The organism is Paenibacillus sp. TAB_01 (assembly GCF_043945595.1).
Taxonomy (GTDB): Bacteria; Bacillota; Bacilli; order Paenibacillales; family NBRC-103111; genus Paenibacillus_S.
Genome location: NZ_JBIFNP010000001.1, coordinates 1,193,888 through 1,251,558 on the forward strand (window position 1 = coordinate 1,193,888; position 57,671 = coordinate 1,251,558).

44 protein-coding genes and 6 pseudogenes (2 of these 50 running past the window's edge) are annotated in these 57,671 nt (G+C 53.5%); 38 read left to right on the forward strand and 12 right to left on the reverse strand.

Annotated elements, in window-relative coordinates:
- Both ACHHV8_RS05825 and ACHHV8_RS05830 read right to left on the reverse strand, forming a co-directional pair.
- Window positions 1-304, reverse strand: a pseudogene (locus tag ACHHV8_RS05825) (formylglycine-generating enzyme family protein) (it extends 720 nt beyond the left edge of the window).
- 34 nt (window positions 305-338) lie between these two features.
- A pseudogene (locus tag ACHHV8_RS05830) lies at window positions 339-1,551 on the reverse strand (ROK family protein).
- Window positions 1,552-1,801: 250 nt separating this feature from the next.
- On the opposite strand from ACHHV8_RS05830, the gene ACHHV8_RS05835 reads away from it, so the two are divergent.
- The 4 genes from ACHHV8_RS05835 (at window position 1,802) to ACHHV8_RS05850 (ending at window position 4,905) form a co-directional block, all read left to right on the forward strand.
- Complete coding sequence (locus tag ACHHV8_RS05835) at window positions 1,802-2,539, forward strand: class I SAM-dependent methyltransferase (RefSeq protein ID WP_395157436.1); 738 nt, start codon at window positions 1,802-1,804, stop codon at window positions 2,537-2,539.
- Window positions 2,540-2,548: 9 nt separating this feature from the next.
- On the forward strand, window positions 2,549-2,905 hold the full coding sequence (locus ACHHV8_RS05840; protein ID WP_395157437.1) for an MBL fold metallo-hydrolase: 357 nt from the start codon (window positions 2,549-2,551) through the stop codon (window positions 2,903-2,905).
- Entirely contained in the window at window positions 2,886-3,536 is a 651-nt protein-coding gene (locus ACHHV8_RS05845; protein WP_395157438.1) for an MBL fold metallo-hydrolase, read from the forward strand. Before ACHHV8_RS05840 ends, ACHHV8_RS05845 begins: the two co-directional genes overlap by 20 nt.
- A 421-nt stretch (window positions 3,537-3,957) precedes the next feature.
- Window positions 3,958-4,905 carry a hypothetical protein gene (locus tag ACHHV8_RS05850; RefSeq protein WP_395157439.1) on the forward strand — a complete coding sequence of 316 codons (948 nt, stop codon included), beginning with the start codon at window positions 3,958-3,960 and terminating at the stop codon, window positions 4,903-4,905.
- A gap of 112 nt (window positions 4,906-5,017) precedes the next feature.
- On the opposite strand, the gene ACHHV8_RS05855 is transcribed toward ACHHV8_RS05850, so the two are convergent.
- Genes ACHHV8_RS05855 through ACHHV8_RS05865 form a run of 3 tightly spaced genes read right to left on the reverse strand, consistent with a single transcriptional unit; the run spans window position 5,018 to window position 6,461 of the window.
- Window positions 5,018-5,527 carry a phosphatidylglycerophosphatase A family protein gene (locus tag ACHHV8_RS05855; protein ID WP_395157440.1) on the reverse strand — a complete coding sequence of 170 codons (510 nt, stop codon included), beginning with the start codon at window positions 5,525-5,527 and terminating at the stop codon, window positions 5,018-5,020.
- Window positions 5,528-5,583: 56 nt separating this feature from the next.
- Window positions 5,584-6,210, reverse strand: a complete 627-nt coding sequence (locus tag ACHHV8_RS05860; RefSeq protein ID WP_395157441.1) for a diguanylate cyclase domain-containing protein — start codon at window positions 6,208-6,210, stop codon at window positions 5,584-5,586.
- A gap of 8 nt (window positions 6,211-6,218) precedes the next feature.
- The gene (locus ACHHV8_RS05865; protein ID WP_395157442.1) at window positions 6,219-6,461 is read right to left on the reverse strand and encodes a PAS domain-containing protein; all 243 of its coding nucleotides are present in this window, start codon (window positions 6,459-6,461) and stop codon (window positions 6,219-6,221) included.
- A 242-nt stretch (window positions 6,462-6,703) separates the two neighbouring features.
- Here ACHHV8_RS05865 and ACHHV8_RS05870 point away from each other — a divergent pair, with 242 nt between their 5' ends.
- The 3 genes from ACHHV8_RS05870 (at window position 6,704) to rdgB (ending at window position 9,362) form a co-directional block, all read left to right on the forward strand.
- Entirely contained in the window at window positions 6,704-7,753 is a 1,050-nt protein-coding gene (locus tag ACHHV8_RS05870; RefSeq protein ID WP_395157443.1) for a GerMN domain-containing protein, read from the forward strand.
- A gap of 225 nt (window positions 7,754-7,978) precedes the next feature.
- Entirely contained in the window at window positions 7,979-8,743 is a 765-nt protein-coding gene (gene rph, locus ACHHV8_RS05875; RefSeq protein WP_395157444.1) for a ribonuclease PH, read from the forward strand.
- On the forward strand, window positions 8,724-9,362 hold the full coding sequence (gene rdgB, locus ACHHV8_RS05880; protein WP_395157445.1) for an RdgB/HAM1 family non-canonical purine NTP pyrophosphatase: 639 nt from the start codon (window positions 8,724-8,726) through the stop codon (window positions 9,360-9,362). The genes rph and rdgB overlap by 20 nt, the downstream gene beginning before the upstream one ends.
- Window positions 9,363-9,534: 172 nt before the next feature.
- Here the strand turns inward: rdgB and asnB are convergent, their stop codons facing one another.
- Window positions 9,535-11,379, reverse strand: coding sequence for an asparagine synthase (glutamine-hydrolyzing) (gene asnB / locus ACHHV8_RS05885; RefSeq protein ID WP_395157446.1), 1,845 nt, complete (start codon window positions 11,377-11,379; stop codon window positions 9,535-9,537).
- Window positions 11,380-11,707: 328 nt separating this feature from the next.
- Here asnB and ACHHV8_RS05890 point away from each other — a divergent pair, with 328 nt between their 5' ends.
- The 10 genes from ACHHV8_RS05890 to ACHHV8_RS05935 all read left to right on the forward strand — a co-directional run bounded on the left by ACHHV8_RS05890 (window position 11,708) and on the right by ACHHV8_RS05935 (window position 22,755).
- Complete coding sequence (locus ACHHV8_RS05890) at window positions 11,708-12,052, forward strand: hypothetical protein (protein ID WP_395157447.1); 345 nt, start codon at window positions 11,708-11,710, stop codon at window positions 12,050-12,052.
- A gap of 132 nt (window positions 12,053-12,184) precedes the next feature.
- A complete protein-coding gene (locus ACHHV8_RS05895; protein WP_395157448.1) occupies window positions 12,185-13,279 on the forward strand; it encodes a GerAB/ArcD/ProY family transporter in 1,095 nt (364 codons plus the stop codon).
- The gene (locus tag ACHHV8_RS05900; protein ID WP_395157449.1) at window positions 13,263-14,726 is read left to right on the forward strand and encodes a spore germination protein; all 1,464 of its coding nucleotides are present in this window, start codon (window positions 13,263-13,265) and stop codon (window positions 14,724-14,726) included. Before ACHHV8_RS05895 ends, ACHHV8_RS05900 begins: the two co-directional genes overlap by 17 nt.
- Window positions 14,723-15,934 carry a Ger(x)C family spore germination protein gene (locus tag ACHHV8_RS05905; RefSeq protein ID WP_395157450.1) on the forward strand — a complete coding sequence of 404 codons (1,212 nt, stop codon included), beginning with the start codon at window positions 14,723-14,725 and terminating at the stop codon, window positions 15,932-15,934. The genes ACHHV8_RS05900 and ACHHV8_RS05905 overlap by 4 nt, the downstream gene beginning before the upstream one ends.
- A gap of 72 nt (window positions 15,935-16,006) precedes the next feature.
- Window positions 16,007-16,936 (forward strand): hypothetical protein, encoded by a 930-nt coding sequence (locus ACHHV8_RS05910; protein ID WP_395157451.1) that lies wholly within the window; start codon window positions 16,007-16,009, stop codon window positions 16,934-16,936.
- 146 nt (window positions 16,937-17,082) lie between these two features.
- Window positions 17,083-18,366: a trigger factor gene (gene tig / locus ACHHV8_RS05915; protein WP_395157452.1), complete on the forward strand. Its 1,284-nt coding sequence runs from the start codon at window positions 17,083-17,085 to the stop codon at window positions 18,364-18,366.
- A 292-nt stretch (window positions 18,367-18,658) separates the two neighbouring features.
- Window positions 18,659-19,252, forward strand: a complete 594-nt coding sequence (clpP, locus tag ACHHV8_RS05920; protein ID WP_395157453.1) for an ATP-dependent Clp endopeptidase proteolytic subunit ClpP — start codon at window positions 18,659-18,661, stop codon at window positions 19,250-19,252.
- 11 nt (window positions 19,253-19,263) lie between these two features.
- Complete coding sequence (gene clpX, locus ACHHV8_RS05925; protein WP_395157454.1) at window positions 19,264-20,529, forward strand: ATP-dependent protease ATP-binding subunit ClpX; 1,266 nt, start codon at window positions 19,264-19,266, stop codon at window positions 20,527-20,529.
- Between the two features lie 121 nt (window positions 20,530-20,650).
- Window positions 20,651-21,763 (forward strand): flavodoxin-dependent (E)-4-hydroxy-3-methylbut-2-enyl-diphosphate synthase, encoded by a 1,113-nt coding sequence (ispG, locus tag ACHHV8_RS05930; protein ID WP_395157455.1) that lies wholly within the window; start codon window positions 20,651-20,653, stop codon window positions 21,761-21,763.
- Window positions 21,764-21,975: 212 nt separating this feature from the next.
- Complete coding sequence (locus ACHHV8_RS05935) at window positions 21,976-22,755, forward strand: divergent polysaccharide deacetylase family protein (RefSeq protein ID WP_395157456.1); 780 nt, start codon at window positions 21,976-21,978, stop codon at window positions 22,753-22,755.
- Here ACHHV8_RS05935 and ACHHV8_RS05940 read toward each other — a convergent pair.
- Window positions 22,703-23,467, reverse strand: coding sequence for an N-acetylmuramoyl-L-alanine amidase family protein (locus ACHHV8_RS05940; RefSeq protein WP_395157457.1), 765 nt, complete (start codon window positions 23,465-23,467; stop codon window positions 22,703-22,705). The genes ACHHV8_RS05935 and ACHHV8_RS05940 overlap by 53 nt on opposite strands.
- A gap of 191 nt (window positions 23,468-23,658) precedes the next feature.
- Here ACHHV8_RS05940 and lonB point away from each other — a divergent pair, with 191 nt between their 5' ends.
- From lonB to hemL, 15 genes and pseudogenes are all read left to right on the forward strand, one after another.
- A complete protein-coding gene (gene lonB, locus ACHHV8_RS05945; RefSeq protein WP_395163434.1) occupies window positions 23,659-25,362 on the forward strand; it encodes an ATP-dependent protease LonB in 1,704 nt (567 codons plus the stop codon).
- 224 nt (window positions 25,363-25,586) lie between these two features.
- Window positions 25,587-27,921, forward strand: a pseudogene (lon, locus tag ACHHV8_RS05950) (endopeptidase La).
- 56 nt (window positions 27,922-27,977) lie between these two features.
- The gene (gene yihA / locus ACHHV8_RS05955; protein WP_395157458.1) at window positions 27,978-28,631 is read left to right on the forward strand and encodes a ribosome biogenesis GTP-binding protein YihA/YsxC; all 654 of its coding nucleotides are present in this window, start codon (window positions 27,978-27,980) and stop codon (window positions 28,629-28,631) included.
- A gap of 391 nt (window positions 28,632-29,022) precedes the next feature.
- A complete protein-coding gene (locus tag ACHHV8_RS05960; protein WP_395157459.1) occupies window positions 29,023-29,610 on the forward strand; it encodes a non-ribosomal peptide synthetase module in 588 nt (195 codons plus the stop codon).
- Between the two features lie 342 nt (window positions 29,611-29,952).
- Window positions 29,953-30,354, forward strand: coding sequence for an adenosylmethionine decarboxylase (gene speD, locus ACHHV8_RS05965; protein ID WP_395157460.1), 402 nt, complete (start codon window positions 29,953-29,955; stop codon window positions 30,352-30,354).
- Window positions 30,355-30,610: 256 nt separating this feature from the next.
- Window positions 30,611-31,135, forward strand: coding sequence for an S-adenosylmethionine decarboxylase (locus ACHHV8_RS05970; protein ID WP_395157461.1), 525 nt, complete (start codon window positions 30,611-30,613; stop codon window positions 31,133-31,135).
- A 248-nt stretch (window positions 31,136-31,383) separates the two neighbouring features.
- A complete protein-coding gene (gene hemA / locus ACHHV8_RS05975; protein ID WP_395157462.1) occupies window positions 31,384-32,781 on the forward strand; it encodes a glutamyl-tRNA reductase in 1,398 nt (465 codons plus the stop codon).
- Between the two features lie 120 nt (window positions 32,782-32,901).
- Window positions 32,902-33,621: a cytochrome c biogenesis protein CcsA gene (gene ccsA / locus ACHHV8_RS05980; RefSeq protein WP_395157463.1), complete on the forward strand. Its 720-nt coding sequence runs from the start codon at window positions 32,902-32,904 to the stop codon at window positions 33,619-33,621.
- A gap of 46 nt (window positions 33,622-33,667) precedes the next feature.
- Complete coding sequence (locus ACHHV8_RS05985) at window positions 33,668-34,438, forward strand: precorrin-2 dehydrogenase/sirohydrochlorin ferrochelatase family protein (RefSeq protein WP_395157464.1); 771 nt, start codon at window positions 33,668-33,670, stop codon at window positions 34,436-34,438.
- A gap of 51 nt (window positions 34,439-34,489) precedes the next feature.
- A complete protein-coding gene (gene hemC, locus ACHHV8_RS05990) occupies window positions 34,490-35,428 on the forward strand; it encodes a hydroxymethylbilane synthase (RefSeq protein ID WP_395157465.1) in 939 nt (312 codons plus the stop codon).
- Between the two features lie 5 nt (window positions 35,429-35,433).
- Window positions 35,434-36,960, forward strand: a complete 1,527-nt coding sequence (gene cobA, locus ACHHV8_RS05995; RefSeq protein ID WP_395157466.1) for a uroporphyrinogen-III C-methyltransferase — start codon at window positions 35,434-35,436, stop codon at window positions 36,958-36,960.
- A gap of 99 nt (window positions 36,961-37,059) precedes the next feature.
- Window positions 37,060-38,058 carry a porphobilinogen synthase gene (hemB, locus tag ACHHV8_RS06000; RefSeq protein ID WP_395157467.1) on the forward strand — a complete coding sequence of 333 codons (999 nt, stop codon included), beginning with the start codon at window positions 37,060-37,062 and terminating at the stop codon, window positions 38,056-38,058.
- 345 nt (window positions 38,059-38,403) lie between these two features.
- Window positions 38,404-39,468 (forward strand): uroporphyrinogen decarboxylase, encoded by a 1,065-nt coding sequence (hemE, locus tag ACHHV8_RS06005; protein ID WP_395157468.1) that lies wholly within the window; start codon window positions 38,404-38,406, stop codon window positions 39,466-39,468.
- A 30-nt stretch (window positions 39,469-39,498) separates the two neighbouring features.
- A pseudogene (gene hemH / locus ACHHV8_RS06010) lies at window positions 39,499-40,406 on the forward strand (ferrochelatase).
- A gap of 101 nt (window positions 40,407-40,507) precedes the next feature.
- Entirely contained in the window at window positions 40,508-41,809 is a 1,302-nt protein-coding gene (gene hemL / locus ACHHV8_RS06015; protein WP_395157469.1) for a glutamate-1-semialdehyde 2,1-aminomutase, read from the forward strand.
- 316 nt (window positions 41,810-42,125) lie between these two features.
- Here hemL and ACHHV8_RS06020 read toward each other — a convergent pair whose 3' ends face one another.
- Window positions 42,126-43,814: a phosphodiester glycosidase family protein gene (locus ACHHV8_RS06020; RefSeq protein ID WP_395157470.1), complete on the reverse strand. Its 1,689-nt coding sequence runs from the start codon at window positions 43,812-43,814 to the stop codon at window positions 42,126-42,128.
- A 221-nt stretch (window positions 43,815-44,035) separates the two neighbouring features.
- On the opposite strand from ACHHV8_RS06020, the gene ACHHV8_RS06025 reads away from it, so the two are divergent.
- The 6 genes and pseudogenes from ACHHV8_RS06025 (at window position 44,036) to ACHHV8_RS06050 (ending at window position 54,097) form a co-directional block, all read left to right on the forward strand.
- Window positions 44,036-44,917, forward strand: coding sequence for an RluA family pseudouridine synthase (locus ACHHV8_RS06025; protein ID WP_395157471.1), 882 nt, complete (start codon window positions 44,036-44,038; stop codon window positions 44,915-44,917).
- A gap of 105 nt (window positions 44,918-45,022) precedes the next feature.
- The gene (locus ACHHV8_RS06030; RefSeq protein WP_395157472.1) at window positions 45,023-46,204 is read left to right on the forward strand and encodes a LysM peptidoglycan-binding domain-containing protein; all 1,182 of its coding nucleotides are present in this window, start codon (window positions 45,023-45,025) and stop codon (window positions 46,202-46,204) included.
- Window positions 46,205-46,732: 528 nt separating this feature from the next.
- A complete protein-coding gene (locus tag ACHHV8_RS06035) occupies window positions 46,733-49,402 on the forward strand; it encodes a valine--tRNA ligase (protein ID WP_395157473.1) in 2,670 nt (889 codons plus the stop codon).
- A 5-nt stretch (window positions 49,403-49,407) separates the two neighbouring features.
- Entirely contained in the window at window positions 49,408-50,784 is a 1,377-nt protein-coding gene (locus tag ACHHV8_RS06040) for a bifunctional folylpolyglutamate synthase/dihydrofolate synthase (RefSeq protein WP_395157474.1), read from the forward strand.
- Window positions 50,785-50,791: 7 nt separating this feature from the next.
- Window positions 50,792-52,196, forward strand: a pseudogene (gene murC / locus ACHHV8_RS06045) (UDP-N-acetylmuramate--L-alanine ligase).
- Window positions 52,197-52,588: 392 nt separating this feature from the next.
- Entirely contained in the window at window positions 52,589-54,097 is a 1,509-nt protein-coding gene (locus ACHHV8_RS06050; protein WP_395157475.1) for an SPOR domain-containing protein, read from the forward strand.
- 233 nt (window positions 54,098-54,330) lie between these two features.
- On the opposite strand, the gene tatA is transcribed toward ACHHV8_RS06050, so the two are convergent.
- The 4 genes and pseudogenes from tatA to ACHHV8_RS06070 all read right to left on the reverse strand — a co-directional run.
- Complete coding sequence (tatA, locus tag ACHHV8_RS06055; RefSeq protein WP_395157476.1) at window positions 54,331-54,522, reverse strand: twin-arginine translocase TatA/TatE family subunit; 192 nt, start codon at window positions 54,520-54,522, stop codon at window positions 54,331-54,333.
- 26 nt (window positions 54,523-54,548) lie between these two features.
- Window positions 54,549-55,277: a twin-arginine translocase subunit TatC gene (gene tatC, locus ACHHV8_RS06060; protein WP_395157477.1), complete on the reverse strand. Its 729-nt coding sequence runs from the start codon at window positions 55,275-55,277 to the stop codon at window positions 54,549-54,551.
- A 35-nt stretch (window positions 55,278-55,312) separates the two neighbouring features.
- Window positions 55,313-57,038 (reverse strand): annotated as a pseudogene (locus ACHHV8_RS06065) (GMC family oxidoreductase).
- Between the two features lie 19 nt (window positions 57,039-57,057).
- Window positions 57,058-57,671, reverse strand: the 3' portion of a protein-coding gene (locus ACHHV8_RS06070; RefSeq protein ID WP_395157478.1) for a gluconate 2-dehydrogenase subunit 3 family protein. Its footprint extends 157 nt past the window's final position; the window shows 614 of its 771 coding nt (coding positions 158-771); the start codon falls outside the window, past its right edge; the stop codon is at window positions 57,058-57,060.

Below are 57,671 nucleotides of genomic sequence, written 5' to 3' on the forward strand. Positions count from 1 at the left end.
CGTTGCTGACGGCGCACGGATCGATATAGAACGGATCAATGGTGACGGACCGGACGGGGCCTTCGCCGTCCTGAGGGAAGCCCTCCTGGTCATCGGTTCCCATCAGGAACGTCCCTCCCGGCAGGTAGATCATTTGCTCGAGGGAAGGCAGCTTTGCACTGGCGCTGCTCTCTCCAGACGGTTCCTTGTCCGCACTTTTTGAAGCAAGCCGGCCTTCGAATGCCAGAGACTGGACGGTCGAGGCGGGTGAGGTGCTTTGGGCTCTGCTTGTCGAGCAGCAGGATGGTTTGATGTCTTCGGTCATAGTTACGATATCCTCCTTGGAAGTAGGGATAAGATCAATGCTCCGTTAATTGATTGATAACCATAATCGCTGCGCCGGCGACCAGCGCTTCCTCGCCGAGGTGTCCTTGGCTGAACACGACCTGATAGTTCGGGTAGTGATACGTATTGCGTATGGCGACCCGGGTGGCGATTTGAAAAAAACCGGGGTCGCTGTTGATCAGCGAACCGCCTAATATGACCTTTTCGGGATGCAGAATATTGAGCAGATTGGATAAGCCGATTCCGAAATAGGTCGCCGCCTGGGAGAAAATCTCGACCGTCAGCGGATCGTGTTCCTTCAAGGCATTCAGCAGATGCGCGAAGCCGATTTTATCGGGATCGTTTTCCTTGCTTCGCAGCGAGCTTTCCCGTCCTTGCTTCAAGCGCGACTGAGCCAGCCGCTCGATCGCCGGAACGGAAACGAATGTTTCCAGAGAGCCATAGTTTCCATGATCCCCGAGGCGCGGACCGTCCGTCTGTATGATCATCTGCCCGATAGAGCCTTCCATATCAACGGCTCCGTACACGACCTTACCGTTGGACATCATAGCAGAGCGGATGCCGACGCCGACGTGAATGTACAGCAGATGCCGGTAATCCTTATTGCGGTCCGACCAGGATTCGCCGATAATGGCGGTGTTGGCGCCGTTATCGAGAAGCACGGGGATACCGAGACGCTCTTGCAGGTACCCTGAAATATCAACGTTCTGCCAGCCGGCAGCAGGGAAATGAATCGGCTTGAGAATCAATCCCAAGGTACGGTTCAGCGGTCCGTACGGCTCCTATGCCCATCCCGAGAACCTGGTCGGCTGCGATGTCGTGACCGGCTAGCATGGAAGCGGCGGCCTCGGCGATTTCTTGCAGAAGTCTGGCAGGAGTCATGCTTTCGTTCATCGCCCAGCTCCGCGCATCCAGCTTGTTCATATGCAGATCGCATAGGATAAGCTGCGACCTGAGCCGGGAAATATCGAGTCCGAACACATAGCCTGCCGCCGGATTGGTCTGATATAGAATCGGACGCCGTCCGCCCGTCGATTCGCCGAAGCCGGCCTCGAGAAGCCAGCCCTGGGCGGTCAATTCCTCCAATGTCCGGGTCAGCGTACTGCCGGTCATCTGGCTCTGCTCCAGCAAATCAATCTTGGACATGATTCCCTGCCGGCGTATCAATTCATAAATTTCTTTATGCTTTCGGCTGCCTATCCGATCCTGTATGGGCTGTAAGCGCATTGCAATTCCTCCACGGCAAAGCATTATTCTATATGTTTTGCTATCCATGCGTTTTCAGATATACTGCATGTAAAACTACAGTTCATTATACACCAGATAGGAAAGACGTACCATGACTTCTAAATTCCATCGGATTAATTGGTTTAAGGTGCGGATTGTGACATGGTCCGCTTATTTGGTAAGATAGGGGAAGTTATCGCTGCAAGCTGCATGCTTCAAGTTTTAAGCTTCAAAAAGGAGAGAATGAGATATGTCGGCATGGTATGAGAAGAGCTTTGGGGACGATTATTTATTGGTATATAAGCATCGTGATCTGCAGGGAGCCTACGAGGAAGTCAAACGAATGATCGAATGGCTTCGGCTGCCGGAGGGCTCCGAGGTATTGGATCTATGCTGCGGCATGGGCCGGCATTCCATGGCCCTGTACGACTTCGGATACAAGGTCACAGGAGTAGATTTGTCCGGCGTGCTGCTGGCTGAGGCGCACAAGCTGGATAAGGCAGGGCATGTCCGCTGGCTGCAGGGCGACATGAGAGAGGTTCCTTTGACCGAAACGTTCGATGCGGTTGTCAACTTGTTTACGTCGTTCGGTTACTTTGACGCGGATGAGGAGAACGAGCGGGTGCTTCGTGAAATTCAACGGCTGCTGAAGCCTGGGCAAGGGAAATTCATTATTGATTATATGAATCCGGAATATGTAAAGGCCCATCTGGTGCCTTATTCCTCCCGAAGCGAGGGAAGCTGCACCATTGAGGAGAAGCGGAGAATAGAAGACGGCTGCGTCCGCAAAACGATTGTGATTCAGGAACCGGAATCGGATGCAAGAACTTATTCGGAGCAGGTCAAGCTGTACGGCAAGGAAGAGTTTGTACGAATGCTGGAGCGTGCGGGGCTGGAAGTGACCCAGGTATATGGAGATTACCACGCATCGGAATATGACCCGGCCGAATCCAAGCGCATGATTTTCGTGGGACACCGGAAAGGATAATTTCACGGCATGAGCGAGTTTACGTTATATCACGAACATATTTACCAATTGAAGGTGCCGCTGCCTTTTCCGCTGCGCTGGGTCAACAGCTATCTGATCCGCGGGAGCGGCGGATATACGCTGATCGATCCAGGCTTGCATACCGAAACGTCCGTCCAGTTCTGGGAGGCGGCTCTTCATTCGCTGCATATCGATTACCGCGATATTGAGCAAATCGTGCTGACCCATCATCACCCGGACCATTACGGGCTGACCGGCTGGTTTCAGGAGCGCAGCGGAGCGCCGGTCGCTGCTGTCGGAAGCCGGCGCCGAGCAGGCGAGGCAGCTCTGGGGGGACGGCCAGCCCATGACTTCGGGGCTGCTTGATTTGTTCGCCCGGTACGGACTGCCTGCCGAGCTGAGCGAGGCGATGCGGGAGCACATGGACAGCTTCGTGCCCATGGTTTCTCCGCAGCCGAAGCTTACGCTGCTGCCTTCCGGCGGCAGCTTTCGTCTCGGGGACGAGCTGTACGAGACCCTACATACGCCTGGGCATGCCGCAGGGCATATTTGCTTTTATCAGCGCGACCGGCGGGAGATGTTCTGCGGAGATCAGGTGATTCCGCGTATATCGCCCAATGTGAGCTATTTGCCCGGAGGCGTGGACGAGAATCCGCTGGGCAGCTTTTTGAACAGCTTGAAGGAATTGGAGCGCTACGAGGTAGTTCGGGCCTATCCCGGGCACAGGGACCCGTTCGAAACGTTCCAGAAGCGGATCGGGGAGCTGCTGGACCATCATGAATTACGGCTCGCGGAGATGCAGCGGGAGCTGGCGGAGCAGCCTCGGACCGCTTACGAAGTATGCCGCCTCACATTCGGGGACCGGTTGACGCTGCACCAGCTCCGGTTTGCTTTGTCGGAAACGCTGGCGCATTTCATTTATTTGCGCGAGACCGGAAGGATTGTTGAAGAGCAAGGCTCGGACGGTATAATTGTCTATCGTCAGTCTGAACGTTAAAACATCGCAGCCGTGATATCAAGACCGGACAGAAAACGTCTGCTGGTTGAGATGGCCGCTGAAAAACATTGTCCTCGACCGACCGACGGCGGATCCTTCATCCGATCTTTGTTGTACTGAATTGCTTTGATTTTATTCCCGCAGGGCAGCCGGCTGAATTCCCGGGTCTGCCGGTGATCGCTTGCGCTTCTAGCGAACGATTTCCGTGCGCGGTCTTAGTTTATCGGCTGCCTCCGCTGCCGTCCATTATATGGATGGCGGCTTTTTTGCCGTTCAGGAGAAGGAGGCGGCTCCCGTATCAAGCTTGTGTTCCCTTGCAGGGAACCTTGCTGCGGTTCGGAAGGACGCATAAATGAAGCGCGTTTGGGAAATTATGTATTCATCTGTCTATTTTGAAAATGAGAGAGGGGCTGCATGCTTCATGAGGGCATTTCTCCGGTTATGCGTGCTGGGCTTCGCCGGCATGCTGCTGCCAGCCTGCACCCCGGATCCTGCAGCTGTTCCCGAGTCTGTTCAAGGCGTTCAGGCGCTGGATACCCGGTGGGCCTCCTCCCCTGTGATTGCGCTCGACGTGACGGATCAGGGGATGCTGAGAGTAGCAGGCCTGCCCGGCTCAGGCCTGATCCGGACGCAAAATGTACAAGAGGAGCGGAAGGTGGTGCTGCTCGGGCAGAGCTTCGTCGAGCGGTATGGGATGATCAGCACGAGGTGGAATCTTCCTTCGCAAACCAAGGGAAGCTTGGGAGACAAGCCTGTCATTGCTCTTGTCGCTGGAGAAGCCGGCGCCTGGATTCAACGGCAGCCCGAGTCGTCGTGGCTGCAGGATGTTCGCCTCCTGGGCGATCGGCTGACGCGTTTTGAACCGAAGCAGGAAGGCCGCTTCAAGGACCGGGTTCTTCCTTTCATCGAAAGCGCGGTAAGCTCAGCCGCTCCGTCCGCGGGCCGTGTGCAGGTAAGAGCGGCGGCGATGAGCGGCCGGACGCCCGGTCTGCTTCTCGGCGAGCGGGAGCTGCGGCTGCTGGCTTGTCTGGACGGGCAGTCCGCATCGCCTGGCCCTGAGCTGGCGGGCGCCGAGGCGGAGATCCTGAGCTGCCGGGTGCAATGGAGAAGCAACGGGGAATTGAAGCACCCGAAGCTGAGCGCTCAGGTAGAGGCCGTACATGTCCGTCCAAGCGGCGCGAAGCCGGAGCGGCAGGAAGGAAGGGCTGAGGCCTCGCAGCTGGAAGGGGAGCTGAAGGGGCTTTTGAAGCAGCTGCAGGCTTACGGACCGATCCGCTGGACATCGGCTCAGCTGTCCGGTCGCAGTACCGCGGGGTGTGGACTCCCGAGCGGTGGCGGGAGGCTTTCGCGAAGGCGGACATTCAGGTAACGGTGATAACCCGGTATCGGATTCTGCGGCATGACATACAAAAAGGACGACTCGCCGGTTCAAGGCGGGTCGTCCTTTTGCCATACAAGCCTGCAATGATTTTATCTGCGGGTCAGCCCTGTTCCTTTTCCGCCTGCTTGCGGTGTGCGATCCGGCTGCTCGCGGCAGCGGCGATCGCGCCCACGATGTCATCGAGGAACGTATGCTTGTGTTCCCCGTTTTTATCGTTGAGCATTTTCAGGATGCCCGGCTTCATTTTATCGACGTAGCCGAAATTGGTAAATCCGATGCTTCCGTATACGTTGACGATCGAGAGGGCCAGCACCTCGTCGCAGCCGTACAATCCTTCATCGTTTTCGATCATTTCCTGGAGCGGCGGAAGCAGCTTCCCTTGCTCTGCCAGCATATCCAATTGGATGCCGGTCAGGATTGCATTTTGCACCTCGCGCTTTTCAATCACGCGTTCTATGCTTTCCATACAATCGTTTATCGTTAGATTCGGATAGTAGTCCTTTTGCAGAAAATACGTCAGCTCGGCAATGTCCGTCAGCTTGACGCCGCGTTCCGTCAGCCAGGCTTTGGCCGCTTCGGCGACCTGCTTCGAGTTTAAGTTGTAAGGCATGGGCTGCCCCTCCTGTCCTGTTTCGATGGTTAATTTACCGGAGCGATCGGCTGTTCCTAAGAATGAAAATAGTTTTTACCATGTTGCTTGGCCTGATACATTGCCGCATCCGCATACTGCAGCAGCGCCTCCTTGTCGGAGCCGTCCTGCGGATATTCCGCCGCGCCGATGCTGCAGGTGATGGAGATGGAGCGGTTGTGAAGAAAGTAGGGCTGGTTCAGGGAATCGATGACCCTCATCGCTACCTTGCGAATATCGTCTCTATGCTCGAACTGCTGAAGCAGGATGACGAATTCGTCGCCGCCGAGCCGCGAAACCGTATCGGGGTCGCGGACACAATGGGCCAAACGGGACGATACGGTTCTCAGCAGATCGTCCCCTGCGGCATGTCCGAAGCCGTCGTTGATCTGCTTGAAATCATCGAGGTCCAGGTAGAGGAGAGCCACGCGGTGCTGATAGCGTTTGGCGGCCATCAGCGCCTGGCTGTAACGGTCCTCGAACAGACGCCGGTTCGGCAGGCCTGTCAGCGGATCGTAATAAGCCATGTGCGTCAAGCGCTCCTCCTGCAGCTTCTGCCTGCTGATATCTCTGACGACCAGCCCGACTCCTGCCGAAGCGCCGTGCTCGCGGATCAAATGGGCTTTACCTTCGACCCACAGCAGAGAGCCGCCGGGCGGAGACAAACGATACTCTAGGCATAAGGGACCTGCTCCTCCACAAGCTGCCGGAAAGCTTGTCTAAACAGCGGTTCATCCTGTGCCGCGATGCCTGTGCCGCAAGGCTTTCCAATAAGCGGGAAAGCGGAACCCATCAATTTGTGCAGGGATGGAGAGACGTAGGTAATGCGTCCGTCCAACGAAATTCCTTGGTAGAAATCGCTGCTTTGTTCAATCCATTGCCGGAAAAAAGCATCCTGAATGAATTCGTTGTCCATCTCGATCACCTCTTTACATCTTGAGTGACTGCGCCAAATTGTGCAGCGAGTTCCATGAGCGGGGAGCTTCGGGTTGTGATTAGTACTTTTATCCTATTATAAAAATGATGCCCCCTGAAAAGCAACTATCCTCCCGAGCTAAACGGTGGACAAATTGTTGTCATAAAACTTGTCTGCCGTTCGTATAGTTGGATTAAGAGAGAAGGACAAACAATCCTTATCATTTCAGAGGAGGAATCATCATGAAATCGTATAAATGGATACGCAGGGCAGCAGTAGCAGGCATGGTCGTTCTGCTGACCTCGGGTTGTTCTGTGCAGGGGACGAAGGAGCATTCGCAATCGATTGATCCTCCGCCGACCGGAGCCGACGCGAATGCAGCGGGGAATGCCAAGCCGGTAACCGCCCCCGTCATCCAGAACCCGTCGCAAATTACGGTGTATGCCAAGGATGATAATGATTTTATCGCGCCGGTCGGCATCAATGTCGAGAAATCTGTCGATGTCGCCAAGAAAGCGCTGGAAGCCATGGTGGACGGCAATCCGGCCTCAGCCCAGATGCCTGCGGGCTTTAAAGCGGTTATTCCCAAAGGTACCACGGTCAAGGGCATCAATATTTTGAAGGATCAGAAGCTTGCGGTCATCGATTTCTCCAAAGCTTTCACGGATTATAATGTGCAGGACGAACGTAAAATATTGGAAGCCATAACCTGGACGATGACAGGCTTCCCTTCGGTTGAGAAGGTGCAGCTCCGCGTGGAAGGCAAAGAGCTCAAAGAAATGCCGCAAGGCGCTACGCCGCTAGACGAGCCGTTGTCCCGTGCAATGGGGATTAACCTGGAAAAACCGGAAGGTGTGGATTACGGTCAATCGACTCCGGTTACGCTCTACTTCCTCGGCCAAAGCGCGGATAATTACAAATATTACGTTCCGGTCACGCGTCTGGTCGATAGGACGGACAATGTGGCTCAGGCCGTCATCAATGAGCTGATTGCCGGCCCGGCTCAAAGAAAAGGTTTGGCGGCCGTTATGACCCCAGGTGCTGAACTGAAGCAGATTAAACAGGCAGAGGATCTGATTACCGTCGACTTCACGGATAAGGTATTGGGGCCGGACAAAAAGGCGCCTGCGGACGCGTTGAAAGCAGTGGTTCTTTCCTTGACGGAAAATGAAGGAGCTTCGACCAAGGTGCAGATTACGGTGAACGGGGACGCGAAGGTGAGCACGGATGACAATCAAAGCTACAGCAAACCGGTAAGCCGTCCGACCAGCGTCAATCCGGTGAAAATGTAATGAAGCCACGATCCAAGGGAGCCTAAGCCGCTCCCTTGTTTTGCTTATGGAAAGAGGGTTCGACCGGCCGCCGCGCAGCGCTGTAATGCATGTCTGTGGGCTTCCCAGGCGTTGGAAATTGCTTGCGGGAGCGCCGGTTGGAACTCCGTGTGACACTCTGGTACAATGGGGAAGGTCAACAAGCGCTAGGATATGATGGAAAGCATGAAGGAGGATTTGATCGTAATGAGAAGCGACGGGAGACAAGTAAACCAGACACGTCCTGTTACCATTACTACCCATTATAATAAACATGCCGAAGGCTCGGTATTGATTGAAGTAGGAGAAACGAAGGTCATCTGTACGGCTACCGTCGAAGAGCGTGTGCCTCCTTTCATGAAAGGGCAGGGCAAGGGCTGGGTGACGGCCGAGTACTCCATGCTGCCGCGGGCTACCCAGGTGCGTAACCAAAGGGAAGCGGCCAAGGGCAAGCTGGGAGGCCGCACGATGGAAATCCAGCGGCTGATCGGGCGGGCGCTCCGCTCCGTCGTGAATCTGGAGGCGCTGGGCGAACGCTCGATCACGCTGGATTGCGACGTCATTCAAGCCGATGGCGGCACACGGACGACGTCCATCACCGGCGCATTTGTCGCCATGGCTTTTGCTATCGATAAAATCGCAAAGGATAGAAACCTGCAAAAATACCCGATCAACGATTTCCTCGGATCGGTCAGTGTAGGCGTGGTCAATGACCGGTCGTGCCTGGATCTGAACTATGAAGAGGACTCCAAGGCTAAGGTAGACATGAATGTCGTTATGACCGGAGCCGGCAAGTTCGTCGAAATCCAAGGCACGGGAGAAGACGCTCCGTTCACCCGAAGCGAGCTGGATGAGCTGCTCGGCTTGGCGGAATCGGGGATTCAGTCCATGATCGAGCGGCAGGAAGCGGCGCTCGGCCCCGATATTACGGCACGGATTAGGAGAGCGGCGCATGCGGGAACTCGGTCCTGAGATAGTTATCGCGACGCGGAATGCGGGCAAGGTCAAAGAATTCGAGCCCTTGTTTCACAGCAGGGGGATCGCATTGAAAAGCCTGCGCGATTACGCGGAGCTGCCGGAGATTGTGGAGGACGGCGAAACCTTTGCCGCCAACGCCCTTATCAAGGCGCGCACGATCGCGCGGCATCTCGGCGTGCCGGTGCTGGCCGACGACTCCGGCCTGTGCGTCGACGAGCTGGACGGCGAGCCCGGCGTATACTCCGCACGCTATGCGGGGGAGCATGCAACGGATGAGGCGAACAACAAGAAGCTGCTCGAGAGCCTTCGGGAGAAGGGGAAGGGCTCATCGCTCGGCAGCGCCGATCCGGAGGCGGTCGCGGGGCTGAGCCCGGCCCGTTTCGTGGCTGCGTTGTGCCTTGTAGACGCAGCGGGCGAGCCGATTGCAGAAGTTGAAGGTGTATGCCGCGGATACATCATCGGCGAAGGCAGGGGGGCGAACGGTTTCGGCTACGATCCCCTGTTCTACGTCCCTGTGCTGGGGAAAACGATGGCGGAGCTGACGCTTGAGGAGAAGAACGGGGTCAGCCACCGCGGACAAGCGCTCATGGCGTTATGGGAAGCTTTGAAGTAGCGCCATTTCCGATGGGCGGATCCCAAGCATGCATTGCGGTGCTTCGCGGCGGTCAATCGAACGGTCTGTTTGACTGCAGCGCGGATCCCAAGCGCAGTAAAGAGCGGACTGCCCGGCCGCTGCGTGCCGGTTGGCACGCCTGCCGATGCAATCCGCTCTTTACTCCTGCGGTCTAACGAATCGAAACCTTGTATTCACGAAGCCAGGTATCCACCTGAGCCAAGTAGGCGAAAAGCTGCGGCCCGGTCATCAATTGTCCGAACCAGGGCAAATTAAATTGGCTGGCGTCGCCTTCCGCGAGTGTCCGGATTTTGGCCACATCGATGAATTGGAGCAGCGGTGAAGTGGAGTCGTTGAGAATTTCAAGCACCCATTTGCGGACAGCCTCCAAATAATTCGGGTTGTACGTTTTCGGATACGGGCTTTTTTTGCGTGTCAGGACGTCCTCAGGCAGTACGCCGCGGAGCGCTCTGCGAAGAATGCCCTTTTCCCGGTCGCCCGCCGTCTTCAGCTCCCACGGGACGTTCCATACATACTCGACCAGGCGGTGGTCGCAGAAAGGCACGCGGACCTCCAGACCGACAGCCATGCTCATCCGGTCCTTGCGGTCGAGCAGCGTAGGCATGAACCGGGTAATGTTCAGATACGACATTTCGCGCATCCGGTTCTGCTGTTCGTTTTCTCCGGCGAGCCGGGGCACCTCGGACAATGCCTGACGGTAGCGCTCCTGCACGTATTGCTCCGGTTTGACCCAATTCACGAAGTCGGGCGCGAGCAGGTTAACCCGGTCTTTGGTGGCCAGGGACCAAGGGAAGGTTCCGGCGTTCAACGCTTCCTCCCGGTGGAACCAGGGGTAGCCGCCGAAGATTTCATCTGCCGCTTCGCCGGATACGGCGACGGTCGCGTCTTTTTTGATTTCGCGGCAAAATAAATACAGCGAGCCGTCCACATCGGCCATGCCGGGCAGATCCCGCGCAAACACAGCCGTTCTCAGCGATTCAACAAGCTCCGGCGTATCGAATTCGAGGAAATGATGCTCACTGCCCAGAAACTCCGTCATGCGGCGGATCCAGGGCGCATCCGAATTCGGCTGAAACGTATTGGCTTTGAAATGCTTATCGTTGTCGACATAATCGATAGAATAAGTATGAATTGTGCCCGTCTGGTTTTCCTTGTAATAATTCGCCGCAAAGGTCGTCAGCGCGCTTGAATCGAGTCCCCCGGACAGCAGCGTGCAGATCGGCACGTCGGAGGCGAGCTGGCGGATGACGGTATCCTTCAGAATTTCGTGAATGCGTTCCGCCGTCGTATCGAGATCATCCTCGTGCGGCTTGCTTTCCAGCTTCCAGTAGGGCCGGATATGCAGCCCGTTGTGATCGAAGACGGCGCAGTGCCCCGGCTTCAGCTCCGACATATTGCGGTATACACCGTGGCCGGGCGTGCGTGCGGGACCGACGGCGAATATTTCGGCAAGGCCTTCGCCGCTGATTTGGGCAGGGAAATCCGGGTGGGCCAGAATGGCCTTCGGCTCGGAGCCGAACAGCAGTCTGCCGTCCGAATAAGAGAAGAACAAGGGCTTGACGCCGAGCCGGTCCCGGACGAGGAACAGCGTCTGCTCCAGGGAATCCCATACCCCGAAGGCAAAAATACCATTCAGGCGGTCGACGCAGGCGCGTCCCCACTCAATGAACGATACGAGGAGTACTTCCGTGTCGCAGGTCGTTGAAAAGCGGTGTCCGCGCAGCTCCAGCTCCTTTTTCAGCTCCGGCGCGTTATATAGTTCACCGTTGTAAACGATCGAAAACGTATTTTCGCCGTATTTGCGGACCATCGGCTGGGCGCCGTTCTCAGGGTCCATTACGCTCAAGCGCCTGTGTCCGAGCGCACAGTGCTGTGTAATCCAAGTGCCGGATGCATCAGGCCCCCGGTCCGCTAAAGTATCCGTCATGCGCTCCAGAAAGGACGGATACTGGGTCAAATCTTTTTGCCAATCAATCCATCCGGTAATTCCGCACATAGCCTTCATCCTCTCTTGGTGTGTTTGTCGGCAGATGACGAGCAATTCGACAACGACAGTATGATGATAAAGGTTATGCACGGGCGCGGCGGAAAATGTCTGTCCTTGTAGGAGGAAAAGATAGACAAAACTCGAAATACCGTTTACACTATGCGTTAGCGGTCTTTTTCTCCGTTTACGTCAAATGTATAGAACAAGGGCGAATATCCCACTCTAATCTTATAGTGATTTGGGATGGATGATATGTCGCGAGCGGTACAAGCACTCCTGCCGGAAAGCTGCCAAGCCAGCCGACCGAATCGATCAAGATGAAGAGGTGGTCTACGTAATGAAGAGGACGAAATTATCCAAAGCACAATCCGAATACAAAGAGGCCAAAGAGCACTTTGAAAAAGTGAATGAGGCTTTTCAAAATAAGCTGACAACAGTAAAGCTGCTCGGCGTTGTGAATCAGTCAAGCGTGGAGGAGTTAATCGAGCAGACGGGTCTGCACACGGCGTTAAACCGTCTGGGTGCTGCCGAGAAAAGTTTGCTGGACTGGTCCCTGGAAGCAATCCAGAATGAAAAGGACTATTTGCAAAATAAAGAGCAAGTCGACAAAATGTACGCATTTATCGATCAAGATCCGGGAATCAAAGCGAAATTGATTCAAGCGGCCATGAAAATTCATTAATTGAATATCCGCTTTTCGAAAAGGCTCACCCGCTGTCCGTAGGACGGCTCGGGTGAGCTTTTTATTTTTTTCCTTGAATCAGGGCATGATACTGGGGAATGGCAGCACCTTTTTCAGGGAGGTAAGGAGATTATGTCCAGACAGTTGAATATGCTCCAGGCTTCGACGATTGTCCTTACCTCCGGCGGTTTATGGAATCATGTCATCCTGATCCCGATTTTACTCGATATCGCCGGACGCGACGCCTGGCTGTCCATCGCCGTGTCGCTCGTACCCAATATTCTCTGGCTGACGCTGCTGTATTGGATCATTCGGCGAAGCGGGCAGCAGCCTTTGTTTCTGTGGCTCGGCCAATCGGCCGGAAAAGGATATTCCCTCGCGGTCCGCGCTGTTGTTTTCGTCCTTCTGACCGTCACCTGCGCGGTCACCGTGAAGGACACCGTCGATTGGGCGGTCGCTTCTTACTTGCCGGAAACGCCGCCGATCGCCTTGGCGCTGCTGCTTGTGCCTTTATGCTATTTTGCGGCCCGCTCAGGAATCATGAGCATAGCGATCATGGCGGGAATTCTGCTTCCCGTTATTGTGCTGCTCGGTTACTTTGTGATGGGGGCCAATTTTCCGAATAAGGATTATACTCGGCTGCTGCCCGTTCTCGAGGACGGTATGGGGCCGATGCTGCGGGGACTCGCCTACGCATGCTCGAGCTTTGTGGAGCTCATCATGATCGTACTGTTTCAGCACCATATCCGATCGCGGATCAAGTGGTGGCAGCTCGCTGTTTTAGGATTTTTGATGATGGGGCTCACCCTGGGGCCGACAACAGGCTCTATCGCCGAATTCGGGGCGGTCGAGGGCTCCAAGCACCGTTATCCCGCTTTTGAACAGTGGAAGCTGGTCATTATCCAGCGGTTTATTGAACGGGTCGATTTCTTCTCCATTTATCAGTGGTTCGCGGGCGCTTTCATCCGGCTGGCCCTAGGGATGTATCTGATCGGGGAACTTAGCGGCTTCAAAGGGAAGACGCATAAATCGATATTCCTGATGCTGTTGTCGGCAGGCTATATTTTGATGATGCTGATTCCGTGGAGCGACATCCAATTTTACGACTGGCTGAAAAAAATATATATCCCCGGATCGCTTATCGCTCTGGCTTTACTGACGGTGCTTTTGATCATTGCCGCCATACTTCGGAAGAAAGGAGCGCCTGCAAATGACCCATTGGGATGAACGTAAGCTGCGTAACGTATTCAAGCATTGCGAGGATGTCATGTTTCATGTGCTGGCTTCCGAAGAACAAGCCGGCGAAGGCAAGCGGCATCTGCTCATTTACTGCGAGGGGCTGTGCAGCAGCGATACCATACAGAATCTGGTGCTGCCGCGGCTGTGGAAGCGGATGGAGCTGGAGAACAATCCGGGCCGGGGCGGCCTGCCGGAGGATATGGGAACGATGCTGATCAATGAGCTTCCCGAGGATGAACCGGAGCAGACCGTGATCGATGCGGTTTTCCACGGCAACGTGCTGATTTTTGAACAGAGCGGGAGCAAGCTGTTCGTTCTCGCAAGCAGCATGCGTCCGGAGCGGAACCCGGAGGAATCTCAAGCTGAATTAACCGTTTATGGCGCCCGGGACTGTTTTATTGAAGACGTCAAAACGAATGTGGCCTTAATAAGAAAAAGGCTGCGGACCAATACACTGCACTGCATCAAATATACGCTCGGGACGCTGAGCCGGACGGAAGTCACGCTGTTGTACTTGGACGGCGTGCTGAATGAAGAGGTGGCCCGCGATATTCGTCACAAGCTGTCGAAGGTGGATGTCGAATCCTTGCTGGACATGGAGTCCTTGAAAAATATAATTTTAAAGCCCGGGCTCGCTTTTTTTCCTTTAATGAACCTGACGACCCGCCCCGACTTGGTTACCGGGAGTCTGGTTAAAGGGCGGTTTGCTATCCTGATGGACGGCAATCCGACGGTATTGATTGCTCCGGTGAATATTTCCTACATGATGGCGGTAGCTGAAGATGCCTACACCCCGATTCCTCTGGTATATATCGAAAGATTTATGCGGCGGATCGGTTTTCTGATTACCGTTCTTTTTCCCGGCTTTTGGGTGGCGCTGACCTCGTACCATCAGGATCAGATTCCGCTGCCGCTGCTTGCCACCATCACGGTTGCAACGATGGGAACGCCGCTCTCGGGGCCGCTCGAAATTTTGCTGATGATCCTGCTGTTTCAGTTTTTTCTGGAAGCGGGCACGCGGCTGCCGTCCGCGCTGGGGCCGTCCATTTCGGTTGTGGGCGGACTGATCATCGGAGACGCCATCATCAGCGCCGGTATGACCTCGCCTGCAACGCTCGTTGTCGCCGCCGTCTCGGCCACCGCCCAATTTACGCTGGTGAACGGGCTGTTCGGGGCATCGGTGGGCGTGCTGCGCATTTACATCTTTGCGCTTGCTTCTTTTTTCGGCCTGTTCGGTTTTTTTACGGGGACGTTTTCCATCCTTATTTATTTGGCGAACCTCAAATCGTTCGGGGTGCCCTACCTTTCGCCTTATTCTCCGATCAGCTGGCCCGATTTGCGGTACGTCATCTTCCGGTTTCCGAGAGGCAAGCGGGCCAAAAAGCCGCAGGCGCTGAAGGATGCCGTAGAAAGGCAGGGGAGGTCTTCCGAATGAAGGGCTTTACCGCTGCGCTCAAACTTTCGCTGGGGATAGGGGCGCTTATGCTTCTATTGACGGGCTGCTGGAATGCGAACGACGTCGACAATGTGGACTATGTGAATGCGATCGGAATTAACTATTTGAAGGACAAGAAGGAGTATGAAGTTTACTTGCAGCTGCTCAGCTTTCAGAACGTTGCCAAAACCGAGGGATCGGGCGTGAACACGCAGCCCGTTCCCGTCTGGCTGGCAGCGGGCAGGGGCAGGACGTATGCCGAAGCTATCGGCAAAATTACGATCGAAGCCGAGAAGCGGCTGTTCTGGGGGCATGTGACGGCGCTGCTTTTAGGCGAAGGCGTTTTGGATAAAGGAGAAATCACCGATGTGCTCCAGTCTTTGTTCCGGTTTTACGAGCTCCGCTATACGATGTGGGTATACGGAACGAACGATCCGATCGACAAGCTGCTCGAAGCTGCCCCCAACTTTGAACGCTCCCGGCTCAATATGATCATTCATACGCCAAAGGATAATTATAGGCAGCGGTCTTACATTAAGCCGATTCGTCTGCACGACTTTATAGCCAATTACTATGAGCCCGCCAAAACGCTGCTGCTTCCCGCCCTTACGATGGACGAAAAAATTTGGCGCCGGAACGAAGAGCCGATTCCTTCGGTTCACTATAAAGGGGTCTATGCTTTTTGGAATCGGGAGAATAGAGGGCTGATCCCTCTGGAGAAAGCATTCGGCCTTCGATGGCTGGACAGGTCAGCCAAGCGCGCGCCTGTTCTTATAGAGAACGGCGAGATTCTTGCCAACCTGAGAATGGAAAATCCGAGACATGTGATTCACATCAGAGAATTGAACCGCCGGCCTGTTTTCGATATTGAGGTGGTGGTGAAGGGAGTGATTTCCGAGCTTAGGGAGCAGGTGCAGCTTTCGGACCTGGCCCGGCAGGTGCAGCAGAAGATCGAGAAAGAGGTCCGGGATACGTTCGCGGCCGGGCTGAAGCAAAAGGCCGATCTGCTGGGGCTGAGCGACCAATTGTATCTTCGCGGCGCCAAACGGTACCGGCAATTTGAGACGGATTCCTCCCACTTCGTGCTGACGCCGGAGTCGCTCGGCAAGGTTACGGTGCATGCGCACATCACTACAGCTGGGAAATATACGTATAAGGTTTACAGGAATCAGCACGTGAACGAAGGGAAGGGAGGCAGGCTGCCTTAAAGCGGGTTTTGATTTCCGCTACGGAATGGGTTACACTGACTTTCATACATATGCAAGTCAGGGGTAGGTGATATGCAATTGACCGAACAACCGACCAGCAACGTCATACTATTTCCTAAAACGGCGGAGTTCTACCAATTTGAGCTGACCCGGATGCTGGAGACCGAACGTTATGGAGAGGCGATTCGGGTGCTGCAGTTTCTTATTGGCTGCCAGCAGCCCGACGAGCGGCTGCACGAGGAATGGCAGGCGCTGCTTCAATGGCTTCTAACGATGTTTCCGGAGGAAAGGTTTGAGGCCGAGCGGGGCTCCGAGGAGGAAGATTTGACCGAAGCCGAGATGCTGCGGGACCGTTTGGCAGCCAAAGCGCAGCAGGACAGCGGCTATGCCGAGAAGCTGCTCGGGATGCTGGACAACCGCCAGACTCTGGAGAATCAGCTGCTGGCGCTGGATCAGCTCGCTTTGCTAGAGCACTCCGGGGTGAACATTACCGCCAGGCTGGTGGAATGGATTACGGCGAGGGAATGGCATCCGCTCATCCAGTTCAAGGGGCTTCAGACACTCAAGCTCCGCGGCATGACCGGACTGCTCGAATTGAGAAAAAACGGCGAAATGATCCTTGTTCAAGTGGAGGATACGCCTTCAGGCTTCGAAGAGTTTCCGTCGATCGTCAATGAAATTATGGACAGAGTGCAGGAGATCAGCGAGACGAATCAGCCGGCATTGGCTTATTTCGCTCAGGAAACGTGGCATGAATTTTTGGCGTTTATTTATGGCACGGCTTCTTACCGCTTGATGCTCCGGCAGGACAGGGATCATGTTGACGTCTGGGCGTCCGCGCTTCATCTGGTGCTGCTCGAGAAGGTGTTCCACAGCGGAGACAAAATGGAGATTTTCGATTTATACGGAATCACGGGCAGTATGGAGTTTCAATGGGAGCAGGCTTACCGGATGATGCAGCAGTTTGCCTCCGTTATGTTTTCTCATAAACTCTCGGACTAAATTTTTTCCTGTCTTCTAAAACTTGAAAACCGGGAGCGTTATGTTATAATAAGATGGTTATATTGGCGAATTGGGTGAAAACGAATCCATTTCTCGCCAGATCGTGAAAATACGTGATGGATAATTTTTGGAGGGGAAAGCATAAAATGAAAGCAAGTTGGGAAAAAATAGAGAAGAACGTTGGCGTTCTTGACATTGAAGTGGAAGCGGAGCAGGTGGCCGCCGCATTGGACAAAGCATTCAAGAAAGTTGTAGCAAAAGTAAACGTTCCGGGCTTCCGCAAAGGTAAAGTGCCGCGTTCTATTTTTGAAGCCAAATTTGGCGTGGAAAGCCTGTATCAAGAAGCTCTTGATATCGTCGTTCCTGAAGCTTATGTGGAAGCGGTCCAAGAAACCGGCATTACTCCGGTTGACCGTCCTGAAGTAGACGTAGAGCAATTTGCTAAAGGCCAAGTTTTGAAATTCAAAGCAAAAGTTATCGTGAAGCCTGAAGTTGAGCTTGGCGAATACAAAGGCCTTGAGCTTGAAGCTAAACCTGCAGACGTAACGGCTGAGGAAATCGCGGCTGAATTGGAAAGACTGCAGCAGCGTCATGCTGAGCTGGTTCCTGTAGAAGAAGGCGCAGCGCAAAACGGAGACGTCGTTTCCATCGACTTCGAAGGCTTTGTTGACGGCGTTGCCTTTGAAGGCGGCAAAGCGGAGAAATACTCCCTTGAGCTTGGCTCCGGCAGCTTCATTCCTGGATTCGAAGAGCAAGTAGTCGGCCTGAACAAAGGCGAAGAGAAGGACATTACTGTAACCTTCCCTGAAAACTACCATTCCGAGGATTTGAAAGGCAAAGAAGCGGTTTTCAAAGTAACGCTGCATGACATCAAGCGTAAAAACCTGCCAGCTCTTGACGATGAGTTCGCGAAAGACGTCAGCGAATTCGAAACATTGGAAGAGTTCAAGCAGGATCTGGAAAGCAACCTGAAGAAGCGTAAAGAATCCGAGCTTCAACGCAATAAAGAAACCGAAGTTGTTGACAAAGCGGCTGCTGCTGCGAAAGTAGACATCCCTCCGGTAATGATCGAGAACGAAACGGCTCAAATGGTAAAAGAATTTGAAAACCGTCTGCGTACTCAAGGTATGAACCTGGAAATGTACTACCAATTCACAGGTCAAAACGACGATGTTCTGAAAGAACAAATGCGCGGCGACGCTGAGAAGCGCGTTTTGAACAACCTGGTTCTTGAAGCTATCGCTAACGCCGAGAACATTGTGGCAAGCGAAGAAGAAATCAAATCGGAGCTTGAGAATATGGCTCAAATGTACCAGCGTCCTGCTGATGAGCTTCGCGCGATTTTGGCGGCTAACGGCAACCTGGGCGACCTGGCGCATGACATCATTGTTAAGAAAACCGTTGATTTCCTGATTGAAAACAGCAAATAAGGTTAACATATAAAGTAAAGGCACGTGCAAGTATGCGTGCCTTTCTTTGTAGGCACTAACGGGACCTCACCGTACGATTCGTATCATCAGGAGGTTCTCGGCCCCGTTAGATCATGCTGTAAATACATATGCAGTACCAGCGTGCTTTGCCGCAGAAGGCAGGCACAATCGAAACCGTCTTAACATAACGTAACATCGAAGTACATAAGCATCACCACAGTGATTCGCGAAATGGTTTTAAATCTGTTACAATGGAATTTGTAACGCATTTTGGAGCAAAGGGGTTGGAACAATGGGTCTGATACCTATGGTTGTTGAGCAGGAAGGACGCGGGGAACGCTCGTATGATATCTACTCCCGTCTATTGAAAGACCGGATCATCTTTATCGGGACGGCCATTGATGATGATGTTGCCAACCTCGTCATTGCGCAGCTGCTGTTTTTGTCCGCGCAGGATGCTGAGAAGGACATTCATCTGTACATCAATTCCCCTGGCGGTTCGGTAACGGCCGGCATGGGTATATATGATACAATGCAGTTCATTAAGCCGGATGTTTCCACCATCTGTGTGGGGATGGCTGCCAGCATGGGCTCCCTGCTGCTTACAGCAGGCGCTAAAGGCAAGCGCTTTGCGCTGCCGAACAGCGAAGTGATGATCCATCAGCCATTAGGCGGAGTCAGAGGTCAAGCTTCAGATATTAAAATTCATGCCGACTGGATCATCAAAACGAAACAGAAGCTGAATCAAATATACGTGGAGCGTACAGGTCAGCCGCTGGAGAAAATCGAGCGCGACACGGACCGCGACAACTTCATGAGCGCAGAAGAAGCCAAGGAATACGGGCTTATTGATGCGGTTATCACTCGTAACGAATTGAATGGATAAGGAGTGATTCCATGTTTAAATTTAACGATGAAAAAGGCCAGCTGAAATGCTCCTTTTGCGGTAAATCTCAAGAGCAGGTCCGTAAGCTAGTAGCCGGGCCGGGTGTCTATATATGCGACGAATGTATTGAGCTTTGCACGGAAATCGTCGAGGAGGAACTGGGGCACGAGGAAGAGCTTGACCTCAAGGACGTTCCGAAGCCGAAGGAAATCCGCAACATTCTGGATCAATATGTTATTGGTCAAGAGTTCGCCAAAAAATCGCTTTCCGTTGCCGTATACAATCACTACAAACGGATCAACTCCCAGCAAAGCAAGCTGGAAGACGTTGAACTGCAAAAAAGTAATATCGTTCTGCTGGGGCCAACAGGAAGCGGTAAAACCTTGCTTGCTCAAACGCTGGCCAAAATTTTGAATGTGCCTTTCGCGATTGCCGACGCGACTTCCTTGACGGAAGCCGGTTACGTAGGCGAGGACGTGGAGAACATTCTGCTGAAGCTGATTCAAGCGGCTGACTACGATGTGGAAAAAGCCGAGCGCGGCATCATTTATATCGATGAAATCGATAAAGTAGCTCGCAAATCGGAGAATCCTTCGATTACACGCGACGTTTCCGGTGAAGGTGTGCAGCAGGCGCTGCTGAAAATTTTGGAGGGTACCGTTGCTTCCGTTCCTCCGCAAGGCGGCCGTAAGCACCCGCACCAGGAGTTTATCCAAATCGACACGACGAACATCTTGTTCATTTGCGGCGGTGCCTTCGATGGCCTGGAGCAAATCATCAAGCGCCGTATCGGCAAAAAGGTAATCGGCTTCGGTACGGACGGCTTGAAAGCCGACTTGAAACCGGGCGAGTACTTGTCGATGGTATTGCCGGAGGATTTGCTCAAATTCGGACTGATTCCCGAATTTGTAGGCCGTTTGCCGGTTATCTCTACCCTGGAGCCGCTGGACGAAGCCGCTTTGGTTCGTATTTTGACCGAACCGAAGAACGCGCTTGTTAAGCAGTATCAGAAAATGCTGGAGATGGATAACGTGACGCTGGAATTCAACGCGGAAGCGCTGGAAGAAATCGCACGCGAAGCCATCAAACGCAATACCGGAGCGCGCGGACTTCGTGCGATTATCGAGAGCATCATGCTCGAAGTCATGTACGAAGCGCCTTCCCGCACGGAGGTTTCGACCTGCGTCGTGACCAAGGATGCGGTTCAGGCGAAAATCGCGCCGGAAATTACGGCCAAGGATGAAAAAGCCGTGAAGAAGAAAGAGGAAAGCGCATAAGCGTTTTTCATTAAGATAGCAGTAAAATAGTACACTATACTCAAACAACCTCCAATTCTGGCGCCACCGCAAGGCTGCTCCAGGAGCGGAGGATGTTTAGTATCTTGGGGGAGATTAAATTATGTTTCACAGATCGCAGACGATCCCTGTCAGAGTAGGGGATTTGACGATCGGCGGCAGCAACGAAGTCATTATGCAGAGCATGTGCACCACCAAAACTGCGGATGTCAAGGCGACCGTAGCTGAGATCCACCGTCTCGAAGAAGCGGGCTGCCAGCTCGTTCGGGTGACCGTCAACAACAAGGAAGCGGCTGAGGCGATCAAAGAAATTAAGAAACAAATTCATATCCCGCTCGTGTCAGATATTCACTTTGACCACCGCCTTGCGCTGATGGCCATCGAGAACGGGATCGACAAGGTTCGGATCAATCCAGGTAACATCGGCCGCAGAGAAAGAGTCGAGGCCGTTGTTAAAGCGTGCAAGGAACGCGGCATTCCTATCCGGATCGGAGTCAACGCAGGCTCTTTGGAGAACCATTTGCTTGAAAAATACGGCTATCCGACGCCGGAAGCAATGGTCGAAAGCGCCTTGTATCATATCCGAATACTGGAGGAGCTTGATTTCCACGACATCATCGTTTCGCTGAAAGCATCCGACGTGCCGATGGCTATAGCAGCCTACAGCAAAGCGGCGGAGGCATTCCGTTACCCGCTTCATCTAGGCATCACCGAGGCTGGAACGCTGTTTACAGGCTCCGTGAAGAGCGCAGCGGGTATCGGCGCCCTGCTCAATATGGGCATCGGCAATACGCTTCGCATTTCGCTCAGCGCAGATCCGGTGGAGGAAATTAAAGTAGCGCGCGAGCTGCTCAAAACTTTTGGGCTTATTACCAATGCGGCTACGCTGGTATCCTGCCCGACGTGCGGACGGCTGGACATCGATTTGTTTTCCATCGCAAACGAAGTGGAAGACTATATCGCCAAAATTAAAGTGCCGATCAAAGTATCCGTACTGGGCTGCGCGGTAAACGGCCCGGGCGAAGCGCGGGAAGCGGATATCGGGATTGCCGGAGCCCGGGGCGAGGGCATGCTGTTCCGTTACGGAGAAATGATCCGTAAAGTACCGGAAGCTGAGCTTCTGGCGGAGCTGAAGCGCGAGATTGATATTATCGTAGAGCATTACGAGCGTACAGGTGAAATCCCGGGAAGAAACAAGCATTCCCTGCATGCCTGACCTTCTTTCATTACAACAAAGCAGTGCTTTCTCTTATCGGGAGAGCGCTGCTTTTTTTAACATATTTATAAATTTTCGGGGTCCCCGCAAAGTACCTGAATCCGCTTCGAAGCAAAAGCCCCACTTTGTGGGGTTATTTTATGCAAAATGTATATTTTTACCTTCAGGTACAAATAACATAACAAGACTAGCATGAGGAAGGATGAGTAGGTATGGTTTACGGAAAGCAAGCGGCACGCCTTGGCGCCGCGATGATGCTGCTGACAGGGCTTGTATTTGCCGGCGTTTCGCCTCTCTCCGCGGAAGAGCCTTCACAGCCGCCGCAGAAGAAAATAGCTGTCGTGATCGACGATCTGGGCAACGATATGATGGGCACCAAAGAAATAATGGAGCTGCCTGTGCCTTTTACAGTAGCCGTGATGCCGTTTCTGCCCACGACCAAGCGGGACGCCGAATGGGCGCACAAGCTGGGACATGACGTATTGATCCACATGCCGATGGAGCCGGTGAAGGGCAAGAAGAGCTGGCTCGGGCCCGGTGCAATTACGACCGATTTGTCGGATGACGAGATTCGCAAGCGGGTATTGGCTGCAATCGAAGAGGTTCCTTTTGCCATCGGCATGAACAATCATATGGGCTCGAAGGTGACGGCGGACAAGCGGGTGATGCGCATTGTGCTTGAAGTGTGCAAGGAGAAAAACCTGATTTATCTCGACAGCAAAACGTCCCATAAAAGTGTGGTCAAAGCGATGGCCCAGGAATTGGGCGTAAGGACGCTGGAAAATAATTTGTTCATGGATGATATCTACACCCGTGAGCACATTGTTAAACAAGCCTTGAAGCTCCAAAAGCAGGTGGACGCCAACGAGGCTACGGTAGTCATCGGGCATGTCGGTCCGCCCGGAAAACATACCGCAGCCGTATTGAAGCAGTCCGTTCCTACTTTACAGAAGAAAGGCCAATTCGTAACCATTTCCAAGCTGGCTCCTTAGGGGCCGGCTTTTCCGTCAGAAAGGTGATGACCCCTTGAGCGATCGAATCCGCAAGCTGTTTTTGCTTCTGCGGCTTGGTCATCTGCTCCCGGTCCGACGGGTTTGAGATAAAACCCATTTCAACGATGACGGCAGGCACCTGAATATTTTTTAACAAATAAAAGGTTTTGCCGTAAACGGGTTCCTCCGTCGTTCCGTATAATCGGTTAAGCGAACCCTGCATGGCGGTGGCCAGCCTTTTGCTTTCATTCGATTTTTGATGCAGAACGACAGGACCGCGTCTTCCGCTGCGTGCGGCCCAATTGACATGCAGGCTGATAACGGCCTTCGGGCGAATTTCATTAGCCAAATGACTGCGCTGGGACAAGTCCTTCAAATGTCTGGAGCGTGTACGGAACCAGCGGTTTTCCCCGCTTAATGCATAATCCTCCACCCGGTTCATCAGTACCCGGTAGCCCTTGTCGCGCAGGACGCTGTAGGTCAGCTTGGCCATTTCCAGGTTAATATCCTTTTCATACAGCTCACCGTGAAGCGTGCCGCTGTCGATGCCGCCATGGCCTACATCAATCAGCACATCCACATCGGTAAGTATCGGATTTTTCTGTGATGAAAGAGGAGGGGCCGATCCCTTTGCATCGACGGTACGAATGGAGAGCATGGGAAGCGAAATGGCAGTAACGAGAAGCAGGATCGTTGCGATCCGTTTATGCATAAGCTCACTCCTGTCCGAACATGAAATACAGAGATCGACCTCTATAGAGTTCTCAGAGGCACAATTCTCATGCATCCCAGAAAACTTTCTCACAAAGCGATTAATGAATCCAGTTCAGGGGAATACTACCAGTAAAAGCTGGTCTTGATTTGAGAGCAGGGAAAGCGTAAAGATGGAGGAGGTTGTCCATGATGAACATTAGTGTCATTCTGATGGTCATTCAATTATTTTTTGCCGTTGTGATCGGGCTCTATTTTTGGAATTTATTGCGTAATCAACAAACGAACCGGACGGCGGTAGACAAAGAGTCGAAGAAAGAGCTCGAGAAGCTGAGGAAGCTCCGCTCGATTTCATTAAATAAACCGCTGGCGGAGAAGACGCGACCTAGCGCCATGAACGATATCGTAGGTCAAAAGGAAGGGCTGCGCGCCTTAAAAGCGGCGTTATGCGGTGCCAATCCGCAGCATATTATTATTTACGGACCTCCGGGCGTCGGGAAGACGGCAGCCGCCAGAGTCGTTTTGGAGGAAGCGAAAAAGAATCCGGAATCTCCTTTTCGCAATGATGCGAAATTTACGGAGGTCGATGCAACGACGGCACGCTTCGATGAACGCGGAATCGCCGATCCTTTGATCGGCTCGGTGCATGACCCTATCTACCAAGGGGCCGGAGCGATGGGGGTAGCCGGCATTCCCCAGCCCAAAGCAGGAGCGGTGACGAAAGCGCACGGCGGCATTCTGTTTATTGATGAAATCGGTGAATTACATCCGCACCAAATGAATAAATTATTAAAGGTACTTGAGGACCGCAAGGTATATCTGGAAAGCGCCTATTACAATTCAGAGGATACGAACATTCCGGGCTATATTCATGATATTTTCCAAAACGGCCTGCCCGCCGATTTTCGTCTGGTCGGAGCAACGACGAGGAACCCGCAGGAGCTTCCTCCGGCTATCCGCTCCAGATGTATGGAAATTTATTTCCGCCCGCTGCTGCCGGATGAAATCGGACAGATTGCTGAAAATGCTTTGAAAAAAATCGGTTTTCCCGATAATCCCGCAGCCGTCGAGGTTGTCAAGAAGCATGCGACCAACGGCAGGGAGGCGGTCAATATCGTTCAGCTGGCCGCAGGGATGGCATTAACGGACGGACGAAAAGAAATGTCGGTCTCCGATGTGGAGTGGGTCGTTAACAGCTCCCAGATCCCGCCAAGACCGGAGAGAAAAATCGGCTCCAAGCCGGAAGTCGGTTTCGTCAATGGTTTGGCCGTATACGGGCCGAATTTGGGGACGCTGCTTGAAATTGAGGTTACCGCCATTCCGGTGATCCAGCCGGGCACAGGCCGGTTTACGATAACCGGCGTTGTCGATGAGGAAGAGATGGGCGGCGGCTCGAGAACGATCCGTAGAAAAAGCATGGCCCGCGGCTCGGTAGAAAACGTGCTGACCGTTCTCCGCAGGCTCGGCATGAACCCATATGACTTTGACCTTCATATTAACTTCCCGGGAGGCACGCCGATCGACGGTCCTTCTGCCGGCGTCTCGATGGCTACGGCGATCGCTTCCGCGATGAAGAAAATACCGGTCGATAACCATCTGGCGATGACAGGCGAGGTTGGGATTCACGGTAAGGTCAAGCCGGTCGGCGGCGTCGTCGCCAAGGTGGAGGCCGCTTTTCAGGCCGGAGCGACCAAGGTTTTGATACCGAAGGAAAACTGGCAGGAGATTTTTGCCGGACTTGAGGGGCTCGAGGTGGTTCCGGTGGATTCGGTTGAGGAAGTGCTGTTCCATGCTTTGAACCTTGAAGCTTCCATCATGACGGAAAGCGCCGGAGTTCAGCCGGACTTGCTTCCTTCCGCTTCGGTTACGATATTGCACGCTGACGGGTTGGAATAACTATTCAACCCGCCGGCGTCTCTTTTTTTTCTGTGAAAAGAGGCTTACCGCCTATTTTTTCCATGGCGATTGGTGTTTTGAATTTAATTTTGATAAAATGATTCCTACAGCTATTGGTTTCGTTTGAGTGCTTGCTTTTAAGGTCATGCTAAAAGGAGCACGCTTGATGATTGGTTGCAACGAAGTCAACTTTGCTTAAGCAAAGTCTTGGGAGGTGCTCTAGGATGGGACCGAGTAAAAATAAGGTGCGGCGCTTGCCCTTGCTTCCTTTGCGCGGACTGCTTGTATACCCGAGCATGGTGCTTCATCTGGATGTGGGCAGGGAAAAGTCGGTGAAGGCGCTGGAAAAGTCGATGGTGGATGACAGTATGATCCTCCTTTGCTCTCAATCCGAGGTGAACATTGAAGAGCCGACAACTGAAGATATATACCGCATCGGAACGATCGCCAAAGTAAGGCAGATGCTGAAGCTGCCTAACGGTACGATTCGTGTGCTTGTCGAGGGCGTAGTGCGGGCTGAAATTATTGAATTTATTTCCAATGATGAGTATTACGAGGTTCAAATTAAAGAGCTGCCTGAGCAGGAGTCGACCGATTCCGAAGTGGATGCGTTAATGCGGACGGTATTAACTCAGTTTGAAAATTATATTAATCTGTCCAAGAAAGTAACGCCGGAAACGTTAGCCGCCGTTTCGGATATCGATGAGCCGGGCCGGCTGGCCGATGTGATCTGCAGTCATTTATCGTTGAAAATCAAGGATAAGCAGGAAATTCTGGAAACCATCGATGTGAAGGAACGGCTGGAAAAGCTGCTGGCGATATTGAACAACGAGCGCGAAGTATTGGAGCTTGAGCGCAAAATCAGCCAGCGCGTGAAGAAGCAGATGGAGAAGACCCAGAAGGAATATTACCTTCGGGAGCAGATGAAAGCCATTCAGAAGGAGCTGGGTGACAAGGAAGGCCGTGCGGGAGAGGTAGAGGAGCTGCGCTCTCAGCTGGCCGAGGCTCAAGTACCGGAGAAGGTCAAGGAACGCATCGAGAAGGAAATTGACCGTCTGGAGAAAATGCCGGCGACTTCCGCCGAAGGCGGCGTCATCCGCAATTATATCGATTGGCTGCTGGGTCTGCCATGGTCTCATTTCACAGAAGATGATCTGGATATTAACCGCGCCGAAGAGATTCTGAATCAGGATCATTACGGCTTGGAGAAGCCGAAGGAGCGGGTGCTGGAATATTTGGCCGTGCAGCAGCTGGTGAAGAAGCTGAAAGGGCCTATCCTCTGCCTTGTCGGGCCTCCCGGGGTCGGTAAGACCTCGATCGCCCGTTCGATCGCCCGCTCGCTTGGCCGCGAGTTCATCCGCATTTCGCTGGGCGGCGTAAGGGATGAGGCGGAAATCCGCGGACACCGCCGCACATATGTGGGAGCGATGCCCGGGCGGATTATTCAGGGAATGAAAAATGCCGGCACAGCCAATCCGGTCTTCTTGCTTGATGAGATCGATAAAATGGCGATGGATTTCCGCGGCGATCCGGCGTCCGCACTGCTCGAGGTGCTGGATCCGGAGCAGAACAGCACGTTCAGCGATCATTATATCGAAGTGCCGTTCGATCTATCGAACGTTATGTTCGTGACGACGGCCAATGCGGTGCACAACATCCCGCGGCCGCTGCTGAACCGTATGGAGGTTCTGTACATTCCGGGCTATACCGAGATCGAGAAGCTGCATATCGGTCGCAATTATTTGCTGCCGAAGCAGGAGAAGGATCACGGCCTGCAGGAAGGCCAGCTGAATGTAGACGATGCTGCGCTGATGCGCATTGTAAGGGAATATACGCGGGAAGCCGGCGTTCGTAATCTGGAGCAGCAGATTTCTTCGGTTTGCCGTAAAGCGGCGAAGCAGCTCGTATCGGGTCTCACGAATGCCGTGCAGGTACGGTATGACAGCGTGAAGGATTATCTCGGTCTCGCCGAAATTCCGCTTCGGCGTTGCCGAGGAATTCGACCAGATCGGGGCGGTGACCGGTCTTGCCTGAACCGAGGTCGGCGGCGACACGCTGGTTATCGAGGTGACGGTGATGCCGGGCAACGGCAAGCTGACGCTCACAGGCAAGCTGGGCGACGTCATGAAGGAATCGGCGCAGGCCGCCTTCAGCTACACGCGTTCCCGTGTGGAGCAGCTGAGAATTCCCCCGGATTTCCATGAGAAGGTGGACATCCACATCCATATTCCGGAGGGGGCCATTCCGAAGGATGGGCCATCCGCGGGGATTACGATGGGAACGGCGCTGATCTCGGCGCTGACGAATATTCCGGTCTCCAAGGAAGTGGCGATGACCGGTGAGATTACGCTCCGCGGCAGAGTGCTGCCGATCGGCGGGTTGAAGGAGAAGAGCCTTGCCGCGCACCGCGCCGGCATCCGCCGGATCATTATCCCCCGCGATAATGTGAAGGATATCGAGGAAATTCCCGAGAGCGTGCGCAGCGATCTGACATTTATTCCTGTGGCCCACATGGATGAAGTGCTGGAGCATGCTTTAGTCAAGCCCGTAGGCGTGTAACGCTAACGTTAATGAGCTATGAACTGCGAATGATAAGATAGAAATGAGTGAACGACATGAAGGTCAATCAGGCTGAATTTATTATCAGCGCAGTTGGTCCGAGTCAGTATCCTCCCGACGCCTTGCCGGAAATTGCTCTGGCAGGGCGTTCGAATGTCGGGAAGTCCTCACTGATCAATCGGATGATCCAGCGCAAAAATCTGGCCAGGACAAGCTCCAAGCCGGGAAAAACACAGCAGCTGAATTATTATAAAATCAATTCGGACTTATTTTTCGTCGATTTGCCGGGATACGGGTATGCACAGGTGTCCAAATCGAAGCGGGAAATCTGGGGCAAGTTCATCGAAGAATATTTGCTTCACCGTGAGTTTCTGAAGCTGGTGCTGCTGGTCATCGATCTTAGGCATCCGCCTTCGAAGGATGACCAGGCCATGTACGACTGGCTGAAACACAACGGGGTGCCCGTCTGTGTCGTTACGACCAAAGCGGATAAGATTTCGAAAGGGCAGTGGCAGAAGCACGTTAAAATCGTGAAGGAAACGCTGCAGTTCGATAAATCCGATCCGTTCGTCCTTTTTTCCTCCGAGCTGGGGCTCGGGAAGGACGAGCTTTGGCAAATCATCGAGGAGAAAATAGGCTACGGTCAGCCGCAGCAAGGCCAGGAGGAGGATGCGTTCCTCGACGCCTCCGCTGCCGACCAGCCTTCCTGATCCAACGGGGCAAGGCGGCTGCCGCCGACCGCCAAGGTTCGACGGCCGTCATGCGCTGCCGGCCAACGCGCTCGGATTCGTGCGCATGGGTCTGTTAAAGTTCAGCCGTTCAAGAGAGTTTCCTTTCTTGGACGGCTTTTTGTTGTTTCAGGAAAATGAGGACAAGGGTAAGTAAAGAGGAGAAAAGGATAAGGGGAACTTTACGAGGGAATTAAAGGGATTTATATGAAACCTATGTTTCTTCCGAGGAAAAAGCAGATTTTTCAGAAATTCAACGGAATTCCATGGTTGGCGTGCAGGATTATTAAATATTTATGTAGTATAATGTATAGAGAACAAGAGAATAGCAGTAAGGCTTCAGCGTTCGAAAACAAAGAATCGAGGGATTTTTATGGCAAATAGGTTAGCGACCGAATACGTCAAAACCTGCCTACAGTTAACGGAAGCCGAGATGGCCATGTTTATTCAGATGTTTGTCGATCATCAAGCTTCTTTGCAAGTCAAAGTGCTTGAAAACGGAAATCAAGAGGTGGTACTGCTCGACGATGCAGGTCAAGAGATTGTGTTATCGTTTGAACGCAAGTTCAACACGTATGTTTGCCAAGGCTCTTGCCGCATTACGAACAAAAACCTGGTTAACCTGATGCGTAAGGCGGTTGCCGCTTTTAAAGGCAATGCGACGGTTCACCGAATTTATGAAACTTATGTGATGATTTATGAGTATGAACGCGGCGCAGTCTCCAAAATTGTGGAACGTAAAGGCGGCGAAGACCGGCTGATCTACGAATACAAGGACACGGTCGGCATGCTGGAACGGTTATTCCGCAAGGATGAGATTGAACAGGAAATCGGACTGATCAAAAACCAAATCAACCATATGCTTGATTTAAGAAATGACATACAAGACGTGGCAGTACGCGAGCAAATTGACGGTCGTCTCGGTCAATTGACCCATCGTTTGTTCGTACTCGAAGCTTAATATACATTCCGCGCAGGGGTGAAAACTCTTCCGGTCTTCTTCATAGGAGCCGGGGGAGTTTTTTTTGATTGGCGCCGTTTTCGCCCCACACACGGGACAAGGATAGGACATATGTTAGTCAATGTGTGATAAGAAACCAACATTTAGGCATTTGCCAAAAAAAAGTGTTGCATTTCTACCCAATAGATGTTATTTTTATTTTCGTTGAAAACAAAATAGGAACCAGGATTCACTCAGGACATTGAATGTTGCGAGAGATTATTCCCTCGGGAAGTGAATGACGTAGGTCCGTAGCGGATGAAATTTTTCAAACATTTTATTCCTAGGAAGGGGAGCCGAAAGATGGAATATTCAACTTTCGGAAGACACGTTGCTGTAGATACTTGGGGAGTGGATTTTGACCTTCTCAACAATGCAGAATGGTTACAAGCGCAAATGGTAGAAGCTGCGGAGGCATGCGGAGCGAGCGTGATGTCCGTTCAATCCAAACAGTTCGAGCCACAAGGTGCAACAGTGCTAGTATTATTGTCGGAAAGCCATCTCTCCATTCATACTTATCCTGAGAAGGGTTTTGCCGCGTTGGATTGCTACACCTGTGGCGAAACGGTAGATCCTCAATTGGCTATCGATTACATGATTTCCGTACTGAAGCCCGAAACGGCCCATGCGAAGAAGCTGGTACGCGGTATGGGCGAGCTGACCGTCGAAACACCGGCGCTCAAGCTGGTACAATTAACTAAATAATAAACCTCGAGCGACTCGAGAAATGGTAACCACGGAGCGATCCGTGGTTATTTGTTATCAGAATTTATAACTTTTCGGGGTCCCCGCGAAGTACCTGAGTCCGCCTCGAAGCATAAGCTCCACTTTGTGGGGTTATTTTATGGCCCTCCCCCATACAATGAATGGAAGAGGCGACCAAGCCGGCAAGTCCGGATGCAGCTGTACCCGGATAATGACCGGTCCGCAGGTTGCGTTTAAGACGGGGGAGGCACCGAGGATGCGCTATAGACGAAAATGGCTGTTGTATGGCTTGCTGCTGTTTCTGGCCGGCTGGCCTGCATTTCAAATTTATGAGATGACGGCAGGTCATGCGGAGAAAGAGGACGCGGGGAAATTGCTGTACCAGGTATCCATGTTCCAGATGGAGCTGCTGAGCAGCTTTATGCAGGATGTAGGGAAGAAGGACACGGGTTCTCTAAACGAGCTGCGTCAGGCCGTGTATACGGCCAACTTCACCCATGACCATCTGGTCATGGCCTATGGCGACGACCGGTTAACGCCGCTGAACGGCTTATCGCAGCTGATGCAGTACGTGATCCGCCTGCAGATCGGCGGCAACCGGCCGCTGAAGCCGGATGAATCCCAGACACTGGTGCAGGTCAGCGAGCTGTTTGCAGAGATGTACGATGCTTACGGTCAGCTGCTGTCTTCGAGCAATAAAATCGTTTCCTCACAAAACGACAGACTGCTGGAGGCGGATAAAGCGATGCAGGAGCTGCTTCGGAAGAAACTGCTTCAATAAGGCACGAAGGCGCGGTAATTGAAGGAGGCGGATCGACAGGTTTCGAGCTTTCGGGCTTGGAACAGGTGCGTCTGCTGTCATGCCATATCCGTTCCTCGTATAAACTGGGGGAAAATAGCTGAAAATATGGGAAATGGGGCGAATTGATAAACAACCCTTTTCACACTTTATACAAAAAATTTGTCGGAGTCTACAGTTAAACTATGCTATAATGGGTGAAGATTTATAGAGGGAGGCAGGTGACACACATGCATATCGTAGTAGCGGGCTTAAATTACAGAACAGCGCCGGTATCGATTCGCGAGAAATTCACATTTACCGAAGGGGACCTTGGGAAGGCGCTTCAAGAGCTCAAGGAGACCAACGGGATCATGGAATGTGTGATTGTGGGCACCTGTAACCGTACGGAATTGTATGTCGTGGTTGATCGAGAGCATTTGTGCGGTCATTACTTGCGCGGATTTATTGAGAAATGGTTCGGCGTTCCGCGCGAGCAGTTTTCTAAACATTTGTACATTTATGAAAACGAGAAAGCGATACATCATTTGTTCCAAGTAACAAGCGGACTGGATTCCATGGTTATAGGCGAAACGCAAATTTTAGGGCAGGTTCGCGATGCCTTTCTATTAGCTCAGCAGAGCAAGACGACCGGAGTGATTTTCAATACCTTGTTCAAGCAGGCCGTCACGCTGGCGAAACGCGCGCATACGGAGACCGGGATCGGGGACAATCCCGTATCGGTAAGCTATGCGGCGGTGGAGCTCGGCAAACGTATTTTCGGAAGCTACGAGCATAAGAAGGTATTGATTATCGGGGCAGGCAAAATGAGCGAGCTGACCGTGAAGCATCTGTACGCCAGCGGCGCGGATAAAGTCATTGTGGTCAACCGTACGCTGAGCCGCGCGCAGGAGCTGGCAGGCAAGTTTCAGGGGGTAGCGAGCTCGATGGACAGGCTGTTGGAGCATCTGGCCGAGGCGGATATCGTCATCAGCTCCACCGGAGCGGCGGATCTTGTGCTGAACCGGGATCAGGTTGCCTGTATACTGAAGAAGCGCAGATCCCGTCCATTGTTCATGATCGACATTGCCGTTCCGCGGGATCTCGATCCGAGCATCGGCGAGCTGCCTAACGTGTTTTTGTATGATATCGACAACCTGCAATCCATTGTCAACAATCATTTGCAGGAACGCCGTCAAGCCGCTGTCGTCATCGAAGAGATGATTGCCTGTGAGATGGAAGCTTTTGCACAGTGGACGAAGACGCTTGGCGTGAGCCCGCTCATTCAAGCGCTGCAGTCCAAGGCCAATTCGATTCATGAAGAAACGATGGACAGCCTGATGAAGAAGCTTCCTGATTTGGATGAGCGTGAGTTGAAGGTCATTCGCAAGCTGACCAAGAGCATTGTCAACCAGATGCTGAGAGATCCGGTCGTCAGGATCAAGGAAATGGCGGCAGAACGCCATGGAGATCAGGCGCTGGAGTACTTCACCAAAATATTTGCGCTTGAAGATCAGCTGGCCGAACGGGAGCGCAAGGAGCTTGCGGTTCAACAGCATGAAGCGGAGCTGGCGGGCGATCGCTGGAAGGAAGAAGAGCTTCTTCCGAGCCTTGCGGTTCAATCCGCAGACGCCTTGGCCAAAATGTAGTCGGGAGTGTTGCCATGGTCACGAAAAGCTGGCTGTATGATGCCATTATTTATATTTACGCCCTGAGCCTCTTGTTTTACTTCTCGGACTTTGTCGGTTCCGAACCGAAGTGCAAAACGGATGGGGACAGGGTTGCTTTCTTTTGTATGGGGAATGCAGACTGTTTATCTGGGCTTTAATCTTGCCCTGCATGACAGAGCGATGGCGTTCTCGATGTTTGAAACATTGTTTATGCTTTCTTGGCTGCTAGTAACGGTCTCGCTTGTAGTGAACCGTTTTTTTCGTATAGAGCTGTTTGTATTTATCGTCAATGTGCTGGGCTTCAGCGTGCTTGCGTTAAACTTTTTCAGTAATCCTAACGTCTCGCCGCTGCTCGCTTCCTGGAACATTAACGATGAGGTTCTGTTTATTCATATCAGCCTGTCGATAGCGAGCTACAGCGCATTTGTGGTGGCAGCCGTGTTCTCGGGCATGTACTTGATTTTGCACAGACAGCTGAAGCAGAAAAAGTGGTCGAAGCTGATGCAGCGTCTGCCGAGCCTCGAGAAGACGGATTACTACTCGTTTATCTCTGTCGTCATCGGCGCGCCGCTCCTGCTGCTGGGGATTTCGCTGGGGCTGGTATGGATTGCGCTGGAAGGCAATATGACGCTGTTTTTCGATCCGAAGGTCATCAATTCCTGGTTCGTGCTGCTGGCTTATATTTTTTATTTGGTGCAGAGGGTGATCTTGAAAACCCCGGGCGATAAGCTCGCGCTCTGGAATTTGGCGGCGTTTTTTATTATGGGTCTGAACTTTGTATTCGCGAATTTTTATTCTTCTTTCCATCAATGGTCATAACTCTGGTCATAACCTAATGCGGAATGAGAAAGAGAGGGATTGCGCGGTGCATAACCCGACAAACCCGACGGAAATACAGCCTGGAGCCGAGGCTTGCGGGATCAATAAACGCTACTATCCGCTGATGCTGGATGTGCAGGACAAGCCTTGTCTTGTTGTGGGCGGCGGTCGTGTAGCGGAGCGTAAAGTGCAAGGACTGCTGGAAGCGGAAGCGAGAGTGACGGTGGTCAGTCCTGCGTTCACGGAGCGGCTGGTACAGCTGGAGCAGGAAGGCAGGCTTACGCTGCTGCGGGAGCCGTACCGGAGCGGTCTGCCTGAGCTGGCGGCGGCGGTACTCGTATTTGCAGCAACGGACAAGCCGCAAGTCAATGCGGCGGTACGTTTGGATGCGCAGGCTTTGGGCAAGCTGGTCAATAGTGCCGATGATGCGGACGGCAGCGGATTTATCGTTCCTGCAGTCGTTCGCAGGGGCAGGCTGCTCTTGACGGTATCGACGAGCGGCGCGAGTCCGGCGGTGGCCCGCAAAGTAAAGCGGGAGCTGGAGACGACGTTCGGCGGGGAATACGAGATTTACCTCGATCTGCTGCAGGAGCTGCGGGACTGGGTTCAGCTCCGGGTGCCGGCGGCGGGAGAGAGGCAGGAAATGTTCCGGCTGATGCTCGATTGGCCGCTGCTCGATTGGATTCGCGGCGGCGCTTTCGACAAGCGCCAGGCGGAGTGTGAGCTGCTCGCGCGGCTCGCATCCGATCCTTCGGCGGCGGGAGCCGAGTCCGCAGGCGTTTGGATCAAGCAGCAGGTGAGCAGTCTGGAACTGTGAGTGAAAGTCGTCACAAGTGTATACATATACCATTAGCAAGGGGTTGAGCGCATGCGCAAGATCGTAGTAGGGACAAGACAAAGCGCGCTGGCGTTGACGCAAACGGGGCAGGTCGTGGACCAGCTTCGCGAGCTGTGCCGCAGGCTTGAAATCGATTGTGAATTTGAAATCAAAAAGATCGTAACCAAAGGGGACCGGATTCTTGACGTCACCTTATCCAAAGTCGGAGGCAAAGGGCTGTTCGTAAAGGAAATCGAACAGGCGCTGCTGGACGGGGAAATCGATTTGGCCGTTCACAGTATGAAGGACATGCCGTGGGAGCTGCCGGAAGGCTTAATGATCGGCGCCATTCCTCTGCGGGAGGGCCCGCGCGACTGTCTGATTACGCGGGAAGCGCGCGGTCTGGACGACCTGCCTCATGGAGCGAAGGTCGGCACGAGCAGCTTGCGCCGCTCTTCTCAGCTGCAGCACCTTCGTCCCGACTTGAACATCGAATCGATCCGGGGAAATATCGATTCGCGGCTCAAGAAGCTTGCGTCCGAAGGCTTCGACGCGATTTTGCTGGCCGCAGCCGGGCTGCACCGGATCGGCTGGCAGGACCGCATCACGGCGTATCTGTCGCCGGAGCAGAGTCTCCCTGCCGTCGGGCAAGGGGCCTTGTGCATCGAGTGCCGCAGCACGGACGGGTTCGTGCTTGGCCTGCTGGAACACTATAACGACAAAAAGACCGCCGTCGCCGTTGCGGCCGAGCGGAGCTTTCTCGGCAGGCTGAACGGAGGGTGCCAAGTGCCGATAGGTGCTTACGCAACCCTTAGCGAAGAAGGCGGCAAAGCCGAAATCATCCTGACCGGCATGGTAGGCTCGCCGGACGGGAAGCAGATGCTGAAAGAAACGATGACCGGAACCGATCCGGAAGTGTTGGGCAGCAAGCTGGCGGAGGCGTTAATCGCCCAGGGCGCCGATGATATTTTGGCTGCAGTGAGGGGTTGAGACGAGTGACGAAGGGTGTCGTTTACCTGGTAGGAGCAGGTCCGGGGGATCCGAAGCTGATCACAGTCCGGGGTTTGGAAGCCATACAGCGAGCCGACGTCGTTGTATACGACCGGCTGGCCAGCCCGCGGTTGCTGAAGCACATGAAGCCGGGGGCGGACAAAATTTTTGTAGGCAAGCTGCCGGACAAGCACATGATGAAGCAGGGGGAAATCAATCAGCTGCTTGTCGATCTGGCGCTTCAAGGCAAGACGGTGACCCGCTTGAAGGGCGGCGATCCGAGCGTATTCGGACGGGTAGGCGAGGAAGCCGAGCTGCTGGCGGAGAACGGCATTGCATTTGAGATCGTGCCGGGCATCACCTCGGCGATTGCCGTACCGGCGTATGCGGGAATTCCCGTTACGCACCGGGACTTCACCTCTTCCTTTTCGATCGTAACGGGGCATGAATACCAGAATAAAACCTACAGCAGTGTCAATTGGGACAATTTATCCCAGGCATCGGGCACCTTGATCTTTTTGATGGGGGTCGCGAACCTGGAGTTTATATGCAAGAAGCTGATCGAGGGCGGTAAGGCTCTGACGACGCCGGTTGCCTTAATCCGGTGGGGAACCTGGATGGAGCAGGCTACCTTGACGGGAACGCTGACGGATATCGTAGAGAAGGTCAAAGCGGCCAGCTTTCAATCTCCTGCCGTCATTATTGTCGGCGAGGTCGTGAAGCTGCGCGACAAGCTGGCCTGGTTCGAGAAAAAGCCGCTGTTTGGACGGCGCATACTTGTGACGCGGGCGCGCAGCCAGGCAAGCGAGCTGGTCAATCAGATCGAGGAGCTGGGCGGCGAAGCCGTGGAGTTTCCCGTCATCCGCACTCAGCCGCCAAGCAAGTCGGAGGCACAGAAGAAGCTGGCTGAAGCCTTGGCGGAGATTGCCGCGTACGACTGGATTCTTTTTACGAGCGTCAACGGAGTAGACCACTTCTTCGACCGGCTGCGCCAGCAGGGCATTGATATTCGGCAGCTGTTCCGCGCACGGATTGCGGCAGTCGAGCCCAAAACCGCCGCTGCGCTGGAAAGCAGGGGGCTGTTCGTCGAGGCGCTGCCCGCCAAATTTCAGGGAGACGAGCTGTTGTCTGCCTTAGAAGGCCAGCTGGAGAAGGGACAGCGCATCCTGCTGCCGACGGCGGATATCGCTAAAGCTTATATCCCCGCGAAGCTCCGCGAGCTGGGCCTTCAAGTAACGGAAACGGACGTTTATGAAACGGTGCTGGATACAAGCGGCGGAGCCGGAGTCATCGAGCTACTGGAGCAAAAGGCCATTCATATTGTGACGTTCACCAGCTCATCGACCGTAACGAATTTGCTGATGGCACTGAAGGAGCTTGGAGCCGAACAGCCGTTAGCTTTATTGGAGGGCGTTCAGATTGCCTGTATCGGGCCGATGACGGCTCAAACGGCACAAGAGAACGGGCTCCGTGTCGATTATTTGGCGGAGGAAGCGACAGTTGAGTCGCTCGTTCGCAGCATGCAAGCTTAAATCCCCGCATTCCGCCTGGTAATGTAATGATGCCAAATGGAATGCAGGTGCGAACCGCAGCTCGTATCTGCGGAAAACTTTTTCTAGGAGGGGTACCCCATGGGTTTTCCTATCGTACGTAACAGAAGATTGCGCGGCTCCAAAGCGCTGCGAAATTTAGTGAGAGAGACTTCCGTGTCGGTTCATGACCTTATTTATCCTATTTATGTGGTAACAGGCTCTCAAGTGAAGGAAGAAATCAAATCGATGCCGGGCGTATACCGCTTCTCGCTGGATTTGCTGGAGGAAGAGCTGAAGGAAGTGGTCGGCCTGGGAATTGAGGCGATCATCCTCTTCGGAATTCCCGATCATAAGGACCATCAAGGCAGCTCCGCCTATGAGCATAACGGCATCGTTCAGGAAGCGACGCGTCTTGTGAAGGAGCTGTATCCGGAGCTGCTCGTCGTGGCGGATACGTGTCTGTGCCAGTTTACGGATCACGGTCACTGCGGCGTCGTGCATGTGGACGAGAAAACGAAGCGCGCAGACGTACTGAATGACGCATCGCTGGAGCTTCTTGTTAAGACGGCCGTTTCCCAAGCCGAGGCGGGTGCGGATATTATTGCGCCTTCCAACATGATGGACGGCTTTGTCGGAGCTATTCGTCAAGGTCTGGACGATGCAGGCTATGAGAATGTGCCGATCATGTCCTACTCGGTCAAATACGCTTCGGCCTTTTACGGTCCGTTCCGCGATGCGGCGAATTCCGCTCCGCAGTTCGGCGACCGCAAAACGTATCAGATGGACCCGGGCAACGCGCGTGAAGCTCTTCGCGAAGCCGAAGCCGATGTCATCGAGGGCGCGGATTTCCTGATGGTGAAACCGGGTCTGGCGTACTTGGACGTGCTTCGCACGTTGAAGGACCAGTTCGATTTGCCGCTGGTCGCTTACAATGTTAGCGGCGAGTATGCAATGGTAAAAGCTGCAGCGATGCAGGGCTGGATCGACGAGAAGGCCATCGTGATGGAAACGATGCTGAGCTTCAAGCGGGCCGGCGCCGATTTGATCATTACCTACTTCGCGAAGGATGTAGCAAAGGCGCTTCAGGAGCAGCGCTAAGCGGCATTCGTGTTCGCTGAATTTTTTTAAAATGACTTTACGGGTGCGTCCGAGCACGGCTTCCGTCAGTAGTTTTCTTGTGGAAAATTGCTGGGAGGCCGGCTAACGGGCGCGCTCTTTTTTGATGGAGCCGGGAGTCAGGCATCGGGCTGGACTTTAAAAAAGCCTGATCCGAAGCCGCTTCAATTTTGCATATTTGCCGATACGGCAGCCGTTCTCCATTTTATTTCTGCGGTTCTTGTCATACTTTTGTCGGAATCTGAAAGGGGAATGAGTTGTTACATGCTGGCAAATAGGGCATAATGGTAGTAGGTCTTAGGAGTAAACGGAAATGAGGAAAATCGGATGAGCTACAACGATCGTTTTATTAAAGCCTGTAAGAAGCAGGAGGTACATACTCTGCCCGTATGGTACATGCGGCAGGCGGGACGTTATGATCCGGATTACCGCAAAATCAAGGAAAAATACAGTCTGCTCGAAATTTGCGAACAGCCGGAATTAGCGGCAGAAGTGACATTGATGCCTGTGAAGAAGCTGGGCGTCGACGCCGCTATTTTGTATTCGGATATTATGAATCCGGTTGCTTCGATCGGCATCGATTTTGATATAGTCAAGAACATCGGCCCCGTGATTCATAATCCGGTGCGTACGGCCGCTGACGTGGAGAAGCTTCGGCCGATTCAGGTGGAGCAGGATTTATCCCATATTTTAAAAACAATTGAAATTTTGAATGCGGAGCTTGAAGTGCCGTTAATCACCTTTGCAGGAGCGCCGTTTACGATAGCGAGCTATTTGATCGAGGGCAAGCCTTCGAAGAGCTATATCCGCACGAAGGAAATGATGTACAGCGAGCCGGCGGTCTGGTTTCAACTGATGGACAAGCTGGGCGACATGGTGATCGCTTATTTGAAAGCGCAGATCGCAGCCGGGGCCAAGGCGGTACAGCTGTTCGACAGCTGGGTAGGGTCACTTTCTCCGAAGGACTTCCAAACCTATGTTCTTCCGACGATCACACGTATCTTTGCCGAGTTAAATTATCTGGAGCAGCCTAAAATTTATTTCCCGGGTGTCAGCTCGGGTGAGCTGCTGCCTACGCTTCGTCAGCTGGAGGCGGATGTCATCGGGCTGGATTGGCGTGTGCCGATTGCCGAAGGCCGTCAAAGAGTCGGCTCTCGCTTTGCGGTGCAGGGCAACCTCGATCCGTATATTTTGACTGCTCCGATGTCGGTGATTCAAGAGCAGGCGAAGGCGATTATCGACGAAGGAATCCGCCAGACGGGCTATATTTTCAACCTGGGGCACGGGCTGTTCCCGGAAGCCTCGCTCGATAAGCTGCGGGAGCTGACGGAATTCATTCACGCTTATTCTACGGAAGCAATTGCCAAACTGAAGCAAGGAAGTGGTGTCTAAGTGACGAAGCAGCGTATCGGCGTTCTGGTCATGTCCTACGGGACTCCGGAGAGCCTGGACCGAAGTGGAAGCCTATTATACCCATATCCGCCGCGGCCATCCGCCGACGCCGGAGCAGCTGAAAGATTTGACAGACCGGTACGAAGCGATTGTCGGGGGATTTTTCCCGCTGCGTGAAAATACGAACAAGCAGGTTAGAGCGCTAGAGGAACGGCTGAATGCCGATCATCCCGAGCTGTCGTTCGTCTGCTACCAAGGCCTGAAGCATGCGGCCCCGTTCATTGAGGACGGCGTCGAGCAGATGGTGAAGGACGGCATACAGCAGGCGGTAGGCGTTGTGCTGGCTCCCCATTACTCTGTCATGAGCGTAGGCGGCTACATCAAGCGTGCTCAGGAGAAGGCAGCCGAGCTTGGACTTCCGATTCATTTTGTTAAGAGCTATCATTTGCATCCTGAACTGATCGACGCTTTATCTCAACGGGTAACGGAAACGCTCCAGCGGTTCGGTGACACGCCGAAGGATGAGATTCGGGTCGTGTTCACCGCCCACAGCCTGCCCGAACGGATTCTGGAGATGAAGGATCCTTACCCGGATCAGCTGCTGGCCACGTCCAAAGCTATTGCCGAGCAAACCGGCGTGACCAACTGGCAGTTCGGCTGGCAGAGCGCAGGGCGAGACCGGTGTGCCTTGGCTCGGACCGGATATTCTGGATATGCTGAGAACGGTGAGCAAGGAAGAGCAAGTGAAGCATGTGCTCGTATGTCCGATCGGTTTCGTATCCGATCACCTGGAAGTGCTGTACGATCTGGATATCGAGGCTCAAAAAACGGCTGCGGAGCTGGGGATTCATCTTGAACGCACACCATCTCTTAATACCGATCCATTGTATATGAAAACCTTAAGCGATGTCGTTTACGCCCAGCTGAAGGAGCAATAGATTCGAACGGGTAATACTAACCGATAACCGATACAAGCTATTATGGCGGCTTCCGCAAGGGGGCCGCATTCATACGTTATTGTAAAGAAAGGGGAACGACGATGAGCTTAAAGAAAAGAGAAGATTCCCGGTCGGCAAAGGCGTTTGCAGAAGCGAAAGAGGTAATTCCGGGCGGCGTAAACAGTCCGGTACGGGCGTTCAAATCCGTAGGTTTGACTCCTTTGTTCATAGAACGCGGGGCCGGCTCGAGAGTCTATGATATCGACGGCAATGAATTCATTGATTATATCGGCTCATGGGGGCCGCTCATTATGGGGCATTCCCATCCGGAGGTTATTGAAGCCATTAAAACAACAGCGGAGCTCGGCACGAGCTTCGGTGCTCCTACAGAGCTGGAGACTTTGATGGCCAAGCTGGTCATCGAGCGCGTCCCGTCTATGGATATGGTTCGTATGGTCAATTCCGGTACGGAAGCGACAATGAGCGCTTTACGGTTAGCCAGAGGCTATACGAAGCGTTCCAAAATTGTGAAGTTCGAAGGCTGTTACCATGGGCATGCGGATTCTCTGCTCATAAAAGCAGGCTCCGGCGTAGCCACCCTGGGACTGCCGGACAGCCCGGGGGTTCCGGAGAGCGTAGCGGTCAATACGATTACGGTTCCGTACAACGACCTGGATTCGGTCCGGCTGGCCTTTGAGAAGTTCGGCGAAGAAATCGCCGCGGTCATCGTAGAGCCGGTAGCCGGCAACATGGGTGTCGTTTTGCCGCAGCCCGGCTTTTTGCAGGGACTGCGCGATATCACAACACAGTATGGCAGCGTGCTGATTTTTGATGAAGTGATGACCGGCTTCCGCGTAGGCAAGCATTGCGCTCAAGGATTGTACGGTATCAAGCCGGACTTGACCTGTCTGGGCAAGGTTATCGGCGGCGGTTTGCCGGTGGGCGCTTACGGCGGCAGGAAGGACATCATGGAGCAGATCGCGCCGAGCGGCCCGATTTACCAGGCGGGGACGCTTTCCGGCAATCCGCTGGCGATGGCGGCAGGCTATACGACGCTTCGCTTGCTTGGCGAGCCGGGCGTCTATGAGAACCTCGAGCGGTTATCCGCGCGGCTAGAGGAAGGCTTTAAACGGAACGCCGAGGAGCTGGGCGTTGCAAGCACGATCAACCGGGTCGGCTCTATGATCTGCCCGTTCTTTACCGATCAGCAGGTGGTCAACTATGAAACGGCCAAATCCTCCGATCTGCAGCGGTTCAACCGCTACTTCGGCGCTTTGCTGGATGCGGGTATCAGTATCGCTCCTTCCCAGTTTGAGGGCATGTTCGTTTCCGCCGCTCATTCCGATGAAGATATCGAGCAGACGATTGCAGCCCATTATGAAGCATTAAAGCAGCTGGGCTAAATGAAATAAAATAGTTTTCAAAAAAAGAATGTCTCGAATCAATGAGACCACTGAAAAAAGTTATCGCTTCGAATGCGAATCATTCTTCCGATCGCTGTTGTCCCCGAATTTCTTTGATTTTTCCGCTTTTAGCGGTTGAAACCCGGGGACAAAGGCGAACGCTTGCGCTTCTGCAGAACGATTCCGCACTCTCCGCTCATTTTTCAGTGGCCTCGAATCAACGAGGCGTTCTTTTTGCTTTCGACCAGCAAAAAAAAGGCCTGCCGTCCGTAGAGGAGGCAGGCCTTCATTTTAACTGGCTAAGCAGCCGAATCGCTTAGTTCGTTTTCCCCGCAGCAGGGGAATTGGTAGAGGAAGTGCTAGGCGGCGTCGGAGCCGTCGGGGTTGTCGGAGCCGTTGTCGTCGTTGGAGTGGTCGTAGTTTTGGTGCCTGTGCCAGTAGTTGTTCCACTACCGCCGCTGCTGCCGTTGCTTCCACTGCCACTACCATTACTGGTCGTTCCCGCTCCCGTACTTCCGTTGTTCACCGCCGGTTCTGTCGGTGACGTCGGTTTCGTTGTCGTCCCGGCGCCTTGGGCCGGCTTGTTCGTTTCCGTACTGCCGCTGCCGTTATTGCCGTTATTGCCGTTGCTGCTTGGCGGCTGTGTCGTCCCGGCAGGCGGCTTCGTCGTCGTGTTGTCTTTCGTGCTGTTGGAGGTCGCCGGCTTTTCCGTATCGGTCTCCGTGGAGCTGTGGCTTCCCGACCCCGTTTTGCCCGTATCCTTATCGCTCGAACCGGAAGTTCCGGTGCCTGGCGCTTTGGTGGAGCCGCTGCTTCCGGACTCCGTCGATTTGGATTTATCCGTCTCCGTTTTCGACGGTGTCGTTGTCGTCGTCGGATTGTTTTTTTGTTTCGCCTTGAGCTCCGCTTGTTCCTTCAAGTAGTCCGGATGGTCATAGGAGCCGCCCGGGTCGATTTTGTCCACACCGTCCCAGACGCGATTAGCTACGACGTCTTCAGGATTGGAGTAGACGAGGAAGGCCGAAGGCAGCCGTCTTTCGCCGTACCGGCTTGAAGGCTTGGTGATCAGCTCGCCGTTGACAACCATTTCGGAGGACGCGCCTCCGTCCAAGAACCCGGCGTTGATGACGCCGTCTTCCATAAACAAGTCCTGTACTTCCTTCAACGTAGCCCCGACACTGTGCGTCTGTCTGCCGTCGATGACGATGAAAATAACGGTTCCGTCGGCTTTTTGCCCTACGGCTGTCCGCGGCGCGCGGCTGTTGTCGTTAATCGCCAGCGGCTTGCCGTTCGCGATAACGCGCGGATAGAAGGAAGCTGCTTCCGAGATGCCCATATCGAGCAGCTCGTTAATCGTATATTTACCGATGATAAGCGTTCCGTCCTTCAAAAATCCGACGATATGCTGAGGAACCGTACCGTCCTGGTCCGTATAGATGACGTCTCCGCCCGAGATGACGGCTCCCAGTGCGGCGAAGCCGTTCCCCAAACCTTCGGGGTCATTAAATCCGCCGGCATTGACACCGGCTACAGCTCCGGTCCGCTGCACCATGGAGGTGATTTTTTCTCCTTCACCGGATTTGGCGGGGGTCATGAGACGGATCGATTTGGGATCGTATACGTACATCCGTTTCCCTTTCCAGAGGGTTCCCGAAATATCTTCAACCTTGATCAGCTCATCCATCGAACGGATTCTTCGCTGCGGCGTTTTGATTAATCCGGATTGCTGCTTTTCCTTGGAATTATCTTCAACGAACTCCTGCATTTGGCGGATCAACTCATCCCGCTGCTCGGCGCCGACGAAAATCCAGGCCCAGTCCCGGTGCTGCGTAATGATAACCGTCTGCGCCATCCAGATGCGCATCTGCGTTCCCGGTCCGGTCAAGAAGAGGAAGCTGGAGGAGAGAAAACCGATAAGAGCGATCATCAGCAGCGTTCTTTTCAACCAGCTCCAATGACGAATTTGGCGACGGGTCGATTTCAAAAGTTGTATTCCACTACTCAACGTGTGTCCACTCCTGTTAATATAAAATATGCAAAAAAATAAGAATAGGCGTTAACCAAATCTCATCTATTCTATCATATTCGTATGCTTTTTAATAGACTGGCAGCATTTGGCGACGCCGCTGGAAAACCTTGTTTTGTGAGAGGTCCTGCCATTTGTTAAGATAGCATCATCATAAGAAGCGCAAAGCGAACGGCTTGGCGCGGAGGGGATTGCAAAGCATGAAGTTGAACTGGCAAAAAAAAGGGGAATGGCTCGAGTTGAAGCTGCCCCGTCCGATTGAGAACGAGGATGAAATCAAGTCGTTTATCCGGATGCCGGATAAATTCTGGGCTCGCTGCAAGCAGGCCGGCAGCGTATCGGCAGCTGGAACGCGCGTGCGCATTAAGCTGTTTCCGAACGAAACGGAGCGGCAGGCAGCCCGCTGGGCACCGGTGGAGGTGCTGTACGAGGACGATTTTTGCATGGTCGTGAACAAGCCGGCGGGCATGAAGCTTCATGCGGACGGAAGCCGCGCCTCGGAGAGTGCCGTCACTTTGGCCGAAGCGGTGGCAAGCTACATGGAGACCACCGGGCAGAATGGCAGGCCAAGACATATTCATCGTCTTGATGAGGACACGACCGGGCCTGTTTTGTTCGCGAAGCATGAGTGGGCGCAGCTGATTTTGGATGAAGCGATGCGCGAGAAACAGATCGGCCGGGCTTACTGCGCTGTTGTACAGGGGCGCCTCCGGCAGACGAAGGGAACGATAGACGCTCCGATCGGAAAGGATCGCCATCACGCCGCCAGGCGACGGGTTTCGCCCGGCGGCGACCGTGCCGTGACGCATTATGAGGTGGCGGAGCAGTGGAAGGAAGCGGCGCTCATCCGACTGACACTGGACACCGGACGGACCCATCAAATCCGGGTGCATATGAGCTATCTCGGCCATCCGATCTGGGGGGATACGCTGTACGGCGGCAGGAAGGACGGCATAAACCGGCAGGCGCTGCACGGGGAAAAGCTGATTTTCGGCCATCCGTTAACGGGGGAGCGTACGGAAGTGGAAGCGCCCTGGCCGCAGGATCTGAAGTCTCTTTGTTCGGATTTGCAAAAAATATAGTCATGCTCTCTCCTTTCAAACCATATAACTTTATAGACAAGTGAAACTGACCGTCTCATGATTTGCTTGGGTATGAGATGAGTTTGGCGGAGGGAGGACAAAACATTGGCTGAACAACAAAGCGGGTTACGATTTGATATTTATGAGCGAGTGCATTTGTCAGAAGGGGTAGCGGGCATTAAAGAGTTGGAGGATGTCGAGCTGGTCCCGCATATCCAGGTGCTTCCGCAGGGCGAGCAGGCGCTGCTGCGGGGCAATTTGCTGTTGTCCGGGACTTATGTGGATGAGCAGGATGCCGAGAACCGGACGCTGGAGCATCTGATTCCGGTAGAAATTACACTGCCTATGAACCGCGTACAGCGGATGGAAGACATCTCCGTGGAGATTGAAAACTTTGACGTGGATCTGCTGTCTGCCCGCAGCTTGAATATTACCGGCGTACTGTCTTTAAACGGTCTCGAGGTCGCTTCCTCTAATACAGGAGGGGAATGGAAGGAAACGGAGGAGGAAGTCGTCTTTGTTTCCGAAGCTCCCGACCCGAGGCTATCCGAGCCGCGCTATCCGGAGCCGAATTTCTCCGGCTGGCCGAACCCGGAGCTGTCCGCATACGACCCTCAGGCGCCGTTTGCCCAGCCGGGCCAGTATCCGCAGCAGCCGTACGCTCAGCCGTATCCGCCGCAGCAGGAGTGGTCGAGTCCGTCATTGGCCTACGCGGCGGCGAATCCGATCGTAGAGCCGGAGACGCGTGACGGCGATCAGGATAGGCAGTCGCTGACGCTGGAAGCGGGCGCTGTTCCGGCTGAGCAGGAGGAGACGTCAGCGGCAGCGAACGCAGTCTCTGAGGAGGAGCCGGTTCAGACGGCGGGAGCGGGGGAGGCGAACGAGCCTCCGGCCGCCGAGGAGAAGAAGGAGCTGAAAATCGCCTTCAACGGCAAAAAGGCTCCGGAGGAGGAGCCGGTTTCGGAGAAGCCTGTCGGCTTGACCACGCTGCTGCAAAATGCGGTCGCCTCCAAGCATGAAACCCGGCAGGGCAGAGATAAGCAAGCGGAGCCCGCGCAGGCACCGGCCCCGGCTGTAAATGAGAAGCTGGAGTGGAAGAAGCTTCTGCTCAGCTCGATGCAGGAGCAGAATGAATTCCGCCGCGTAAGGCTATGTATTGTACAGAAAGAAGAGACGCTTGAGATCATCGCCAAACGGTACGAATTGAATCCCCGCGAAATCGCGCTGTTTAACCGGCTGGGGGATGCCGAATTAACGGAAGGGCAGATCGTCTATATCCCTAAATAATCGGAAGTTTTATTCGTATCAAGGCACCTCAACCCCCGTTTTCGGGTTTGGTTGGGGTGTTTTTTGGTTACAATGAAAGATATCCCTTGAATTAGACGCATCCTGTATTGACTCTACCCTTAATGTTGTTTATCATAGGAATGATTATATCGAGCATATTGCTGCAACAACTTGGAAAGGGAGTAATAGGCAGCCAACCCTTCAGAGAGCGGAATTGTGACGCTGTGAGATTCCGCAGGATGTAACTGGCCGAAGTCGCCCCGGAGTTGCAGAGTTCAAGGCACAAGGCATACGCTGCCTGTGAGCTAGACTCTGCCGGTCACAGCCGTTATCTGTTGAAGTGCCGCATGAAGAGCTTTGCTGCGATCCGATTCGATTGTCCTTAGGACAACGGAGAGACGGACAGCCGATCTTCAGCGCGGAATAAAGGTGGTACCACGGAAGCAGATCCTTTCGTCCTTTGCGGCGAAAGGTTTTTTTGTTGTTTAAGAGCTTGTTTTTAAGTATGGATAATGGAGGTTGTTCAAGATGGAAGAAACCAAGACCACCCAGGCCTCGACTTCGATGCCGACGACGTACGATCCGAAGGAAGCCGAGAAAAAATGGTACGATTACTGGCTGAAAGGTCAATATTTTAAAGCAGGCCAGCGTCCTGACGCCGAGCCTTATACAATCGTGATTCCACCTCCGAACGTAACGGGGATGCTGCACATCGGCCATGCGCTTGACTGCACGCTGCAGGATATCATGGTCCGCACGAAGCGGATGCAGGGCTACGATACGCTTTGGCTCCCTGGCTCCGACCATGCGGGCATCGCGACGCAAACGAAGGTCGAGCAGAAGCTGCGCGAGCAAGGAATCAGCCGGCACGATCTCGGACGCGAGAAATTTTTAGAGAAGGTATGGGAGTGGAAGGAGCAGTATGCGCAATCCATTCATGAGCAGTGGGCCAAAATGGGCTTCTCGCTGGACTACTCCCGCGAACGGTTTACTCTGGATGAAGGTTTGTCCAAAGCCGTACGCAAAGTATTTGTGGAGCTGTACAAGAAAGGTCTGATTTACCGCGGCAATTATATTATCAACTGGGATCCGGCAGCGCGCACGGCCCTTTCCGATATTGAAGTGGAGTACAAAGAAGTACAGGGGAATCTGTATCATTTGAAATATCCGGTCAAGGATAGCGGCGAATCGATTACGGTAGCGACGACGCGTCCGGAGACGATGCTCGGCGATACGGCGGTTGCGGTGCATCCGGAGGATGACCGGTATAAGCACCTGATCGGTAAAATGCTCGTGCTTCCGATTATCGGACGCGAGATTCCGATTATTGCCGATGAGTACGTAGAAAAGGAATTCGGAAGCGGTGCGGTGAAAATTACGCCGGCACACGACCCGAACGACTTTGAAGTCGGCAAGCGTCATGACCTTCCGCAAATATTGGTGATGGACGAAGGCGGCCAAATGAACGCCAATGCCGGCAAATATCAGGGTCTGGACCGCTTCGAATGCCGCAAGCAAATTGTTGCCGATATGAAAGAGCAAGGCGTTCTTGTCAAAATCGAGGAGCATGTTCATCAGGTTGGCCACAGCGAGCGCAGCGGGGCCGTTATCGAGCCTTACTTGTCCACGCAATGGTTCGTTAGAATGAAGCCGCTCGCCGAGCGCGCGATCGAAGCTCAAAAAGCGGGCGCAGGGGTTAACTTTGTTCCGAACCGCTTTGAAAAAATATATTTGAACTGGATCGAAAACGTCCGTGACTGGTGTATTTCCCGTCAGCTGTGGTGGGGACACCGCATCCCTGCATGGTACTGCGAAGATTGTCAGGAAATTCATGTAGCGCAGCAGGATGTTACCGCCTGCTCCAAGTGCGGCAGCGCAAACCTGCGTCAGGACAACGATGTGCTGGATACTTGGTTCAGCTCCGGACTATGGCCTTTCTCCACGCTGGGCTGGCCTGACGAGACCGAGGATATGAAGCGTTTCTACCCGACGAACCTGCTGGTTACCGGCTACGATATTATTTATTTCTGGGTAGCGCGGATGATCTTTACTGCGCTTGAATTCACAGAGCAAATTCCGTTCAAAGACGTGCTGATGCACGGACTCGTCCGCGATGCCGAAGGCCGCAAAATGTCCAAGTCGCTCGGCAACGGCGTCGATCCGCTGGAAGTGATCGAAAAATACGGCGCGGACGCCATGCGCTTTATGCTTTCCACGGGCTCTACGCCGGGGCAGGATCTTCGCTTCCGCTGGGAGAAGGTGGAGCAGGCGCGCAACTTTGCCAATAAGATCTGGAACGCTTCGCGCTTTGCGCTGATGAATCTGGGCGATTTCAAGGTGGAGGATATCGATCTGAGCGGCTCTCTCAGTACGGCAGACCGCTGGATTTTGCATCGCTTGAACGAAACCGTGCGCGACGTCACCCGTTTGATGGATTCTTACGAATTCGGGGAAGTCGGCCGTCTGCTGTACAACTTTATTTGGGACGATTTGTGCGACTGGTACATTGAGTTCAGCAAGCTGTCCTTATATGGCAATGACGCACAGGCGAAGAAAACGACGCAATCTGTCCTCGCTTATGTACTGGATCGAACGCAGCGCTTGATTCATCCGTTCATGCCGTTTATTTCCGAGGAAATATGGCAGCATCTGCCGCATGAAGGCGAGACAATCACGCTGGCTTCGTGGCCGGTATACGAAGCGCGCTTTGAAGCCGCGGACGCGGTTGGCGAAATGGAGCTGCTGATGGATATTATCCGCACCGTTCGCAACATCCGGGCGGAAGTGAACGTGCCGATGAGCAAAAAGATCGAGCTGATGGTGAAGCCGTCCAGCTCGGAAACATTGCCGATTCTGCAGCGTAACGAAGAATATATCCGCCGCTTCTGCAACACATCGCTGCTGGACATCGCCCTTGAGCTGGCGACGCCGGACAAGGCGATGACGGGCATTGTAACCGGAGCGGAGCTGTATCTGCCTCTGGCCGGCTTAATCGACATTTCCCAGGAGATTGCAAGGCTCGAGAAGGAATTGCAGACTTTGCACGGCGAAGTGGAGCGGATCGAGAAAAAGCTCAGCAATCAAGGCTTTGTAGCCAAAGCGCCTGCGAAAGTCATCGAGGAAGAAAAAGTAAAGCTGGCCGATTATGCCGACAAACGAGATAAAGTCATTGCCCGTTTGGCAGAACTGAAAGGGTGATTGCCATGAGCGGAGGAATGACGCAGGAAACGGGCGGTTTTCAAACCGCGGCGGAAGCGGTGGACTGGATCGTCCACCTGGTTCCGTTCGGCATCAAGCCGGGACTGAAGCGGATGGAGAAGCTGATGGAGCTTCTGAATCACCCTGAGCGCCGCTTGAAGTTTATTCATGTGGCGGGCACGAACGGGAAAGGCTCCGTCTGCGCCTACTTGAGCGAAGCGCTTAAGCAGGCGGGCTACGATGTAGGCACCTTTACCTCTCCATATATTGAGAAGTACACGGACCGGATTCGGGTCAACGGAAACAATATTGCCGATGACGATCTGGTTCGCGTAGTCAACAAGCTGAAGCCTCTCGTTGAACAGGTGGCGGCTTCCGAGCTGGGACAGCCTACGATGTTCGAGGTATCTACCGCACTCGCGATCGAATATTTCGCTCATGTGGCTTATCCGGATTTTGTGGTTTGGGAGACCGGCCTGGGAGGAAGACTGGATTCTACGAATATCGTAACTCCAATCGTAACGGCTATTACTAATGTCGGCCACGACCATATGGAAATTTTGGGAGATACGATAGAAAAAGTAGCTGCAGAGAAAGCCGGCATCATCAAGGCGGGCGTACCTGTCGTCAGCGCAGTGGATCAGCCGGAGGCGGTCGCTGTGCTGGAGCAGACGGCCAAATCCAAGCAGAGCACGCTCTATCTCAGCGGACGCCATTTCCGCTATGAAGCGGTGGCGGAACGCGAGAACGATCAGGTATTCGATTTCTTCGGTCCGTTTCGCGGGATACCTAAGGTAGGGATTTCGATGAACGGAAGACACCAGCTGCAGAATGCCTCCGTCGCTCTGATGACCCTGGAGGTGCTGCGTCAGTACTATGCGCTGATCATTGAGGATGATGTGCTGGTAAGTGCCATGAAAGCCACGAAATGGGCGGGACGGCTCGAAATGATTTCCCATTCGCCCCGCATTCTGATCGACGGCGCCCATAATCCGGAGGGAGGAGCCGCCCTGGCCCAAGCCCTTCGGGATACGTATTCGTACAAAAATTTACATTTTGTTATGGGAATGCTCTCAACAAAGAATCATTCCGGATATTTGCGGCATATACTACCATTGGTGGATACACTCATCCTTACCGAGCCGGATTGGCATAAGAAGGAGGATGCTGCCAAGCTAGCCGAGCTGGCCAGGACATTGCTTACGGAGATCGGCCGCACCGATGTGGACGTTATTGTTGAGCCGAACTGGAAAGCGGCGCTGGAGCTGGTCAAAGGCAAGACGGCACAGGACGACCTGGCTGTCGTTTCCGGTACATTATATTTAATAGGTGATGTTCGTTCCTGGATCGTACATCAAACCGATTCTGAAAAAGGCTGGTGAGAGCGGCGTGAATACATCTGAGCACATCCATTTTATCGGAATTGGCGGGTATGGTATGAGTGCTATAGCCAAGGTGATGCTGGAAATGGGTTATCAAGTATCGGGTTCCGATTTGGCTCGGCAGGAGCTTACCGAAAAGCTCGCTGCCAAGGGAGCACAGGTTTATATCGGGCATGAAGCGAACCATGTCAAAGGGGCCGATGTGGTGGTCTATTCCACGGCATTGACTAAAGATAATGTGGAAATAGCTGAAGCCCAGAAGCTGAATATTCCGATCCTCCATCGCTCCCAGATGCTGGGGCGTTTGATGAACGCGAAGAAAGGGATTGCCGTAGCCGGAGCTCATGGAAAGACGACGACTTCATCCATGATTGCGCTGGTTTTGGAAGGATGCCAACAGGATCCTACATACATCATAGGCGGAGAAATTATGAATGTAGGAAGCAACGCGAAGGCAGGTCAAGGCGATTGGGTTGTGGCGGAAGCGGACGAGAGCGACGGCTCCTTCCTGCAGTACCATCCTTATATCGCACTGGTGAACAATATTGAAGCGGACCATTTGGAAAATTATAACGGCGACTTTGAAAATTTGAAAAATGCGTATGCTCAATTTCTAAGCCAGGTAAAAGAAGACGGCAAAGCGGTTGTTTGCAGCGACGACGCCTACCTGCGGGAGATGATTCCGCAAATCCGCAGTAAAGTTATTACTTACGGGATCGAGGACGATGCCGATTATATAGCGCGTCATATCGAGCTTGGCGACCGGAAGGTGCCGGTTCGATGTGGAGTTCGAGGGAGAGACGCTGGGTACGATTCAGCTGTCGGTTCCCGGCAAGCATAATGTGTATAATGCTATGGCTACGCTGATCACTTGTATGGAAGCGGGCTTAACCTTCCAGCAAGTAGCCGAGGCGATTACCGAATTCCGCGGGGCGAAGCGCCGTTTTCAGGTGCTTGGAGAAGTCAACGATATTCTCGTTATCGACGACTATGCCCATCATCCGACCGAAATCGAAGCGACCATCAGTGCCGCCAAAGCGACGGGCAAACGGATTCGCGCCGTATTTCAACCTCAGCGTTATACAAGAACGTATTTCTTGTTTGAGCAGTTTAGCCGCGCTTTCCCTGATGCCAATGAGGTCATCATCACGGATATTTATTCGCCTGCCGGGGAGAAGCAGATTGAAGGCATCAGCTCCGCGAAGCTGGTGGAGCTGATTCGCGAGAACAGCAACCCGAATGTCCGCTACATTCCCAGCAAGGAGGAAGTGCAGACCTACTTGCTGGATACCGTGCGCAGCGGCGATCTGGTGCTGACGATGGGGGCCGGGGATATTTGGAAGGCGGCCGACGGGTTGGCGAAGACGCTGGAAAGCCAGGCTAAAGGGCACAACGAGCAGCGGCAAGCCTGATTGCAGACCGGATATTTATCAGCTAACCAAATATAAGACAAGACAGCAGCCGTCAGGCTGCTCAAGCTGTCGAGAGACCCGCCTTTGAGTGAAAAGGGAGCACGGACGCAGGTGGGGTATCTAAGCTTACGAAGCCCGTTTTTCTTTGAAAAACGCTTAGTTTACGTCCGCCTTTGAAATCCGTGAAAATACCTTTAAATTTAATCGAATTCACGGATTTCAACAGCGGCTGGAGGAGAATACCCCACCGGAGTATCGCACAAATTCAGGGCTTCTCGACAAGCTCAGCAGCCGTCAGGCTGCTTTTTGTTTTGTTCTTTTATTTCGTTCTATTCGGAGCTCTACTCTCATAGTCTAGTAATACGAAACTTGGACAAGGGAGAGAGGCGGAAATGAACAAAGCTAAAATGACGTTTCGATTTGACCACGGCCCACAAAAAACTCAACAGCGCCAGCGGAGCGCTGAACGTACGGGTAAGGAGCAGCAGCCGAATATTATTCCGCTGCACAGCGAGGAATACCGGGTGCTGGATGAGCAGCCGGCGCGGGAGCAAGGCTGGCTGGTGTCCGAGAACGGTGCTTCCGTTCCGCCGGCATCCCAGCGGGGAGCTTCGGCCCCTCCACTCATTGACGGGCAGATGCTGAATCAATATACGACCGATTTTGGAGGCTGGCAAAGCTCCTTCGATATGGAAACCCAGCGTGTGGAGAAATTAATCCGCGATTCAGGAGGCGCGACCGTTACACGGGAGCCGTCCGTAAGCAATGAACCCGGCTACCGACGCAGAGGAGGAGAGCCATCCCCAAGCTACGAGCCCGGGTACAGGCACGGAGGAGAGTTACCTGTAAGCAATGATCCCGAATACAGGCAAGTAGAGCCCTCCCCAGGCTATGAGCCAGGATATAGAAACGGAGGGCCGGCGGAAAACCATGAGCGGGAACCTGTTCATGAGGACTATGCCCACCCGCCGGTGGAGCCGTTAAGAGATCATCGGTGGTATGTGCCCGAAGAGACGGCCTATATCACCAAACGTCCGGGATCGTCATGGTTTAAAATCATCACTTCCGTTGCCGGGGCGGTCATTACCGGCGTTGCCTTCGGGTTCTTCGTGCTTTCGATGTTCTCAGGGGAATCCAAAGATGCGCAGAGCACTGCAGGCGCCAATGTGCCACCGGGACAAACGGCTGCCGTTCCGGCTTCCGCCTCCTCTTCGACTGCGGGGACAAATGGGACGAGTGCCGCCGGCGCGGCGGCCAATACGGCGACAGCCGCTGTGAGCCTTCCGGCCAAGACCTACAGCTTTCTTCAAAGCGGCGTATTCAGCACCGCGCAGAGCGCCAGTACGGCTCAAGCCGAGCTGAAGACGAAAGGCTACGGCGCCGTAAGCGAAGCGGGAGACAAGTATACCGTATATGTCGGCATGTCCATGTCCAGAGACGAGGCGCTGGGCTTGGCACAGCAGTTCCAGCAGAAGAAAATCGATGTCATGGTCAAGAATGTAGAGCTTCCGGCGCTGAGCCAAATGAAATGGAGCGGCAAGACGACGGATGCATTTGTCAGCTATATTAATCAAGGGGATAAGCTGCTGGGCTTAATTGCTCCGCTGACTGCAACGCACTTGTCGGAAACGAAGCCAAGTCCGGTGGCCGATGCAGCTCTGCAATCGATCAAGACTGCGCATCAGGCTTGGACGGGGATGGCGAATGCGGCGTCGGAGGGGCTGTCGGAAGAGGGGAAAGCGGCTGTGCAAAAAATGAACAGCGCCTTGAACACGGCGGTAGTCTCGCTTGACGAATACAAAAAGAATCCGTCGGCCTCCTTCATGTGGCAGACGCAAACCGCGATGATGCAGTATATCGTCAGCCAGAAGGAGCTGCGCAATCTGGTAGCGGCGCAATAAACGGGTCAAAAGATGCAAATAAGCCGAAATGACGGGCGCAGCCCCCATTACGGCTATTTTTGCATGATAGAATATATGTTTTCGGGGTCCCCGCAAAGTACCTGAGTCCGCTTCGAAGCATAAGCCCCACTTTGTGGGAGTATTTTAGCATACTTGAGGGCAGAATGCGGCCGGAAGCCAAGTCTGCCTGCCCATTCTATCCTCGTGCGGCCTGAACGTTCATCCATTTCGGCTTAGAGCAGCTGTTTCGGCTCCTCGCGCGGTTTCTCTGCTTCATCCTCTACAATGCCGCGGGTGGAGTTGCGGAATTCGCGCAGCGTATCGCCGAAAGCGCGTCCAAGCTGAGGCAGCTTGGCGGGACCGAAGACGATCAGAGCGATCGCCAGAATAATGATTAAACCGGAAACGCCGATATTGTTAAACATAGGTAGCCCTCCTTATATATCGTGATCTAGCTGTTGGGAAGCGGCTGCTTCATCGCCCGGTACTGCCAGCCTGAGACGATAATGCTGATCTCAAACAGCAGGATCAGCGGAACCGTGACCGACAGATGCGAGAAGAAGTCGGGCGGGGACAGACAGGAGCCGATAATAGCGAGTCCCACGTAGGCATGCTTGCGGGCCTTTCGCAGCGTATCCGGCGTTACCAGTCCGATTTTGGTCAGGAACAGCAGAACGACCGGAAGCTCGAAGGCGGCGGACAGCGGGAAGACGACATCGAACAGGAACGAAAAATATTTATCGATCCCGTACGTCTCCACTGCCCCGATGCTTTTGTTCATCCGCATCATGAAATGAACCATCATCGGAAAGACGACGAAATAGCTGAAGCAAAGCCCTGTCAAAAACAAGACAAAGGAAGCCGGGAGATAGAGCAAGGTACTGCTGGCTTCCTGCTCTGTCAATCCCGGACGCGCAAAGGCCCACAGATGGTAGAACAAGACGGGGAGGGTGAACAGCACGGCGAGCACCACAGCGCATTTCATGTAGATGAACAAGCCGTCCGTAAATGAAAACACGTTCCATTGGATGCCTGCGGCCGTAGGCTGGGACTTGATAAACAGCAGGAGGGAGGGAGCTATGTACAATCCTCCTCCGAATGTAACAACAAACCAGCCTGCAACAATCATTAGCCGCTTGCGGAGCTCCGTCAAATGTTCAACCCATTCCTGATTTTCCATGCGAGCACCTGCCATTCAATTTAAGGGTTTCAGGCTTAGACGAGCGAGCCGCCGCCCTTTTTGATGTAATTGGTAATCCCTTCGACAGCACGGTAAGAGAGAGCGCCTACGGTTGCCGTTGGATTGTAGCCGCTGTTATGGGCGAATGCGGAGGCGCCGACGACGAATACATTTTCCGCGTCCCACATTTGCAGGTAATTGTTCACTGCGGAGGTGCCTGGATCGGCCCCCATAACGACGCCGCCCGTGTTGTGGGTCGACTGGTAAGGAACGATGTTATACGGCTTCAATTGATCGGAGGAGCCGATGTTGGTCGGGTTCATCTCCTTCATGATGGCCGTTGTTTTGGTAGCGAGATATTTGACCATTTCTCTGTCCTGATCTTCAAAGTCGAACGTGACCCGGGGCAGCGGCAGTCCATAGACGTCTTTGTAAGTAGGATCGAGATCGATGTAATGATGCCTCCACGGCATGTTGGAGCCTTGCGGCGAGATCGTAATCGTGCGGTTGGCGTAGAAAATCGATTTTTGCTTGAACTCTTTCCCCCAGCCCGGCGTTCCCGAGGGAACCGAGTTGTTGGCGATCGGCCTTTGGCCGGCCTGATAGACCCGCATACCGGCGCCGTGAATAAAGTTCAGGGAAGCATGATCGAAGTTGTCTCCGTTGAAATCGTCGACTTCCATCCCGAGTGCCCCTGCGCCAGCATACAAATTAAATTCCTTATCGTCGAAAAAGCCGGTTGCAGAACCGCCTTGCACCTGGTAAGCGTAGTTTCGTCCGATGACGCCGGTCCCTGAGGCCGGATCGTACGGCTTGCCCAGCTTCGAAACGAGCAAAAGCTTGACGTTATTGAACACGTAGCTGGCCATGACGACGATATCGGCAGGCTGTTCGAATTGCTCGCCTGTGACCGTGTTGACATAGACCACGCCGGTTGCCTTCTTACCGTCATGCAGCACCTGAATGACGTTAGAAAAGGTACGAAGCTCGAAATTGCCCGTTTTTTCCGCGACGGGAAGGACGGTGACCACGGGATCCGCCTTGGCGCCGTACTCGCAGCCGAACCGTTCGCAGAAGGCACAGTATTGACAGGCCGCACGGGTAATCCCGTCAGGATTCGTATACTGCTGGGACAGATTGGCGGAAAGGTCCCATGTAGGGATGCAGGCCGAGCTTCTTGGATGCATCCTCGAACATTTTCAGGATCGGCGTTTTTATCATGGCAGGCGTCGGATAAGGCGCGGACCGTTTGCCGATGGTCGGATTTTCTTCAGAATCTCCTGAAATGCCGGCCATATTCTCATATTTAACGAAATACGGTTCTAATTGATCATAGGTGATGCCCCAGTCCTGGATGGTCATGCCTTCCGGAATTTTATTTTTCCCGTAGCGTTCCACGGTTTTACTGTAAATTTCAAAATCATACGGCAGGAAGCGGAAATATTGTCCGTTCCAATGGATGCCTGAGCCGCCTAGTCCTTCGCCCAGCAGGAAAGAGCCGTAAGTGCGCATAGGGACAGCGGTCAGCTTTTCCGTATTGCGGAAGGTTACTGTTTCCTTGGACAAGTCCTGCATCAAATCGTAACGCTGCGCATAGCGTAGCTCATCATGCACCATATAATAATCCGTGGTTGTCCGCGATTTGCCGCGTTCAAGTCCAACCACTTTGGTCCCTTGCTTAGCCAGCTCGGCAGCAATAATGCCGCCCACCCAGCCCATGCCTACGATAACAACCGGTACTTTCGGTAGCTTTGTCGCCATGCTATTGTTCACCTCATGTTCAATGTGCCATCATGTGATCGTGAAGACTGGCCGGATCGATTTTGACAAACTCGTCCTTTGCCATAATTTCGGTATAGCTCATTTGGTTGCCCGGGAAGTTGCGCATTTTCCAGCCCTGCATATCCTTGTTGCCGCCATACAGCGGATCGGCATAGACGCCTTCGAGCGTGAAATTTTTCAACAGATTGAAAAACTGCTGGGCTGTGGCCCCGGTCACGGTGACCTGCTCGCCTTTTTCGAATAGACCGAGCAGCTCGTCCTGCTGTTCCGGAGTAAGCTCTTGAAACGCCTTCTGGTATTTCGACTGACTTGAATCCTGCAGTGCTCTTAAGCCGTGTGTAAACAAATCGTGGCGCTTGATGCTGGGGTAGTTCCCCTGTGTGGGTTCTCCGGTAATGAAAGGGCCAAGCATATATTCCTTGCCGTTGTTTCCCCACTGGCTGGCCAGCTGATGATCGATAAAATAAGCTACACCCAAATCTTTAGCGCCGGGGCCCAGATCGTCCTTTGGAAAAATGCGCTCTGCGGCTGCCTCCGTCGTATCAAATTGGTCCTGCGTAAAATACATTAACGCCTGACTGTAGTCCTTGGCGGCAGGGGTTGTTTCCGGTT

Coding starts and splice junctions, on each gene's coding strand:
- ACHHV8_RS05835 (WP_395157436.1), top strand. CDS start 1,802: ATGTCGGCATGGTATGAGAAGAGCTTTGGGGACGATTATTTATTGGTA.
- ACHHV8_RS05840 (WP_395157437.1), top strand. CDS start 2,549: ATGAGCGAGTTTACGTTATATCACGAACATATTTACCAATTGAAGGTG.
- ACHHV8_RS05845 (WP_395157438.1), top strand. CDS start 2,886: ATGACTTCGGGGCTGCTTGATTTGTTCGCCCGGTACGGACTGCCTGCC.
- ACHHV8_RS05850 (WP_395157439.1), top strand. CDS start 3,958: ATGAGGGCATTTCTCCGGTTATGCGTGCTGGGCTTCGCCGGCATGCTG.
- ACHHV8_RS05855 (WP_395157440.1), bottom strand. CDS start 5,527: ATGCCTTACAACTTAAACTCGAAGCAGGTCGCCGAAGCGGCCAAAGCC.
- ACHHV8_RS05865 (WP_395157442.1), bottom strand. CDS start 6,461: ATGGACAACGAATTCATTCAGGATGCTTTTTTCCGGCAATGGATTGAA.
- ACHHV8_RS05870 (WP_395157443.1), top strand. CDS start 6,704: ATGAAATCGTATAAATGGATACGCAGGGCAGCAGTAGCAGGCATGGTC.
- rph (WP_395157444.1), top strand. CDS start 7,979: ATGAGAAGCGACGGGAGACAAGTAAACCAGACACGTCCTGTTACCATT.
- rdgB (WP_395157445.1), top strand. CDS start 8,724: ATGCGGGAACTCGGTCCTGAGATAGTTATCGCGACGCGGAATGCGGGC.
- asnB (WP_395157446.1), bottom strand. CDS start 11,379: ATGTGCGGAATTACCGGATGGATTGATTGGCAAAAAGATTTGACCCAG.
- ACHHV8_RS05890 (WP_395157447.1), top strand. CDS start 11,708: ATGAAGAGGACGAAATTATCCAAAGCACAATCCGAATACAAAGAGGCC.
- ACHHV8_RS05895 (WP_395157448.1), top strand. CDS start 12,185: ATGTCCAGACAGTTGAATATGCTCCAGGCTTCGACGATTGTCCTTACC.
- ACHHV8_RS05900 (WP_395157449.1), top strand. CDS start 13,263: ATGACCCATTGGGATGAACGTAAGCTGCGTAACGTATTCAAGCATTGC.
- ACHHV8_RS05905 (WP_395157450.1), top strand. CDS start 14,723: ATGAAGGGCTTTACCGCTGCGCTCAAACTTTCGCTGGGGATAGGGGCG.
- ACHHV8_RS05910 (WP_395157451.1), top strand. CDS start 16,007: ATGCAATTGACCGAACAACCGACCAGCAACGTCATACTATTTCCTAAA.
- tig (WP_395157452.1), top strand. CDS start 17,083: ATGAAAGCAAGTTGGGAAAAAATAGAGAAGAACGTTGGCGTTCTTGAC.
- clpP (WP_395157453.1), top strand. CDS start 18,659: ATGGGTCTGATACCTATGGTTGTTGAGCAGGAAGGACGCGGGGAACGC.
- clpX (WP_395157454.1), top strand. CDS start 19,264: ATGTTTAAATTTAACGATGAAAAAGGCCAGCTGAAATGCTCCTTTTGC.
- ispG (WP_395157455.1), top strand. CDS start 20,651: ATGTTTCACAGATCGCAGACGATCCCTGTCAGAGTAGGGGATTTGACG.
- ACHHV8_RS05935 (WP_395157456.1), top strand. CDS start 21,976: ATGGTTTACGGAAAGCAAGCGGCACGCCTTGGCGCCGCGATGATGCTG.
- ACHHV8_RS05940 (WP_395157457.1), bottom strand. CDS start 23,467: ATGCATAAACGGATCGCAACGATCCTGCTTCTCGTTACTGCCATTTCG.
- lonB (WP_395163434.1), top strand. CDS start 23,659: ATGAACATTAGTGTCATTCTGATGGTCATTCAATTATTTTTTGCCGTT.
- yihA (WP_395157458.1), top strand. CDS start 27,978: ATGAAGGTCAATCAGGCTGAATTTATTATCAGCGCAGTTGGTCCGAGT.
- ACHHV8_RS05960 (WP_395157459.1), top strand. CDS start 29,023: ATGGCAAATAGGTTAGCGACCGAATACGTCAAAACCTGCCTACAGTTA.
- speD (WP_395157460.1), top strand. CDS start 29,953: ATGGAATATTCAACTTTCGGAAGACACGTTGCTGTAGATACTTGGGGA.
- ACHHV8_RS05970 (WP_395157461.1), top strand. CDS start 30,611: ATGCGCTATAGACGAAAATGGCTGTTGTATGGCTTGCTGCTGTTTCTG.
- hemA (WP_395157462.1), top strand. CDS start 31,384: ATGCATATCGTAGTAGCGGGCTTAAATTACAGAACAGCGCCGGTATCG.
- ccsA (WP_395157463.1), top strand. CDS start 32,902: ATGGGGACAGGGTTGCTTTCTTTTGTATGGGGAATGCAGACTGTTTAT.
- hemC (WP_395157465.1), top strand. CDS start 34,490: ATGCGCAAGATCGTAGTAGGGACAAGACAAAGCGCGCTGGCGTTGACG.
- hemB (WP_395157467.1), top strand. CDS start 37,060: ATGGGTTTTCCTATCGTACGTAACAGAAGATTGCGCGGCTCCAAAGCG.
- hemE (WP_395157468.1), top strand. CDS start 38,404: ATGAGCTACAACGATCGTTTTATTAAAGCCTGTAAGAAGCAGGAGGTA.
- hemL (WP_395157469.1), top strand. CDS start 40,508: ATGAGCTTAAAGAAAAGAGAAGATTCCCGGTCGGCAAAGGCGTTTGCA.
- ACHHV8_RS06025 (WP_395157471.1), top strand. CDS start 44,036: ATGAAGTTGAACTGGCAAAAAAAAGGGGAATGGCTCGAGTTGAAGCTG.
- ACHHV8_RS06035 (WP_395157473.1), top strand. CDS start 46,733: ATGGAAGAAACCAAGACCACCCAGGCCTCGACTTCGATGCCGACGACG.
- ACHHV8_RS06040 (WP_395157474.1), top strand. CDS start 49,408: ATGAGCGGAGGAATGACGCAGGAAACGGGCGGTTTTCAAACCGCGGCG.
- ACHHV8_RS06050 (WP_395157475.1), top strand. CDS start 52,589: ATGAACAAAGCTAAAATGACGTTTCGATTTGACCACGGCCCACAAAAA.
- tatA (WP_395157476.1), bottom strand. CDS start 54,522: ATGTTTAACAATATCGGCGTTTCCGGTTTAATCATTATTCTGGCGATC.
- tatC (WP_395157477.1), bottom strand. CDS start 55,277: ATGGAAAATCAGGAATGGGTTGAACATTTGACGGAGCTCCGCAAGCGG.